We start from the raw sequence: 54,701 nt of genomic DNA, 5'->3' as shown, positions 1-54,701 counted from the left end.
AAAAAAGGTGGATTGTCCCGACGTGAGTCGGTCCAATCCACCTTTTTTCAGTTCACGCTCGGATAGAGCGGAGGTTTTTCAGTGCCCTCTCCTATGAACGTGGCTTTTTCACAGCGATCTAGCTATCTAGATCCCCATTTTCGGTTGTCGATAACGATATGGCGTTCCATTTCTTCATCTATTGACAATAATACCATACTGAATCGGCAATGCAACCTAAAAATGAAAAAAGGATGACGGAATTGTCATCCTTTGCTATTTAGACCGCCATTTCAGCGTATAAATCTTTTAATTCATTCGTAGCCGCCTCATCCATCTGTAACGCCACGAGTTCGACGAATTGAAGTGCTGGATCCTTGTCACCCGACATACGAACGATTTCGGCTGCCGCATCATCGAGCGCGAGCAAGATACCTGATACACCGAGCGTCGGGTAGTAACGGAGCAGCGCGCGGACGTGCTTCATTTCTGAGATATCGTTTCCATTGATTTTAAGTGCTTTGACCGCCAACTCTTTATGCGTTCCAATCGCGAACTTATCTTCCCACACCTCTTCGAGTGTGATCAACGCTTCCACATCATAGGCACCATCAGTGAAACGAACTTGTTTTTCCATGTAACATTTCCCCTCTCGTTAATCTACTTTCATTATAAGAGAGGAACACACTAAAAGTTTGTGAAATGTTGAACATTTTGTGGAATTTTTGTCTCACCTAGTTGTGAACATAAAAAAAGGTCCCTCCGAGGAGAGACAAATAATGGAAGAGTAAAACACCATTGGCAGTACATTAATAATATAACACCGAATGTAAACGTTTACAATGTGTTTTTAAAACTTTTTTCAAGTGGCATATGTACCACGTCAATTCCGCTCTCGCGCATTAAATCGAGACCGTCGCCATGTTCATAACCGACCGCATAGACGACACGAGCGACGCGGGAGGCAATCAAGGCGAGCGAGCAGGCGTGGCACGGCGAATGGGTCACATAAGCCGTCGCCCCGAAAGCGTTCGTCGAATCGGCGGCGAGCTTTCCGATCGCGTTGATTTCAGCATGAATCTCATGTTGTTTCGACCAATTGTGATGATCGTACGGGTCAGAGCATTTGATATAAGTCACACCGTCATGAATGAACGAGACCGGCGTCTCGAGCAAGTCGACCGCATTCGCGGATACGTATTCAGCGCGCTTATAAAATCCATCATCCCGCTTTAAGAAGATTTCATTGCAGTTCGTATGCCCCGGCGGCGTGCCGTTCAGGCCAATCGAAATCGGCTTCTCATCTTTGACGATGACGCAAGCGACACTTTTAGAAGCACACTTCGAATGACGTACCGCCATCATATCGGCAAACTGTAACCACGTCTCGTCCCATAGGTGTTGTTTATCCATTGTTGATCCTCCTCGAAGAAAAGGAAAGTCTGAATGCTCAGACTTTCCCCGTTCAATATCCAGTCTCTTTTGGCAACTCTTTGTTTTTCGAAGCAATCTCGATGACTTTTTCTTTCAACTCGTGCTCCATCCGATCGAGTTCACGTTCCGCCTCACGACGCTTCTGACGTCCCTCTTGTTGAATCCGGAGCGTCTCATCGAGCGTCGAGAGCAAGTTCTCGTGCGCCACTTTAAGCGACTCGACCGAGACGATGCCTTTCTCGTTCTCCGTGGCAATCTCGATTGAAGAGTCTTTCAACATCTTCGAGTTCTGCTCGAGCAACGTATTCGTCGTCTTTGTGACGTCTTGCTGCATCCGGAGCGCCGTCTTTTGCCGCGTCAAGCTGAGCGCGAGCACGACTTGGTTTTTCCAAAGTGGAATCGTATTGACAACCGCCGACTCGATTTTCTCGGCTAGAATCTGGTTGTTCTGCTGGATCACCCGGATTTGCGGGGCCATCTGCAGGCTGATCGTCCGGCTCAGTTTCAAGTCGTGCAACTTCTTCTCGAACCGGTCTGCGAGTTGAATCATGTCGTTCAACTGTTGCAGTTTGACCTGGTCTTTCGACATCTCGACTTCTTGACGAAGCGGGGCAATCTCATAGCTCCGTACGTGATCAAGCTTCGTCTCCCCAGCGGCGATATAGACGTTTAGTTCTTCGAAGTAGCGTTTGTTTTTGTCGTACATTTGATCGAGCATCGTGATATCCTTCATCAAACCGAACTTGGCCCGGTCTAGATTATGGATGACCTCTTCTAAATAGACACTCATCTTTTCAAACTGTAACTTATAGTTCTCGGCTTTCTTTTTGGCCCGGCCGATGAGCGGCAGATTGTCCATGAAGCTCTTCTTCTCCGGCTGCAGCATGTCCGGGTCCATCTTGCGCACATTCTGCATCAAATCGGACAATAGCTTGCCGGCGTCACCGCCATCTTTCATCCGGACCTCAGTCAAGATTTGGTCCGAGAATTGCGACAGTTCACGTTGTACGTTCGAACCGAACAGCATGACGGAATCCGTCTTTTTAATATCAATCGACTCTGCGATGCGCGTGATGCGTTCCCGGTGCGCTTGTGGGACGTCGGCATTTACTTGAATGGCCGGCACCTCATGTTTCTCGGTCATCGCTGACCAGTCCACGGACGGGTCCGAAATCGCATCGGTTTCTGTCTTCGTTTTCGTTTGGGAAGTAAGTTCTTCTTCTGGCCATGACTGCCAGTTCGTTTCATTCGATGAAGTCATGCTTTTTTCTCCCTTCTGGTTGATCGGCCAATACTCTCTCCATCATAATCAACTCTCGTTCAAAATCGACCGCGTCATCTTCGAGGAGACGACTGCGCTGTTGTTTGAACTTGTCGACGATGAGCCGCATATTGGTCATCAACTGTTCACGTGTCTCTTCTTGAATGACGACTCGTTTTCCTTCTAGTTCTTTGAATTTCAATACGACCGACACGAGCGAGTCCAAATAGAACGTGAACAAGTCACGGACATGTTTGGCATCTTGAGGGTTCTCGAACAGCTCAGCGAACAGTTCGTGTGCTTCTTTCGAGACCGCCTTCATCTCACGCCGCACCTCGATGTCTTTAATCTCAGGCAAGACGCGGTCAATCTGTTGTAACTTCTCATAGCCTTGTTCAATCGTCCGCTGTAAAAATTGAAGCTCTAAATCATCTGTCGCTTCAAATTGGCGCACCGGCGCCGCTTCTTCGAGCGGTTTCAAGATGCGTGAACCGACGAACGGTTCGTCCTCGTCGAGCAACAGTTTCTTTTTGGCCCGCTTGGCGACAGGCGCCGGTGCCCGCTTCCTGCGTTTGCTGTTCGACCACACCTCGTTCAACACGAGCGCCCCGACGATGATAAACAACCAAGAGAAATCAAAAACGCTTATGGCAAAATATAGGATTGCCCCGGTCAGGGCCCATTTCATCCATGTTTTCATCCGTTTCACCTCGTCTCATGATACTTCTATTGTACCTTACGTGACCCTTCAAAAAAAGTTTCGTCATCTTTATAAGCTTAGCATAACGTTCCCGCGCGCTCTCTCGGTCGCAAGAACGAAAAGTATGGCCGATGACTGGACAAAAAACCTCCTGATTCGACGAATCAGGAGGTTGCTTCCGTTATAATCTGACCCACGTCGTCACCATGACGACGGCGACCGTCACCGGAATGACGTACCGGATCAAGAAGTGCCAGATCGGGTACAACTTCACACCGATGTCTGACGTTTGAATCTCTTCTTTCAAAATGCGTTGATCGACGATATATCCGACGAAAATCGACGTCAAGAGCGCACCGACCGGCATTAATACGTAGCTGACGATGTAATCCATCGAATCGAAGAACGTGCGACCGTCTAAGAACTGCATCTCGCTCATGACACCGAACGAGAGTGCCGATGGAATCCCGACTGCGAAGACGATGGCCGCTGACAACAGGGTGACGTTTCGCTTCGATATCGTTTGTTTCTTCTCGTTCAACTTGTCCGTCACACCTGCTACGACGACTTCAAGCATCGCAATCGATGATGTGATTGAAGCGAACGTGAACAAGAGGAAGAACAACACCATGAAGAATCCACCAAGCGGTACTTGGTTGAATACGGCCGGCAAGACAACGAAGAGAAGCGCCGGTCCCTCTGCCGGGTCAAGACCCGAAGCGAAGACGGCCGGGAATATCGCGAGGCCTGCGAGTAGCGAGACGGCAATATTCAAGAGAACAATCATGTTCGCTGAACGATTGAGCGTGCCTTTCGTCTGAATGTACGACGCGTACGTCAACATGGCTGCGACACCGAGCGATAGCGAGAAGAACGCTTGACCGAGGGCGAACAAGACCGATTCACCGGTCAAGGCAGAGAAGTCAGGTTGCAAGAAGAAGCGAACCCCTTCCATCGCTCCGTCAAGCGTCAACGAACGGATGACGAGCACGATGAAACTGACGAACAAGAGCGGCATTAAAATCTTGCTCATGCGCTCGATGCCAGCCTCGACACCTTTTAAGACAATCAAGAGCGTAATCAATAAGAACAAGAACTGACCGAACACCGCGATGCCTGGTGACGAAACGACATCTCCGAACACGGCACCGAACTCGTCAGGCGAACGTCCGTTCAATGTCCCGCTCAATCCGAGACCGACATAGATTAAAACCCAACCACCGATGACACTGTAGAATGAGAGCAATAAGAAACATGCGATGACGCCAAGGTAGCCGACGAGTGTCCAACGACGGTGTCCTAATTTTTTGAAAGCGAGCAGTGCCGTCTTTTGTGTCGAGCGTCCGACGATGAATTCACCAATCAATAACGGTAACCCGAGTAAGAGCGTGAACGCTAAAAACATGAGCAAAAAGGCGCCGCCTCCACTTGTGCCGGTGACATACGGAAATTTCCAGATTGCACCGAGACCAATCGCAGACCCTGCGGCCGCTAAGATGAATCCAATTTTTGAGGCGAACGAATTTTGCGCCATTACCATCCCTACTTCCTGTTTTCATATCTTTTTTCATAATAATAGTGAAATACTAACACGGTTCAGAAATGAGAACAACTAAAAACAGAGAAAAGTCTGAATTCTTTTCTCTGTCAGCAATTTTTATCGATTTTTAGTGTGACGGGACAAGAAATGACAACTCGCCCGGCAGGACATCGACGTCCAGCCGTTCCGCCTCGAAGTGCTCCCCATCGACGTCGATGAGTTGAGATTCACTCAAATGGACGGTCAGTTGAGACATCTGTAGATGCACCCATTCCGGAGACGACTGTTCGAGTCCGAGCTGTTGGGTCAACAATTGACGAATCATCGGGAAGCCGATGGCGGAACTATGGACGACCTCGACGAGTCCGTCCGTGAACGACTGGGTCGGGAGTTTCGTCGGTACCGTCCCGAGATAAGCCCCGTTCCCTACATATAGGAAGCTGACTGGTCCATCGTGGACGATTTCCCCACCGTGTTCGATGCGTATGTCGAACGGATCGAGTTCACGAAACTGCCGGATCGTCGCTAAAAAGTAACCAATCGACCCGAGTGATTCTTTTTGGAGCGGATCGATTTGTCTCGACGCGTCCGCGATCAGGCCGACCCCGATGAAGTTGAGCCCGTACCGTTCGTTGACTCGCATCACATCGACCGATTGTGCGTAACTCATCTTGAACAAACGGGCCGCCACGATTGGTTCGACCGGTAGAGCGAGGGCACGGGCGAAATCATTACACGTGCCGGCCGGAATCAGACCGATTGTCGGCCGTTCATCTCGCGGAAGCTTCATCAAGCCATTGACGACCTCATGTAGCGTCCCGTCCCCGCCGATGACAATCAAGTGCTCGTAAGCCCCGCTCTCTTCGGCGAAGCGACCGGCGTCTCCTTGCGCGAGCGTCTTCCGAATCAAAATCTCATCGTATAACGATTCAATCGTCCCGACGACCTCACCGAGCATCGTCTCGTTCCCGCCAGACGTGGGATTGGAGATAATCAATGCTCTCATAACAGACCAGCCTGCTCCAAGAAGTCTTTCGCGACGTCGTACGCCCGTTCATTCCCGTACGCGACGCGACGGTTCAATTCAGACATCTCTTCGTCAGTAATTTTACCACCCAATTGGTTGAGGGCATCCTCGATTTCCGGATGTTCATCGAGCGTCTCTTGTTTCACCAACGGAGCTCCTTGGTAAGGTGGGAAGAACTGTTGGTCGTCCTCGAGGACAAGTAATTCGTTCTCGGCGATATCCGGGTCGGTCGCATACGCATCGACGAGGTTGACGTCTCCACGTGCGATGGCACGATAGCGCAACTTTTGTTCCATCGAGACGACCGACGGGAAATCGAGACCATACGCTTGTTGCAGTCCCGGGTATCCGTCTTCACGGTCTGTGAACTCGAGCGTGAATCCGGCCTTAATATCCGATTGAACGTTTCGTAAATCCGAGATGGCGGTGATGTCTTCTTGCTCGGCATAGTCGCGTGGGATCGCGATGGCGTATGTGTTGTTGAACTGCATCGGTTCAAGCAACGCATAGCCGTCATCGGCGAGCGCGTCCCGAGCCTGTTCATACACTTCACGGGCATCGTTCGAGTTCGGTGTCTCTTTCACGAGACTCGCGAGCACCGTTCCTGTGAATTCTGGATAGATGTCGACATCGCCTGATTGTAACGCGCCCCAGACGAACGTCGTCTCTCCGAAGTTTGGACGGACGGATACAGACAAATCAGTCTGATCTTCAATCAACAGCTTATACATGTTCATTAAAATCTCAGGCTCTGGCCCGAGTTTCCCCGCGATGACGAGGTCGGTCTGTTGCGTGCGACCGAAGGCTAGCGGGGCCGCGACGATGAGCGCCAACACGGTCGAGACGGCAATCAATTTCGTCTTGTTCCGGGTTGCCGTCGCCCCTTCCATTTGGCGTAGCAAGAAATCGAACAACAAGGCAAGGATGGCGGCCGGGATTGCCCCGAGGAGAATTAAGTAATTGTCGTTTCGGTTGATGCCGAGAAGGATTAACGTCCCGAGCCCACCTGCGCCGACGAGGGCGGCGAGGGTCGCCGTTCCGACAATCAGCACCATCGCCGTTCGAATCCCGGCCATGATGACCGGTAGCGCGAGCGGGAGTTCGACTTTCATCAAACTTTGGTTCGGTTTCATCCCACAAGCCCTGGCCGCTTCGATGAGCGATTTATCGACCTCGTTCAGCCCGGTGAAAGTATTTCGTAAAATCGGGAGCAAGGCATATAACACGAGGGCAATCGTCGCCGGTAAGGCACCAATCCCGACGAGCGGAATCATAAGACCGAGGAGCGCCAAAGAAGGAATCGTTTGAATGATGGCGGTAACGCCGATGGCGGTCTCGGCCACTTTCTTGCGACGCGTCAACCAAATCCCGAGCGGAACGGCGATTAAGACGGCTATCAAGAGTGATACGACGGAGAGCTGCAAGTGCTCAATCAGCGCCTCGACGAGTTCGCCACGCCGGTTTTGAAATGTCTCAAGCATCTACCTCACCTCTTCCACGTTGTGTAAAGTCGAGGACGAACGGATCCGTACTCGCTCTGATTTCATCTGGAGTACCGATAACGACCAATTCGCCATCACGCATCAAGGCGATGCGATCCCCAAGTTTCATCGCTTCTTGCATGTCATGGGTCACGAACAGAATCGTCTTCCCGAGCTCATCGTTCAAGCGTTTAATATCATCTTGAAGTTGACCTCGGCTAATCGGATCGAGCGCCGAGAACGGTTCATCCATCAAGATGACTTCCGGATCGGCTGCAAGCGCCCGCAGTACGCCGACGCGTTGTTGCTGTCCACCGGATAGTTCCGTCGGCTTTTTCACTCGCAAGACCGGATCCAGCCCTGCAATGTTCATGAGTTCGGTCACGCGGTCCTTCGTCTTCTGTTTAGGCCATTTCAATAATTCGGGAACGACAGAAATATTTTCCTCGACCGTTAAATGAGGGAATAAGGCAATTTGTTGAAGCACATAACCAATGTTGCGTCGCAACTCGTATATATCGAATTGATAAATCTCTTTCCCGTCGATGAGGATTTTTCCATCTGTATGGTCAATCAGTCGATTCACCATCTTCATCGTCGTCGTCTTCCCGCACCCCGATGGCCCGATTAAGACAAAAATCTCTCCTTTACGGACTGTCAAATCCAAGTCTTTGACGGCTAGCGTCCCGTCTTCGTAGCGCTTGGACACATTTTGAAATTCTATCAACTCTACCCCTCCTCGGCTCGTAACTTTTTCATGAAAGTCAAATATTAGTTTGCCCGTTTCCAACGTTTGTTAAACAATCGGACGTGCTATCTGGTGCGTATGGCCACTGCCGATAAGCAAAAACATGAAGCAAGGCACAAAAAAGGTCCTCCTGAAGGAGAACCTGCTGTTATGGAAGTGTAATCGTGATGTGGCGACGACCCCAGTTAATGGCCTCGTCTTTCGTGTCGACGAGCAAGTCGACGATATTTCCTTTGATGCGTCCACCCGTATCCAGGGCGATCGCTTGACCGACACCTTCGATTTGAACAATCGTTCCAAGTGGGATGACGGCTGGATCGACGGCGATGATACGCATGCCGTTATAGAAAATCGAATCCGTGACATCATGACCGGTTGCCGTCAAGACGCGGCCCCCGTATGAGCCGTTATCGGCTGCATCGTTCGTGTACGCCGTCGACTCGGCTTGAATGGAGCGTCCTGTCGTCGAGACTGGAGTTGCAGTCGTTGTCGACACCGTCGATTGCTTTTTCGAAGTTGCGGCTTGATGTTTCGCTTCTTCTTGTCGTGCCTGCTCGGCAGCGACACGTTTCTCTTCGGCCAAACGTTCTGCTTTTGCTTCACGCTCTGCCTGCTCTCGCTCGGCTTTCTCTTCGGCGACACGTTTTTCTTCCGCAATCCGTTTCGCTTCAGCGACACGTTTTTCTTCCGCGATCCGTTTCTGTTCGGCTAGTCGTTTTTCTCGTGCAATCTTTTGCTGGCGTTCTTGCTCGATCGCTTTTCGTTCCAATTCAAGTGGGTTTTGGACAATTTTTTGTTCCGTCCCAATCCCGATTTGGGCGGCATCGGCCGTCGCGGCAAACGCGAACGTTCCCACAGCCATAAGTAGGACAGTCATCATGTATTTTAAGGAATGCATAATCAATAGGTCAGCACCTTTCTCGTCATCTAACGAACAGGAGTTAATTTACCATGCCCGTCCGACCCCGAGAAGGGATTTTGATGAAGTGAAATATTTCTGACACATCGACTCTCTGTCGGTTACAATCTGTAACATTTACAAGAAACATAGCGCTACCAAGCGTTTTTATAAAAAATTACAGATTCGTTACAACATTTCGTGTAACAAATCTGTAATCTGATTGTCATTCTGTTTCAGCTTCGGTCGAGCGCAAATCGTGAGGTCTTACCATGCCCCAAGGTGCCACGTCGACGTCCACTTCGAACGTCTTCGCCCCTTCGATTGCTGATGTCTCTTCCTCAGCGACACGATACGAACTCATATCATCAATATATACTTGGCGGTCGTAATAGTTGGCCCGAGTGCCCCCAAAGAACGGCCGTGAACTGACCCGGTCAATGGTCGCATATCCATCGTCCCCCGTTTTGAATGAGACGTATACTGTCCCTGACTCGACATCTTGTCTTCCTTCGAACGAGTCATACTCCAAATAGACGAAGTCTCCGAAAAACGGGTCGTACGGTTCGTAGGAGGTCGCTTTGAACGTATACGTCTCACCGAACCAGGAGACCGCATAGACGAGCAGTATAAACCCGACGGCAATCAACACTTGCACAATCGGTACTAGCCAAGGCGTCAATCGTTTCATGTCTGAGCATCCCCTCTCGTCGTACGACTACGGCTGCGCCACCACAAGGCGAGCGACAATGCGAAGACGATCAATGCTCCGATGAGGAAGAAGAGTGAAATATCAAGTTTATCCCACACATAGATGAAGTAGATCGTCATTTGAACGAGTAAGAAATAGATGAAGGCGAGCACGATCGGTTTGCGATTGTGGTCTTGATAGACGAGATAAGCGAGGGCGACCGCTTCAAGCAGGATGGCCAGCAAGATGCCCGTATCCTCGAACAATGAGAAGGGGATGACGGCGAGCAGGCTGACCCACATCAAATCTGGACGTCGGTGCAACAAATAGACGGCGACGAGGACGATCGAAAGGATTGTCGCCTCGATGACCGACGGTGTTCGTTGCGACAACCAGCCTTCCGTCGCATTAATCAAATAGCCGATCGATAGGACGGCAGCGACGAAGAGGTACAGATAGTTCCATTGGGCCCGCTCCCGATAAACGAGAAACAAGACGTGTAGCGCAGCGAGTGCCCATAGCGGCCAAAAGCGGCCTTCATAGTCGGCGTACTGACCAATCGTGATCAATAGGCCGTAGAAGCCGAACCAGGCGAAAATGCGATCGAGTTCATTGTCCCCATAATGGAACCAGACCCACGTCACGATCAATCCGAACGCAATCAACGTGATGCCGATGCCTTGAAAACTATTCGTGATCGCCAAAAAGGCGGCGAGTGCGGCCAAAAACGTAAAAATCGGATGTTTGAAAATCAATTTGTGCATGACGGCGACGGCAAGGAATAACCAGAATAAGAACGGAATTTGCGAGGAAAGATTATACGTCGAGAAAATGACGATCATCGTGGCGACGAAAAAGGCGACGCCTAACAGTCGGAATAGCGTGACATAGCGTGACGCTTTCACTTGCAGGCGTTCGGCGGTCACATACATCCCGACCATAAACACGAGAAAAATGGCGACTTTCACAAGATCAGGAATCGCTTGCCAATTGGCCGCGACAAAACTGAATAGACTAAGTGCGAGCAAAATCGATCCGATAATCACAAGAATAGGCGGTTTGTGCTCACGTTTGTCACCGACCGCCAACTTCTTATGTTCATACTCGACCAAGCGCTGACCGGTCACTTCATCCAGTAAACCGGCCTCTTCCCATTCACGAACTTTTTTGTCAATGGACACCTGAATCATCCCTTTCGATTAAAAGGTCAGCTGGCGCGTTCGATCAATTCCAAATCTTTTTTCAGTAAAACTTGCTTCTCGAATTCGAGACCAAGCTGTTGAAATTCTTCCATGATGGAAACGTCCCCGATGACCGTATTGGTCAATACGGCAGTCACTTCTGCGACCCAACCTTCACGAGTTGACTTGACGATATCACCCACAACGAATTCTACAGACACACCCATTCACTTCCAATCTTAAATTTGTTTCTATCATTATAACGAAATTATATCGGTTTGAATACGTTTTCTTTAAGCCGTTTAATAAATTGTGTCAAAATTTTTCCAGTCAATCCCCAAATAATGTAGTCTTCATGTTCATAAAAAGGTTCTCTCATTTTAATTACCCGTTTTTCGTACGCTTTAGCATTCGCCATCCGGTCAAACGGAATATTTTGATCAGGATTCATCGTCCATTCCATCTCGCCGTGGAACGGGTCGAGCAACAGCAACGTCTCGACCGGGATTGAGAACAGATGGTCGACTTCATCGGTGTGACGGACGTCTGGGAGCTTCGGAATCACTCCGACGAACGGATAGATCAGTTGCCGATGTGGCGTTGCGAGGGGTTGCAGGCGACCGATAACTTCAATCTCTTCCACCGCGAGCAATAGCTCCTCACTCGTCTCACGAACAGCCGCCTCGACCGGGGTCTCGCCAGGATCGAGACGGCCGCCCGGGAATGAGATTTCTCCAGGCTGGCGCCGCATCGTATGGGCGCGCACTTCAAAGATGACATGCCACGCTCCATCGACCTCGACCAAAGGAATCAATACGGCAGCCGTCTGTTCATAATTCTCTTCCATCGAAAAACTGTCACGCAATTGTTGTTCCGTGATCCACGATTGTTTCATGTTCTCCACCTCATTCTCTATGTTTCTACAGTTCCACCGTTGTCTCCTCGTTTAAACGCATCAAATGTCGGAAATATCATTATTAATGATAGGAGATGGTAGATGTGGTGGACAAACAAGTTGATGTATTGATTGTCGGGGCGGGCCCGACCGGACTCACGCTCGCGCTGACGTTAGCCAGATATGGAATCTCATTTGAAATCATCGATCGCAAGACGACACCGTCGAACAACTCCCGCGCCATCGGGATTCAACCGCGGACGATTGAAGTCTTCTCTCGTCTCGATGTCGCCAAAGAAGTGCTCGACCGGGCGCGGACCATCGAGAAAGGAAATCTATATTTTTCAGGGCAATGGACGGCCAAGCTCGAATTCTCCCGTCTCGTCACGCCCTATCCGTTCGTGACGTTGCTCCGTCAAAACGAGACCGAAGCAATTCTCGAGGCGGCGTTAAACGAGCACGGGCATTACGTCCAGCGTGGCGAAGCGCTCGTGTCACTGACTCATTACCCGTCTCGTGTGCTCGCACATTTGGAGTCAGACTCAAACCGGACAATCGAGGCCAAATATGTCGTGGCGGCCGACGGAGCGAACAGTTCGATTCGACGCATGCTCGCTCTGCCGTTCAGCGGAAAATCGTTCAAGGAATCGTGGGTGCTCGCCGACATGAAAGCCAAATGGAACATCTCGCGTGAAGAGGTGCATATTTTCTTTTCGGACCGCGGTGTATTGGAAGTCTTCCCGCTCACGGACGACACGATTCGCATCACCGGCAATCTCGCGAGCGATGAGTCGTTCAGCGAGGCGGAATTGCGTGAGTTGATCGAACAGCGCAGCCATATGGATGTCGAAATCGACGAGGTCGAATGGTTCTCATTGTTCCGGGTCCATAACCGCATGGTTGACTCATTCATTCACAATCGCGTCATTCTCATGGGTGACGCCGCCCATATCAATTCACCTGTCGGCGGACAAGGGATGAATACCGGCATCGCCGATTCGTTCAACCTCGGCTGGAAGCTGTGGCTTCATTTGAAGGCGGGTGCCCCGTTCCGCGTCGTCGATTCATATCGCGATGAGCGCGAACATGTGGCCCGTAACGTCCTGCAGACGACGAACGTGGCGACCGAAGTGTTGCAGACGACGCTCCCAGTCCTACTGCCGTTCCAAGCGCTAGGCGCCGACGTCTTTACGCGCGTCAATCTCATCAACCAAAAAATCACGGAACGGATTGCCCAGTTACACTTGTCGTATCCTGGACATTCCCGCGTCCCGTTCTTACGCGTCACCGAAGGCAAAATTTTCCCGGAGATCGAGATTATCCGGACGGACGACGGGCTCCGCACGAAGATTTCAGAAGTCGCCGACGGCCGCTTCCAAGTGCTCGTGCTCGACGACGATAAACGGGACGCGAGCGCGTTGTATGACTATTTGAACGACCATCAATCGTTCTTCCAAATCATCACGCTGTCGAAGACGAGCCGTCCCTTCTTCGATCAAGGCAACGAGCTCGCGAAATCGCTGTTCATGAAACGCGGCGTCCTCGTCATCCGTCCAGACGGTTATCTGCTCCACAAGCAGCGGCACCTTCGCCCAGAAGCGCTACAAGCGACAATGGCAGCTTGGTTGCCGTCCCCATAACAAAAGCTCCACTCGGATTTGAGTGGAGCTTTTGTTTACGCTTGATTGTAATAAAGCGTCCCTGGTTTCGACAGCGTCAAGTCATAAAACGCCTCAAACGCTTCGATATCTTCCAACTTGCGAAAATCGACTTTGTCCGTCTCTTCATTCGGGATTGCGACGATGATGCCATCATCGGTCTGTTTGATCATCCCGGTCTGTCCGTTATGGATGCGGATATAGAGCACGTGCTTGTCTTCTAGCAGCGTCACGGCTTCGCGACGCGATTGAATCGTTGTTTTCATAGTCATCCCCCACTTTCTTTTGAGTATACCGGTCCATCGTTGTTGCTTTCAAGCGGTTGCGCCCTTAAAATTATGTAAAGAAGGGGTTGAACGCTTTGAATTTGGAAACTATTTTAATTATCGTCTTAGGCATCACATTCGTTGTGCTCGTCTCGATCCGCGCCGTCCGCAATTTGCAGTGGGTCCGCTTCGGTGAGGCGTTCGGCAAACAAGGCGAGGCGCTGCTTGACGACTATACGTACTTAACAGAACAAGGCATCACGTGTCGCGTCGAGCACGGTTTGCCGACCGGTCGCCTGTTCCGCCCGCTCGCCAAAAACTTGGACGACCGGGTCGCCTTGTTCGTCCATCGCAAAGATGAACAGAAGGCTCGACAATTATTGAAATGAAAACGGCGCTGAAGCTACAGCGCCGTTTTGTCAGGCTGTAGACATTAACATCGTCTGCAGCCTTTGTATTTGTCCGACCGGGCACAATGAAAATGGCGCTGACTCTTCAGCGCCATTTTCATTTATGTACTTGCCGCTCCGAGCAATAGTAGGCGATGTGTTTAATCGTCGCCTCAGACAACAGCTCGAGCTTCGTCTTCGTGATGACATCGTCAATCACATCGAACGTCTCGGCACAGTTCGCTTTGATGCGTTCCACTTTGAGACGTGGTGTCTCCGGGAATATTAAAAATGACGTGACGGGAACAGCTTGTCCGCATTGCCTCTTCAAGACACTCCGGACGTGCTTCGTCATCCGCTCAAGTTCTTCCATCGGATGCGGATAGATGTTTTTCCAACCGAGCGGCGTCTCGAGACGACAATCCCGGTTCGTCATATGGACGGCCGACGTCGTCCGGTTGATGCGGACTAAAAAGACGCCCTTCGGTCCGACCAACACATAATCGAGCACGTCATCGCCGAGCTGGACGTGTTCAATCATCATCCAATCAAAGCGACATGTATGACGAATGATCTCGACGATCTCGTCCGTGTACGATTTCGGTGGTGTGATGACTTCTTCTTTCGTGCGGAACAAGCCTTTCGTCTGTCGTTTCTCAGGTTCTTTCTTGACGGCCGTCAATACTTGTAACATCTTCTCCACCTCCTCCCTTTATTCGCTTGGACCGACCTGTTTTCCGAAGACGGCCTTTTCTAAATTCGAGATGCGTCGCAACATGTCATAGTTCGACGCGACAGGCTGGGCCGGTTTGACCGGTTCTGCTGCTTGTTCGTTCGAACCGCGACGAAGCGACTCGTTCTCTTGGCGCAACCGTTCGATTTCTTTCGTCATCTTCTCGTAATCGCGGATGACGACGTCCAAAAACTGGTCGACTTCTTCTTGTGAGTAGCCACGGAGGGCGGTTTTGAATTCTTGTTTATAAATGGCTTCAGCTGTTAGTTCGGTCTGCATGATTTTCACTCCCAATGTTGTTCCCATTGTTTTTCTTCTTCGATTACACGTAACTCTTCCGGCGTAATCAAGAATAACTCCATCTGGTGTTTTCGTTTAGCCCCTTCGACGAGAAAACGAGGGCTTCCCCCCGTCTCTTCGTCATACAGCGTGATTAATCCTGCTGCTTTGTCCAAAAAGAAGGCGGTTTTTGCGCGCAATTGGCTCGGGTCCTCGAACGGACGTTGGGTCAGCGGTTCAAAAAAGTCAGCCTCGAGCTGCAAGCGGATGAACAGTTCTTGTTCAAACGGCTTGTACTTCTCTTCCATCTGTAAAAAAGGTGGAAACACGGCAATTTTGATTGGATAAGATTCTCTTAACTCTAACAATACTTCTCCCGCCCACAATTCACAACCGTTCGTGCCACTAAAGATGAACCATTCGGCCCCAAGCTCGATTGCTTCCATTATTTTTCGCTCGTAAGCTTCCTTGATGATATCGATGCCAGGATGGTCGGCTTTGAAGATGCCGAGCTCATGTGGCCGATATCCTGTGATGGCGACAACTTTCATGACCGCTTCCTTTCTAACCGATTCATCCGATGACGGAGTGCCCGCATCTCGGTCAAGGCGGTCTGTCGAAGTACCGTCTCTTTCCGTTCCGAGAGCGTGAGCGCCTGCTCGGTGAACGTGATGGCTCGGTTGATGTCTTTTTGATGATGTTCGGCATATTTCGCCAACTCGACGAATGCTTCGACCGTACCGACCTGTTCGAACAGCGGCAACGCCTGCTCCATCTGGCCGGTCCGTTTCAACAGCAGGGCTTGACGCATCAAGGCACGTTTCGTCGGTTGTTCAAGCCGCTCATATTCTTGAAGCGCCGCCTCGGCGTTACCGAGATCGTTCAACCAGTGGGCCCGCTCTTCCCCAAACGGCGTTTCATCGGCTTCGACGAGATGACAGAGACGTTTATAAAGTGAGACAAGACTCAAACAGTCAGCATGGTGGTGTTCGATGACGGGCTGGATGATATCCGGTTCCCGTTCTTTCACGTATTGAAAATAGTGCATCGGCGCCAAAAAGCCAGGCATGTCGTCCATCCGGGCATGACCGAAGTGGGCCTCGACCGCTTTAAGCGAGACCGATTCAAGTGTCGGTTTCAACAGACGACGTGAGGCATGCAACAAATCGACGTGGCCGACGGCCGGGAGCGCCTTCACTTTCGAACGGACAAACGTATGCCTTGTTTTGATTTGGGGCCAGTCGAACGACTTGCCGTTATACGTCACGAAACGAACCTCGTCGCCGATGTCATTCAAGAAGTGATAGTAGAACGCCGTCTCGAATGCCGGGTGCGGCAACACGTACTGAATCATCTCCAGATGATTGTCTTGGAAGCGCGCGAAGCCGATTAAAAAGATTGAGGTGCCGGAGCCGCGAAGCCCGGTCGTCTCGGTGTCCATGAACAATACCTGTTCAGATGGCACATCGACTTGAAAGAACGGATGGGTCGATGTCGCGAGCGAGGCTTTCGCCTCTCCGAACGTATAATCATGATACGTCTCATCGAGTGGATAAATCTGTTTCAAGCGGACGCACCACTCTTGTTCGAACGTCAAAATCTCTCCGCCGCGCTCGCGCCACTTCGCCTGTTCAACGTCGTCCGGCGTCACGGTCACCTGTTTCGGTTCATTCGTTTTAATGAGTCGTGATAGTTTTGCTTTCATATCGTTCCTTTCAATGCTTGCAACTGTCTGACGACCTGCTGTTTAAAGTCACCGTAGCCGATCATTCCGACACAGCGCGGACAACCGCTCTCGCACGGACAATCGTCGACCGTTCGAATGGCCGCATCCAAGACCTCATCGGCGTCGCGATAAAGTGCTTCGCTCAGCCCGATGCCGCCCGGATAGCGGTCATATAAATAAACGGTCGGTTTATTCGTATGGGTCGCTTTCATTTGAATCGTCGTGAACAGATCGAGCGTGTCACACATCAAATAGAGCGGGGCTAGGCGTCGTAACAGATCGCTGACCGCCTCGAGCTGGTCTTCCATGTCGGCTTCCGAATAGGCGAACCGTTCGTCGAGCGTGAACCATGTCGCGGTCGTATGAAGTTCCCGCTCCGGCAAGTGAATCGGTCCGGAACCGATATTCTCATGCGTCCCGAACTTGATTTTCTTGAACAGGGTCGCCATCGCGATGACCGACACTTCCCCGAACGTCTTCACGCCGGTCGTCTTGTTCTCTTCCAACACTTTCAGTTCGACTGCCAAATTGGCGTCCGTATAGTAGTCAACGTCGACGCGTCGGACGTACGCTTTCTTCTCTTCGAAGTCGAGACGTTCGACTTGATACTGTTCGGCGCCATGTAAATAGATGGCTTCGTCGTGGAGCAACGTCATCGCGCTGAACGTATCCATCTCACCGATGACTTGGTTCTTCGCGGTTTGATCGACGATGACGACGTTCTCTTGGTCACTCGTCCGAAGCGAGATGTCATGGGCCGGGAACGCATCAGTCATCCAATAATATTTATCGGCCCGTTCGTGCAAGATGTGGGCGTCCGTCAAGAAATCGAGAATCTCTTCCGTCTCGACCGTGCCGAACCGCTCCCCTTTCTGGAAAGGCAGTTCGAAGGCGGCACATTTCATATGGTCGACGAGGATGATTAAATTGTTCGGGTCGAGACGAGCCGCTTCCGGAGACCGGTCTAAAATCAAATCGGGCTGTTCGACGACGAGTTGGTCGAGCGATGACGATGAGGCGACGAAGATGACGAGCGCCTCGGAATGACGGCGTCCGGCCCGGCCGGCTTGTTGCCACATCGAGGCGACCGTTCCCGGATAGCCGTTCAACACACACGCTTGCAATTGACCGATATCGACGCCGAGTTCAAGCGCATTCGTCGAGACGACGGCCTTAATCTCCCCGTTACGGAGCCGGCGCTCGATTTCGCGACGCTCCGACGGCAAGTAACCGCCTCGGTACCCGACAATCGACTTTGGACCGAGCTCGCGCCGCGTCAATTCTTGTAAATACGTCAACAACACCTCGACCCTGACGCGTGAGCGGGCGAAGACGATTGTTTGGATGTCCGCCTCGACCAATTTTGAGGCAATGCGCTTCGTCTCGAGCGTCGCGCTTCGGCGAATGCCGAGCGCTTCATTGACGACGGGCGGGTTATAGAAAATCAAATGCTTCTTGCCTTGTGGCGCACCGTTATTGTCGACGAGGACGACGTCTTCTTCCGTCAACAGTTCAGCCAGCTCGACCGGGTTGGCAATCGTCGCCGACGTCATAATCCATTTCGGATGACTCCCGTAATAGGCGCAAATCCGTTTCAGGCGGCGGAAGACGTTGGCGACATGGCTACCGAACACGCCGCGATACGTATGAAGCTCATCGACGACGATATACTCCAAATTCTCGAACAAGCGAATCCATTTCGTATGATGCGGCAAGATGCCGGAATGCAGCATATCTGGATTCGTGATGACGATATTGCCGGCGTCCCGTACTTTCGTTCGGGCTGCCGGTGCCGTGTCGCCATCATAGGTGAAGCAACGCAAGTCGCCCTCGAGCGCTTCGACCATCTCCATCAAATCGCTGTTTTGGTCTTGCGCGAGCGCCTTCGTCGGATACAAATAGAGCGCCCGAGCGTTCGGTTGTTCAATCATTTTCGACAGGACGGGTAGATTGTAACAGAGTGTCTTCCCGGATGCGGTCGGTGTGACGATGACCGTCGAGTTCCCACGCGACGTCTGCTCGATTGCTTCGGCTTGATGGGTGTACAGTTGTTCAATTCCCCGGCCATGCAGCACCCGGACGAGATCTGGCGGCACACTCGACGGAATCGGTGCGTAGCGGGCCGGTTTCGCCTCGACTGTATGCCAATGTGTCACGTTTTGAGAAAAGCCCGGGTCGGTCTTGAGCGTATGGATCATTTCTTCCACGGAACGTTTTTTCCGCATGAGGTTCACCTTCTTTACGATTTCGAAGGTGCGAGTCGCTCCACGATTGCTTTCACTTCGCCGATCCGTTCATCGCGTACGAGCCGATGGACAGCAGGTAAACGCAGCACATCCATTTCTTTGAAGGCGTCGGCAACATGTCCATTCTCTTCTTCGAGTCGAATGATCGCATCGTCATACAACCGTTGCGTCGACCGTCCGAACAAGACGATGGTATGTAGCTTCGTGCATTTCGAATGAACGGCTTGCAAGTGTTTCGTGTAACGCTGCACCGCTTTATGATAATCTTCATGCGTCGAGAGCGCTTGACGCTTGCCCCGCAGAAGTTCTGGATAGAATGTTTCGTCGCCGAGGAACATCGTCTCGACGCCGATTCGTTTCAAATAAGGATGGCCACTGGCCTCGGCCACAGCTTGATCATCAATCAAACGTCCGAACGGAATCGACTCCTCGACGAGCAATCGGCTCATTTTCAAGCCGTTGATACCGTGTAACGGAATACCTAAATCATCGTCTTGCAGTCGGTCGATCACAAACAACACTTTCATCTTGCGTTTCAGTGAGAGTTGTACCATGTGTCACCATCCTATTCGCTTTCTTTTCATTATAGCAAACGAAACAGAAAAACAGGGCGCTGATGTCGCCCTGTTTGCTGTGAGTCGGTTTTAGTCACGACCACCGTTGCCATTCCCGTTGCCGTTACCCTGGCTATTCGAGTCTGTCGATTGACGGCTGACGTCTCCATTCGTATCCGCTTCCCCATCAGTCTCATCGGCTGGTGGTTCTTCTTCGGTCGGTGGTTCCGTATTCTCGTCTTCGGTGTTCGTGTCGTTGCCGTTATTCTCATTGTTTTCGCTGTTTTCATTATTCTCGTTATTGCCGTTGTTCTCAGTATTTTCGCCATCGGTCGGTTCGCCTTCCTCTTCAGGCGGCGTCTCTTCCGTGGCTGGTTCTTCTTCCTCTTCGGCCGGAGGCTCTTCGCCTCGTTCGACCGTATAAGACGTTTGGAGCGGGCTCGATTGTTGATCGCCGACGAGCGCATTCGTCGCGTTGGCGACAATCGTGAACGTAGTCTGCCCTTCCGCCAGACCGGCGATAGCGATGCTCGTGTCTTCGGTCGTCCCGACGACACGTTCGCTACCGTCGGGACGTGTCTCCGTCACGGTGAACGAAAGACCTTGATAGCCAGCGGCTTGTACACCTTGCGTGTCATACGACCACGAGAGTGTGCCTGTCTCACCTGGCACATCGTAGTCAATCGATGCGCCGGTCGGAGCGGTCAGTTTATCCGGCTGTAAATCTTTCGGTTTCGTCCCTTTGACGTACAGTTCGTTGCCGAGCGAGAGCACCGATTCCGGTTGCTGGAAGCGGTCCGGTTGTCCCGTCGCGTTAGTCACTTCTTGCATCATATACTCGAAGTAGTACTGGGCGTAGTTCGGATCCATCACCGATTCAGGTGTGGCACTTGAACGTCCCGACCATACTGAAATCGAGTAATCGGTCGTATAGCCGGTGAACCATTTGTCCATGTCCTTGTTCGTCGTCCCGGTCTTACCTGCGACGTCCCATGGGAACGCGCCCGGCTCATACGTCCCGTTCGAACCGCTGACGACGTCACGGAGCATGTCCGTTAACATATACGCTGTATAGTCTTCCATCGCCTGCTTCGCCTTGATTGGCGAATTGATCGTCGATCCGTCATTGAACTCGATTTTTTGAATCAAGTGCGGTTTCGTATACATTCCGTTCGTGCCGAGCGCGGCATAGGCGGCTGCCATTTGCGTCGTGCTTGCTTCCGCCGTCCCGAGCGCGTTCGAGGCGTTCATCTCGTCGCCTGACATCGACGGCTCGATGCCGACGTTCTCGACGAACGATTGAATCGCTTCTTGACCGAACTCATCACGCACTTCATAGAAGGCACGGACGGCCGGGGTGTTACCGGAAATCGTCAAGTAGTAGCGCATCGTGTTGGCACCGCGGTAATCCAAGTAATAGTTTTTCGGGTTAAACTCATCTTCAGGAAACGGTTTATCCATCAAAATTTTCCCAGTCGACCACTGTGCGTTCTCAATCCCTGGACCGTAATCGAAGAACGGCTTCGCCGTGGAACCGATTTGGCGTTTCTCGCGCGAATAGTCGCGATAGTTCTTATCGCCTTGTTTCGCTTGTTCGCTGTCAATGACGGCGACGATTTCACCCGTCTTCGTATTCAGCACGGTCGCACCCATACGAAGATCTTCTGGGAACTCACTTGTTGGAAGGTTGACGTTATCGTTCTTAATGTCGCTATTGAACTTCGTGTGCAAGTCTTTATTGATTGACGTATATACTTTCAAGCCCGTCCCGTAAATATCGGCCTGCTCGAGACCGTAGTCTTCCTCGAGCTCGGCTTGGACGCGGGCGTAAATCGAACGTGTATACGACTCTTCTTCTGACTGGGCACCTGGTGAGATGATGTCCGCAATCTCGACGTTGAGCGCCTCGTTGTACTGTTCTTCCGTGATGTGACCGTCACGCTTCATCGAAGAGAGCACTTGCTCTTGACGGTAACGCGTGAGTTCTTGGTCACCACTGATCGGATCATAGGCGCTCGGACGTTGCGGGAGACCGGCCAAGATGGCCGCCTCTTGATAGTTCACTTCCGAGACCGGCTTATTGAAGTATGTCTTCGAAGCCGCTTGGACACCCCATGCCCCTGAACCGTAATAGTTTTTGTTCAAGTACATCTCTAAAATCTGTTCTTTCGTGTACTCGCGCTCAAGTTTGATGGCGAGCCACTGCTCTTGCAGTTTCCGTTTCAACTTTTTATCCGTTGATAAGAACGACTGCTTGACGAGCTGTTGCGTGATCGTCGAACCACCTTCGGCCCCGAAGCCGTCGGTCACGTTCGCGAGCACGGCGCCGCCGATGCGACGCAAGTCGACCCCGTTATGTTCATAGAAACGACGGTCCTCAATCGAGATGACCGCTTGTTGCATCACTTCCGAGATATCGTCAATTGAGACGTACTCGCGAATCTGTCCGTTTTCTTCGAGCGGTTCACCTTCAGCCGATAACAGCTGAATCGGGTACGTATCGACCAATTTCTCTTCATCGAGCGGTGGTGCTGTCGCGATCGCATACGCGGTGTATGCGCCGCCGGCGATGACGCCGATGATGAATAAAATCCCTAAAATCGTTATTATGCGCCGAAACTTCGACTTCTTCGCTTTTGGTTTCGGCTTTTTGGCCGCTGGTTTACGTTTATTGCTCGTCGTGTCTTGTCGACGTGCCATCCGACTTCGTTCCATTCACGCTTCACTCCTTCTATTTCAATCGAGCCATGCTTCAATCGCCGTCAAATAATCGATGGCCGGCATCGCCCGGGTTGGAACTTCAATTGCTTCTTGCTCGATATAGGAGAGCGGAATCGACTTGCGTCCTGATTCGCGCTGTTCCCACCAGACTAATAATTGCTCCGTTGATAACACATATTGCGTATTATAGCGGCTAAACCGAATGATGACAAAACAAATCCCTCCATGCCGCTCACACTCGCGCATGTGATGGATTTGGTGGTCGTGGAAGTTTCCGAGCGGAAACGACGTTTTATTGTTCGTCTCTTTCGCCTCGAAATCGATATACTTGCCGCGATACACCCCATTATAATCGGTCGTCGATGCTTGCTTGAAATACGCCTCGGTCACTTTCGCCGCGCTCCGTTTCGGATAATCGACTTTCACGATTTGCAGCGGCGTCGGTTTCTTATGGATGACCGCCCGGCTGTGGAGCCGATAAAACTCGTTCGTGTCGTTCAGTAGCGTCTCGAGGTTCATGCCTCGGTTCGCATACGTCTGCGGATTCGATCGGGCCGGCCCAGCCGAAGGTTGCGGCTTTTTTCCGTTTGGATAATGGAACAATGTCGTCACCCCTAATATCTAGTTTAACAGGTTCGCCCAGCCGTTCCTTCCGTCTGAAGTCTGATTGTCGAGTTCTGTCGCTCGACTCCTGTGTGGATTTTCCGCAATCCATATCGTACCAAACTCCCGTATGTTAAACTAGTATGTAGTGCATTGTGTAGTCAAATTGACACGACCTTGTTACGGAGAAGCTATTTATTTTTCTGAAATAAGTCTTCTACTTATTAGCCATAATCAGGGCGGATTAAACGCAGATTGACGGAAGTTTCTAAAAAGTGTGCAATAAATAGTGTAAACCAAGGTTGATAAACAATTAGCAGGCCCGCTTTTATAAGCAGTAGAGCCATGGTTGGAGGAGTAAGATGGAAACACAAAAGAAGTATGTCATGTTCGTCGATGAGACGGGAACGCCAAAGGGGAACACGCAATTCAATCTGACCGGCGTATTGATGGAATATAAATATGCGATTGATGCCGACGAGGCCGGCATGCCTTGCGAATTGAAACGTCGGTTACACGCCTTCAAACGTGACGTGTTCAAGACAGAAAATATCCCGCTCCATTTAAAAGAGATTTTAAAAGCCGAGCATCCGTACGGGAAAGAAGACGGCATCACGATCGATATGCTTCGTGATTTCTGGAACAAGTTGCCTGATTTCTTGCGCGATATCGACTGTACGATCGTCAGCGTCGAGGTCGATAAACAAAAGCTCCATGACTTCTACTCGACACCGAAAGACCCGTACGTCGTCGCATTCGCTCATTTGATGAAGTCGTTCTATGCGTTTTTGGAAGAGACGGAAGCCGTCAGCGCCCGCGTCGTCTTGGAGTCACGGGATGACTATCAGAACTTGCTCATCCAAAAAGCGTTCTTCGATATCTTCAATTCGGGGACGGTCCATCTCGACGTCGAGAAGAGCCGTCAAAAAATCAAAGGCTTCATCTTTTCAGAGAAGCAGAACACGGTGTATCAGTCAGGTCTCGAAATCGCTGACCTCGTCTGCCTCCCGCTCTCGCGCGTGCGTCGCGGCGTCATCGAAGTAAAACCACGGTTCGTCCATTATGGGGATGAGAACCGCATCTTCAAAGCCATCAAGGACAAGATTTACATTCGTAAAGAAAGTCCTGACCAAGATTTCCGCAACTGGGGATTCAAAAAAGTACCGATTACGAAAAAGCGCCGCGAATGGAGCGACCATCCGTGGAATCACTAAAAACTGCCTTGCCGATCATCATTCGGCAAGGCAGTTTTTATGTTCGGCGCAAGCCCGGGAGCGTCTCCCGCAAACGAATGAGCGCGTTGAGGCCGGCCAAAAACGGGATCACGGCCACCAATCCGATTGCCCAGCCGATGGACAAGACATCGGTCAACAGCCCGGCGAATATAGCCCCGAACGCATAGCCACTGTCGCGCCAAAAACGATAGACGCCCATCGCCGAGGCGCGCCACGAATGTTCGGCGACGTCACTGATTGAGGCTTGGAGCGTCGGATAGACCATCGCCGTCCCGATGCCAAGCATGACCGCTGCGAACACCCATTGCCAATAGTCGGTCATGACGAGAATCGCCCATAGCGAGCCGGCCTGAACCCACATCCCTGCGACAATCAACCCTTTTCGTCCGATGCGGTCGCTCCACACACCGGTGAACAGTTGAAAGAAGCCCCATGCCGCGGGGTAGAGCGCCACGATCAGCCCGATCTCCGCGAGACTCAGCCCTTGGGCGGCAAAATAAATCGGGAACAAGCCCCATGCCATGCCGTCCTTCAAATTGGTCGACAGACCGGCTACCGTCAGGCTTGAGAGCGAACGATCTCTCCATGTCGTCGCCAGGAATACCTGTTTCGGCGAACGTGTCTTTTCAGGTTGACCTATAGACTGAAGCTGTAATTGTTTCGTCGTATCGCGGACGAACAACGATAACGTGAGACCGATCAAGGCGACGACTACACCGATGTAGAACGGTTCCGGCCGACTGCCGTATGTGACGGCAACCATCCCGGACACCGCCGCCATCACGGCGACGCCAATATAACCCGCGAACTCATTCAGTCCGACCGCCAGTCCCCGCTCCGTCGGTTTGGCCAAATCAATTTTCATATTGACCGTCATCGACCACGTCAGCCCTTGGTTGACCCCAAGCAAGACGTTCGCCACGATAATCACCCACCATGCCGATGCTGATATGACGAGCACGGGAACGAGGAGCCCGATTGCCCAACCGAAGATGAGCACTTTTTTGCGACCGTATCGGTCGGCGATGGCTCCTGCGAAGTAATTGACGACCGCCTTCGAGAATCCGAAACTGATGATAAACGAGAGTGCCGCACTGGTCGAGATGAGAGCAAAATCCTCTTCTCCGATAATAGGCAAGATTGTCCGCTCAAGCCCTACCATCGATCCGACAAAGAAGTTTGTCACGACGAGCAGTATAAAATTGAATCGATTTTCTCGGACGCCGATACGTGGTTGATTCATATACATCCTCCTTGCCAACTGGTTGCTGGATTGAGTATATCAAAAAATACCCCCGTACGTATAAAAAGCGTCTTCCCGATTTCGTGATCAGGAAGACGCTTCCGTTCATTGTCCGGTCGCTTGCTTGGACTTCATTCGTTTCTTCCCTTCGCGGCACATATCGAGCAGCGGACATGTCTCGCAAGCAGGACGTTGCGCTTTGCAGTGATAGCGGCCGAAGAAGATGAACTGGTGATGGAGCTGTGACCATTCTTCGCGCGGGAACTTCTTCATGAGCGTGTCCTCGACTTGACGGACGTTATCTTTCCAACGACAGATGCCGAGACGTTTCGAGACGCGCTCGACGTGCGTGTCGACGGCGAATGCCGGTTCGTGAAACGCGACGGACAAGACGACGTTCGCCGTCTTCCGTCCGACGCCAGGCAACGCCTCGAGAGATTCGCGATCCGACGGGACGATCCCGTCGTGACGTTCCACGATTTGCATCGAGAGCGCCTTCACGTTTTTCGCCTTGTTCCGATAGAGACCGATGCGCTTGATTAACGCCTCGATGTCGGCGACGTCAGCCGCAGCCATCGATTCGACGGTCGGATAGGTCTCGAACAGACCAGGCGTCACTTTGTTGACGAGTGCATCGGTCGCCTGCGCCGATAACGCCACGGCCACGACAAGCTCGAACGGATTACGGTGCGTCAACTCACAGTGGGCGTCCGGAAACATGCGACGCATCGTGTCAGACACTTCGGTCAATTGGGCTCTCGTCAACATCACTTTTTCCTCCGTTGATAATCGACGAGGTCCTCGAGTGACTCGACGTTGTGGTCTTGCCACACTCTGAGAATCTTGTCCATATATTTAAAGTTGCGTACGTTGCGAAGCTTTGCTTCCCGAAGCGCGGCCATAATCAGCTCTTCACTGAAGCCGTCCTCGGTCAACCAACCGACAATCTGTTCGATCTCGAACGGGGTAATCGTCCCGAACTCGCGCTCAAACGTATGAATGATGTTCTCATTTAAAGAATGAGCCGACTTTTCAGGTGTCGCCCCTTCTTCGAGTGCAAGGAACAACGGGAGCAGACTGTATCGTTCAACCTCGGTCGACGCATCGATGGCGATCAACTCTTTTTGGAGCAAGCCGAGCAAGACGGAACGAGCCTCGCTCTCGGCCACGTTCATCCGGTCTCCGAGTTCGCTCGGAAGCGGCATCTCAATGCCTTCCCCCGTCATCTCAAGCAAGTGGATGACGAGATTGAACTCGACCGGACTCAAGTTGAGGCGACGCGCCTCCGTGAACAATTTTCTCGGAACGACGACTGGATTTTGTTCGAACAGCTTGATTAGATTATGTGCATCCATGTCGCACATCCTTTCTAGACAAATCAATCGGGGAAGACGAAGTCATCCCCGATTGGCGATTATGGGTGAATGCGGTTCAAGAGGCGTGGGAACGGAATCGCTTCGCGGATATGCTCGATTCCGCTAATCCAGGCGACCGTACGCTCAAGGCCAAGACCGAAGCCAGAGTGCGGGACCGATCCGTATTTGCGGAGTTCGAGGTACCAGTCGTACGCGTCCGTCTCATCGAGACCTTCTTTGATGATTTCTTCTTTCAACCGGTCGTAATCGTCTTCACGTTGCGAACCGCCGATAATCTCGCCGTAGCCTTCCGGTGCGATCAAGTCGGCACAGAGGACGAGTTCCGGGTTTTCCGGATCGACTTTCATATAGAACGGCTTGATGTCTTTCGGCCAATGTGTGATGAACACCGGGAGGTCATGCGCGTTGGCGATGGCCGTCTCGTGCGGGGCACCGAAATCGTCGCCGTACTCGATGTCGTCGAAGCCTTCGTCTTTCAAGAACTTGATCGCATCGGTGTAACGGACACGCGGGAACGGTGCTTGGACTTTCTCAAGTTTCGACAAGTCGCGTCCGAGCAGTTCCAATTCGTTGCGGCAGTTCTCGAGCGCCGATTTGGCGATATACGAGACGTAGCGCTCTTGGAGCTCGAGGCTCATGTCGTGGTCGAAGAATGCCATCTCCGGCTCGATCATCCAGAACTCGATCAAGTGGCGGCGCGTCTTCGATTTCTCGGCGCGGAACGTCGGTCCGAACGAGAATACTTTGCCAAGTGCCATCGCGGCAGCTTCCATGTATAGCTGGCCCGTTTGTGACAAGTAGGCCGGTTGTCCGAAGTAATCTGTCTCGAACAACTCAGTCGTGCCTTCCGGTGCACTCGACGTGATGATTGGTGGATCGATTTTCACGAAACCTTCTTGGTTGTAGAACTCATACGTCGCCCGAATCAATTCGTTACGAACTTTCATGATCGCGTGCTGGCGACGCGAACGGAGCCAAAGGTGACGGTTGTCCATCAAGAACTCGGTGCCGTGCTCTTTCGGTGTGATCGGATAGTCGACCGATTCCGCGATCACTTCCATCGCCGTCACTTCGAGCTCGAAGCCGAGCGGCGTGCGTCCGCCGTCCGATTTGACCGTACCCGTGACCCAGACCGAAGTTTCTTGCGTCACGCCTTTAGCGAGCGCGAACAACTCTTCGGCTACATCGGCTTTGACGACGACGGCTTGAGCGAAACCGCTCCCGTCACGAAGTTGAAGGAAAGCGATCTTTCCACTCGAACGTTTGTTGGCGATCCAGGCTCCGACGCGGACCGTCTGGCCTTCGTAATCTTTAAATTGGCTGATTGAAATTGTTGTCATATCCATATCCATCCTTTCGCTTATCGAGCGTTACGTGTAATGAAGTCTTCTACTCGATCGAGCGCTTCTAATACCCGTTTCAATTCTGTTGCATAAGACAAGCGGACGTAGTCGTCCTGTCCGAAACCTGAGCCTGGGACGAGGGCGACGAACGCTTCGCCGAGCACGGCCTCACACCATGCGTCGACCGAGTCGTACCCGCTCATCGATGCCGCCTCTTTGGCGTTGGCATATAAGTAAAATGCGCCTTGCGGCTTCAAGCATGTGATGCCTGGGATGGCAATCAAACGCTCATAAACGATCTCGAGTCGTTCCGCGAATGAGACACGCATCATCTCGACGTCGTCTTGTGGCCCGTTATACGCTTCGACCGCCGCCGCTTGAGCGATTGACGTCGGGTTCGATGTCGAGTGCGATGCGAGGTTCGTCATCGCCTCGATAATCGTCTTATCGCCGACCGCATAACCGATGCGCCATCCGGTCATCGCGTGTGACTTCGAGACGCCGTTGATGATGACCGTCCGCTCCAACATCCCTGGAAGCGTCGCGATCGAGACGAACTCCGCATCGCCGTAGACGAGTTTCTCATAAATCTCGTCACTGACGACGAGCAAGTCGTGTCGTTTGATGACGTCCGCGAGTGCCGACAGCTCGGCCTCGGTATAAATCATACCGGTCGGGTTCGACGGACTGTTCAAGATGACCGCTTTCGTCCGATCCGTGATGGCCGCCTCGAGCAACTCTGGCGTCAATTTGAACATCGTCGACTCGTTCGTATCGACGTAGACCGGGACACCGTCCGCGAGCTTCACTTGCTCCGGATAGCTGACCCAGTACGGTACCGGGATGATGACCTCGTCGCCTTCATCTAAAATCGCTTGGAACAATGTATAGAGGGCATGCTTCGCACCTGAGGCGACCATGACCTCCGCACGCGTGAACGTCAAGTTGCTGTCGCGCTTCGTCTTCTCGATGATCGCGTCTTTCAATTCGACCGTCCCGCCTGATGGCGTATACTTCGTGTCACCATCGCGCGCGGCCTGACAGGCTGCCTCGATGATACGTTCCGGCGTATTGAAATCCGGTTCCCCGGCGCCGAGGCCGATGACGTCTTGTCCCGAAGCCTTTAACGCTTTCGCTTTCGCTGTGATGGCGAGTGTCGTTGAAGGTGTCAACTGCTTTACACGTTGTGCCAATAGATGTTCCACAAAAACTCCCCCTTGGTTTCGTTACGAGTCCGTCAATTGGACCCGTCGAATAAATTCGCCCGCTTGGAGCGTATAATACGAATACGTATACGATGCGCCCGATTTCGTCACGACCTCAATCAAGGCCCGTTCGTCAAACCCGTATTTACAGCTGACGAGTGACCCGCCCGTTTCTGTGACCGATTCGGCACAGACTTGATCGAGGTCGACCGACGCGATGTCACGCGTCACAATCGGCAACTTGTCATCGACTGGCACGAACTGGACTTGATCCGTCTCCTCGAAGACGACGTACGGTTCCGTCCCGTTATACAGCTCGGCCCGTTCGATGTTGACGGACGGTTGCTCGGTCTCGAGACGCTCGCGTGCCGCCTCGATCATCTTGTCTTTCGTGCGCTCGGTATGACCGACCGTGAACCAATAGATGCCACTAAATACGATGACGACACCGATGAGTGCCGTCATGAACGCAACCACTACTTTGGTCTTCCGTGTCATTCCGTCCGATAGATGGTGAACACCATCTCTTCTTTCTTCGGATCATTCACTTTTTTCTCTAAAGCAAGACCGAACATTAAATCTTGGCCCTTCAACGTGCGGTTCAACAAGTCGACAATTTTGTATACATCTGCCGTCGGCTCGATTCGAACCGTCGCCAACGTCTCGATATTCGAATTCATGATTACTCCTCCTTCAAAAAACACTATACCCATTATTATAAAACGATAATATCACGATGCCTAGCGTTATCTCTGATTTCCTAGGCCGGTCTTTTCTTTCTCGTCTAAAAACAGCTCCAGTTCGGCGAGTGCGGTCTCGAGCGGACCGTCGATTCGGTCGACGGCCGGCAAACTGTTAATGAACTGCTTCCCATAACGGGTCGTCTCGACACGACGGTCGAAGACGAAGATGGCGCCGTAATCCTCTTTCGAGCGAATCAGACGGCCGACCCCTTGTTTAAAGCGGATGACCGCTTGCGGGAGTGACAGCTCGAAGAATGACGATTTGCCTGTCGCCTCGATTTTCTCGGACCGCGCCTGCATGACCGGTTGGTCGGGCGGGGCGAACGGGAGTCGGACGATAATGAGGCAAGTGAGTGCCTCGCCCGGAATGTCGACGCCTTCCCAGAAGCTGGCCGTCCCGAACAAAATCGATTGGTCGATGCGCTTGAATTGTTTCGTCAAACGGCTACGTGATCCGCCGCTGACGCCTTGGGCGAGGAGCGTATAGCCCTCATCAAGCTGGTCTTTGACGGCCTCATGCGTCAAGCGCAACAATTCGTTCGATGTGAACAAGACGAGCATCCGTCCTTTCGTCACATTGGCGATTTGGGCAATCGAGCCTGCAATCTGTTCGACGAACCGCGGCAACGGAACCTCGTTGATGAGCGGGATGTCGGATGGCACAAACAGTTTCGCTTGTTTCTTGAAATCAAACGGTGACGCCAGGACGACGCGACGGACATCTTCGCCGTCGAGTCCAAGACGGCGTTCGATGAATCCGAATCGGCCCGAAACGGTCATCGTCGCCGACGTCAAGACGGTCGGACGCTTGGCGAACAGTCGTTCATGCAAGAGTGGACCGATCTCGACCGGTTGCGTATACACCGAAGTCAACTTACGGTTGGCCAGGTTGAGTTCGACCCAACTGACAGCATCGTCATCCCGCGTGAGCATCGTCTCGTAGAGCACGCTCTCGATATCGCGCACGTCCCCGATGAACGCCTTCAAATCCCCGAGCACGGCCCGTTGTTTGAACGTCATATGTTCTTTATGCTCATCGAGAAGCCGATGCAGTTGCCGGAGCGTCGTCCGGAGTGTCCGCAGACGGTCTTCGAGTCGCTTCGCCACTTCCCGAATCGGACGGAACGGCTCCCCTTCCCGCTCGAAGCGGACGGTTTGACGTTGCTCCCGCTTTTTACCGAGCGACTGGAGCGCCGTGAGCAAATCGTTCAGTTCATCGTCGACGCGCGCGAGCGCTTGATCGGTCGCCTTGCTGAACGCCTCGGCTTCTTCCGCGACGGCCGTCAAATCAGCGAGTCCGAGCACGCGTGAATGGAACTTGCCATCGGCGCCGTAACCGAACCACTTGAACAAGCGGTCGAACTGAATCGCGTCGAACGTCACACCGAAGTGATGCGACGCGACTTCCTCGACTTGATGGGCCTCATCTAAGATGAGCGGCGTATCGGTCGGAAGAATCCCGGCCTGATGCTGCAAATCAGAGAACAATAAGGCGTGGTTCGTCACGATGATATCGGCCTCTTTCGAGCGCAAGACGGCCCGGGTGAAGAAGTCCCGGCTATACCACGGGTCGAAACGCCCGAAGTCCGAGGCCGCGTCGGCTTGGATGAGCCGTTTGAACGAGGCCGGCCCTTGTGACGCCGCACCCGGTAGCGACAACTCTTCCAAGTCGCCTGTCACGGTCTCGGTCAACCAGACGAGTACCATCGCCTTGCACATCGCCGGGAGCAAGCCTTCGTTCGCCTCCTCGAGAATCATCTCGAACTTGCGGAGGTCGATGTAATTGCGTCTCCCTTTCAACAACGTGAATTCGACTTCAGGGAAAATCGCTTTTAAAATCGGCAAATCTCGAGTCAACAGCTGTTCCTGCAATTGAATCGTATGTGTGCTGACGACGACCGGTCGTTTCGTCTCGAGCGCGTGATGGGCGCTCGGAATCAAATACGCCAACGTTTTTCCGGTCCCTGTTCCCGCCTCGATTAACAGTGTCGCTTCGTCATCGAGCGCTTTATAGACGTGGCGCATCATCTCGAATTGACTTTGACGCGGTTCGAATTGCCCGAACAATGCCGGGAGCGTCTCTTCAATCGTCCGGTGAAGGAACGGCTCGAACGGCTCGCGTTCGACGGCGGGTTCGAACGTGTCGACGAGACGTCTCAGTGCGATTTTCCGATGAATATCGTACGTCGTCTCGTCGTCGGCTCGAATCCCGACTTGAATGATCAACTCATCGAGCAGCGGCTCGACGTTGCTCGTCCACGACTCGGACAACCGCCGCAATTGTTTCAGCGTGACGAGCGGTAACGCGCGCAACCGCTCGACCAAGCGAACGAACAGTTCAGCCGTTGCCTCGGCGTCGCTGAGCGCGCGGTGCGCGTCGGTGTGGACGAGGTTGAACGTCTCGGCGAGCGACTCAAGTGCGTGGCTCTCGAGCGTCGGGTATAGAATCCGTGCCAGCTCGACCGTGTCGATGGCCCGGCCCTGGAACGGGATATACCCGGCCAACTCTAAGCTTTCATTCAAAAAATTCAAATCAAACGATACGTTATGGGCGACAAAAATCTGCCCGTCTAGCATCTTCCATATATCTGGGATCACTTCCTCAAACGTCGGGGCTTCCGCCACGTCTTGATTCGTAATCGTCGTCAACTGCGTGATAAAAGGCGGGATCGGGCGACTCGGACGAATCAAGGTACTGTAGCGCTCAATCACTTCACTCCCTTGAACGACCACCGCCGCAAATTCAATCAATTCGTCGCCGGACTTGACGGAATGACCAGTCGTCTCCAAATCCACTATCACATAGGTGTCCATAACATCCATCCCATCTTCGGCACGCTCGTGCTTTCTGTCTGTCTCATCTTACCATAGAACGATACACGAAAAAACGGGGATGCCTCTCGCGGACATCCCCGTTTGTCTTATAAAATCGTATGGGCGATTTCTTCGTATAGAAGTTGATCGATCTCGTTTCGCTCGTTCAAGACGGCGACTTTCGGACGATGTTGTTTCGCTTCCTCGGCCGTCATTTGACCGTACGCCATGATAATGACGACGTCCCCGACTTGGAAGTGACGGGCCGCAGCCCCGTTCAAACAGACGACACCTGAACCTCGTTCGCCCTTGATGACGTACGTCTCGATGCGAGCCCCATTATGGTTGTTCGTGATGTGGACATGCTCGTTTTCCATGATCCCGACCGCATCCATTAAATCTTCATCGATCGTGATCGAGCCGACGTAATGTAAGTTCGCCTCGGTGACGGTCGCCTTGTGTAGTTTTGCGTGCATAAATGTTCGAATCATTGGATTCATCCTCTCTTCCAAATCACATTATCAATCAAGCGGGCCCGTTCGAACTGCACCGCTACAGCAATCAATAGTTCGGTTGACGCGGAGGTCACCTCGGTCAACGTCGGATAGTCTTTGATTTCGACATAGTCGATCGTGCTGTTCGGAATGTTGCTCAAGCGGTCCTCGAGCCGTTCCATCACGTCTCGAATCGCCTCACCTTGCGCAAGGGCGTCTCGCGCCTCGATCAAGGCACGGTTGATGTCACTCGCATCCACCTTCTCTGACTCCGATAAATAGACGTTACGGGACGATTTCGCAAGGCCCGACGGTTCACGGATAATCGCACAGCGGCGAATCTCGACCGGGACGAAATAGTCGCGGACGTAGCCTTCGATTAGAGCGACCTGTTGCGCATCCTTCAACCCGAAGTAAGCGCGGGTCGGACGGACGAGATTGAACAGTTTCGAAACGACGGTCAAGACGCCATCGAAATGACCGGGACGACTGGCCCCGCATAATACATCAGCGCCGGTGCGCACCGTCACACGTGCCATGTCGAGCGGGTACATCGTCTCCGTGTTCGGGTAGAACAAGACGTCGACACCTGCCTCGCGGGCGAGTGCCTCGTCCCGCTCGAAATCACGCGGATAGCGGTCGAGATCCTCGTTCGGTCCGAACTGGGTCGGGTTGACGAAGATGCTCATGACGACGAGGTCGTTTTCTGACTTGGCCGCTTCGACGAGACTGAGGTGCCCTTCATGCAAATAACCCATCGTCGGGACGAAACCGATCGTCCCGACACCTGTCAATGCTTCTTGTAACGAACGTGGGGTCGTGACGATGTTCATGCCTTGCCCCCGTAGAGCGTGTCGAGCAATGACTCATCCATCGTGAACGTGTGCCGTTCGAGCGGGAACGAGCCGTCTTTCGTCGCATCGACGTAATTGCGGATTGCCGTCGTCGCCACTTCATTCACGTCGGCATATGCCTCGACGAACTTCGGAAGGCGGTCGACGCCATATTTCAAGATATCGTGATAGACGAGTACTTGGCCATCCACATCGGCACCCGCACCGATTCCGATGACCGGGATGCTGAGCGCCTCGGCAATCTTTTTGGCCAATTGATGTGGCACGCATTCGAGGACGAGCATCTTCGCGCCAACCCGCTCCGCCTCGAGGCTATCGGCAATCAACTGTTCTGCGTCTTCGAGCGATTTGCCTTGTACTTTATAACCTTCGAGCACACCGACCGATTGCGGAGTGAGGCCAAGGTGGGCGACACACGGCATACCGACTTTCGTCAGACGCTCGATCGTTTCAAGCACCTCGCCAGCCCCTTCAAGTTTAATCGCATCGGCTTGTCCGTCTTGGAACAACGTCGCGGCCGCTTGGAGCGTGCGGTCGAAATCACCGTGGTATGTCGCGAACGGCATATCGACGACGACGAACGTGTCACGGGCCCCGCGGCGAACCGCTTTCGCGTGATGGACCATGTCCGAGATTGTCACAGGAATCGTCGAATCGTAACCGAGCACGACCATCCCGAGCGAGTCCCCGACTAAAATGATATCGACGCCTGCAGCCTCGGCCAGTTTTGCGGACGGGTAATCGTAGGCGGTCAACATGACCAATTTCTCTTCTTGCTTCATCTTCTTCAATAACGAAGTCATCGTATGCATATAGTTCTCCTCCTAATGTGGAGACAGGTTAGAAAAAACGCCTTCCTACACGAATGGTAAGAAGGCGCACGAAAACAATCTCAAGTAGATGAGTGTCCTTCTGTCCCTGTCAAAATGATCAAGGCAGACAAAAAAATGTAGTGACGGTCTGCAGTACTGGTACACTTCGCGAGCGATAGCGTCCGGCACATTCATTATAGACCACGAACCCGTTTCCATCAATCATTCCAAACTGCGATCTCGGCAGAGTAAATCGGCTCGACCGTTCCTTCATGTTCCAACAGGAGTGCCCCATCCTCTGAAATGCCGCGCATCGTCCCGCGTCTTGGCTTCCCTGACGCCGTCAACGTCACCGGTTCGTTCAGATAGGCGGCGTGTTCGAGCCAATGGGCGCGCACAGAATCAAATCCTGACGCGAGGAACAAATCGTATTCCGTCTCGAGCTCGGCGAGCAAGTGAGCGAGCAACTCGCTTCTCCGATACGTCTGATTGGTTTCCAGCTTGATGGACGTTGCGCGATGGGCGAGCTCGTCCGGGATGACATCGCTATTGACGTTCAACCCGAACCCGAGGATGACGGCTTGAATCCGGTCACCCTCCGTCTGCATCTCGGTCAAGATGCCGCAGATTTTTTTCCCATTGAGCAACAAGTCATTCGGCCATTTGATGGTGGCCGGGATACCTTGCGCGTGCAAAGCGCGCGCGAACGCGCTCGCCGCCATGAGCGTCAGCTTCGAGGCGTCGCGAATCGGCAGCGCCGGGCGCAGGATGACACTCGCCGCGATATTGACGTGGCTCGGATTATACCAGTTCCGGCCGAGTTGGCCTCGTCCCGCTGTCTGCTCCTCGCTGATGACGAGCGTTCCTTCGAGGACGCCCTTTTGCGCCAATTCATGGGCGATGCGTTGGGTCGTATCGACTTGATCAAACGCATGGACGGCTTGTCCGAACCGCCCTTTTCGGAACGATACGAACGCCGGCTCATCGAGTCGGTCGGTCTGGCCGAACAATTGATACCCTTTTCGAGGAATCGTCTCAATCGCATACCCATCTTGTTTTAACGTCTCGATATGCTTCCAAATAGCGGTACGTGAAATATTTAATTGACGGGCCAACTCTTGACCACTCCAGACCGCCCCGTCCTGCAACAGGTTTAATACTTTTCCGCGTGTTGAAGCCATCGTTTCGCCTCCTTTCGTAACGGTTCCGGTTCGTTGGCGAGCTCGCCTTCCAGCACGAGCCGTTCGACGTGGGCGAGCACTTGTTTGATGAGCGGGCCCTTGGCCCCGATTTGGAGCGCATCACGGCCGTCGAAGCGAAGCTCCCGGCGCGATTGAATCGGCAACTGCCGCTTCAACTGTTCAGCCGTCTCCGTCCGACCCGACATGTCGAGATACGTCGAGAGCGTCGCCGTCGTCGTCTCGTAAATCGTGAACGTGTCGAGGCCGGTCGTGAACAACCGGGCGAGCACGTTCGCTTCCCGTTTCAGCGCGTTCGAGCGTTTCCACGGCGTCAACCAATCGGTCGCAGCGGCATGATGGACGAACAGCGCCCAGCCGCCGACCGGATTGACCGGCGTCCGTCTGTCGGCGATGACGCGCTCAATCAGTTCTGCCGAGACGTTCGGTAAATACTGATGGATGCCGAGGTCCAGTATCGCCGCCAGCGCTTTTCGATACGCCGGACCGACCATCAACTTCTCGAACTCGATGGCGACCCGCTCCATCGCGATGTCTTGCAGTTTATGACCGAGTTCGCGGGAAGCTCGTTGCACGTCATCATCGAGACGGAAATCGAGCTGGGCCATGAAGCGGAACGCCCGCATGATGCGGAGCGCGTCCTCATTGAAGCGTTCGTACGGGCTGCCGACGGTACGGATGACACGCGCCTCAAGATCCATCCGACCGCCGAACAAATCGACGACGTTGCCATCGTGGAACGCCATCGCGTTCATCGTGAAGTCGCGCCGTTTCATGTCCTCCTCGAGCGAGACGCCGAGCGACACGTGGTCGGGCCGTCTCGAATCCGAATACGTCCCTTCCGACCGGAACGTCGTCACTTCGAACGGATGATGGTCGAGAATGACCGTCACTGTGCCGTGATCGATTCCGGTCGGTACCGATTTCGGGAACAAGCGCATGACTTCGTCCGGAAAGAGCGACGTGGCGATATCGATGTCATCCGGAAGCGTACCGCGCATATAGTCACGGACGGCCCCCCCGACGATATACGCTTCGCCGCCGTGGGCGTTAATCGTCTCGATAATCCGTTTGGCGTATTCCCATTCCGTCATGGGCGCACCACCTGTTCATAAAGCGATTCATATGCCGTGACGATATCGGCCGACGCGAACTGTTTGGCCCGTTCGAGCCCGTTCGTGCGGAAGCGTGCATGCAGTTCCCCGTCGAGCAAAATCGCTTCGAGCGCTCTCGTCGCCGCGAGCGCGTCGCCGCGTTTGACGACGAACCCTTCCACGCCGTCAGTGATGACTTCCGGCAATCCGCCCGCATCGCTGACGACCGATGGGACGCCCGTCGCCATCGCCTCGAGCGCGACGAGACCGAACGCCTCTTTGTCCGATAACAGGATGTGGACGTCGCAAATCGACAAGAGCGCCGCCACTTGTTCTTGCTTCCCGGCGAAGATGACTTGCTCTTCGAGTTCCATTTCGCTCACGAGGCGGCGCATCGCTCCCATGAGCGGACCGTCGCCGACGAGGAGCAGTTTCTTATGTGGGACGTTCATCTGCTGGAACGCCTCGAGCACGAGATCGATTCGCTTCACTTGCCGGAAGTTCGAGATATGGATGACGACCCGGTCTTGATCGGACAAGCCATACCGTTCGCGGAGGGACGTGTCGGCCTGCGGTTGATAGACCGCCTCATCGATGAAGTTGTGGATGACATCAATCGATAAGTCGGACCCGATCCGCTCGAGCGTCTCTTGCTTCAAACTGTCCGAGACGGCCGTGATGGCGTTCGATTGGCGTAAGCCGTACAAAATTGCCGGCTTCAATTCCTCATCTTCGCCGAGCACGGTGATATCCGTGCCATGGAGTGTCGACACGATCGGTGTCTTCGTCCCCGCCATCTCGCGTCCGAGGGCGGCACAAACGGCGTGCGGCACCGCATAGTGGGCGTGGATGACATCGAGGCCGAACGCCCGGATGACGCTGGCAATCTTCGACGCCAGCGTGATGTCGTACGGTGGATACCGGAACACCGAGTATTGATTGATTTCGACTTGGTGGAACGTGATGTTCGGATGATAAGCGTTCAATCGGAATGGGATGCTCGACGTGATGAAATGAACATCATGGCCCCGGTCGGCGAGTTTCATCCCGAGCTCAGTGGCGAGAATGCCCGAGCCCCCGACCGATGGATAACAGAGAACTCCGATTCTTAGACTCATGTGAGCTCACCTGCCTGATGGACCACGTATGGGCGGCTCGTCATCAACCCTTCCGCATATGCGGTCCCGATTAAGCTACCGAAGTGACGTTCCCTCGCCAATACCCGTTCGAGATAGGCGTCCGTGAGCGGCGTTGCCACGCCGTCGACCGGTGTGAACTGACTGGCATAGGCACGCAAGGCGTCAAGTTTTTGCTCGATTGTCCCCGTGATGTCGATGCAGACGTCCGGTGTCGTATGGGCGTTAATCATATATTGATAGACACTCGACGGCCGATATGCCGGGACGTCGGGCATGTATTTACGGATTCCGGCATTAAAGAGCGCCTCCTCGACGAGTCGGGCGCAGGCGCCGTGATCGGGATGGCGGTCGATGCCGTATGGATACAGAACGTGTGTCGGACGCTCGGACCGAATCAATCGGACGATCGCCTCGATTTGAGTTGCGTCCCCGGTCAGGCCCCGGTCCGGGAACCCGAGATTGATGCGACGGATGCCGAGCACCCGATCGGCCGTTTCGGCTTCGATGCCGCGCGTGACGACGTCCCCATTCGAAGACAGCTCCGCTCTCGTCAAATCGACGTATAGAACGTCGACCCCGGCCTTGGTCCATTGGGCGGTCATGCCGGCGATTCCGATTTCGATATCGTCCGGATGGGCCCCAATTGCTACTATTTTCATAAAATCACCTCTTCTGTGAAAAGTATATCGGACTCATCGCGGAATGTCATATGTAGAGGGTAGTCAATCGAGAGGTTTTTCGAGTACGCTACTAGGTGGGAGGTGAAACAAATGACGGTACAATTACCGATTCGGTTTCGCAATATATTCTTTATTTTAATTGGTTCCTTTATTTTCGCGTTCGGCGTCTATCATTTCAACGTCCAGAACAATTTGGCGGAAGGCGGATTCACGGGCATCACCTTGATTCTGCGCGGTTTGTTCGACTGGTCGCCATCGATCACGAACTTGGCGCTCAACATCCCGCTCTTTTTTGTCAGCTACAAGCTGCTCGGGCGGACGACGTTCATCTATACGCTCATCGGGACGTTCAGTTTCTCGCTCTGGTACGCCCTCATCGCCAAGTACTCGAATCTAATCATCGATTTGACGGACGATATGGTGCTCGCGAGTCTATTCGCCGGTCTCTTCATCGGGGTCGGTCTCGGCATCATCTTCAATAACGGTGGGACGACGGGAGGCGTCGATATCATCGCCCGACTCGTCCAACGTTACGTCGGATGGTCAATCGGCAAGACGTTCCTCGTGTTCGACTTTTTCGTCATCGTCCTCAGCTTGACGTATCTCGATATTCGCGAGGCGATGTACACACTCCTCGCCGTCTATATCGGCGCCCGCGTCATCGACTCGATGCAAGAAGGGACATACGCTGGCAAGGCCGCCATGATTATCAGCGACCATCGTACGGCCATCGCTGACGGGATTCACGCCACGATGAACCGCGGGACGACACGCCTCCTCGCCAAGGGTGGCTATTCGAATAAAGAGCTCGAAGTGCTATACGTCGTCGTTGGACGAAACGAAGTCAATCGGTTGAAGACAATCGTCAAACAGATCGACCCACACGCCTTCGTCACGTTCCACCACGTCTATGAGGTCGGCGGTGAAGGGTTCACGTTCGATGAGAACCGTGTCCCGCTGAAATAAGTCACGACAAACGACGCCCCGTTCGGATGAACGGGGCGTTTCATTATGGCTCGATTCGGACAATCTCAAAATCGAGTGGACCGCCCGGTGAAGCGATTGATACGGATTGACCGACAACGCCTCCCATCAACCCGCTACCGAGCGGGGACGATACGGAAATCGTTTCTTCCGCCAAATCAGCCTCGAGCTCACCGACGAGGCGATACGTCTCATCATTCCCGTCCGGTAATTCCCGAATGACGACTCGGCTCCCGAACGCGACGACGTCGGGCCGACCCTCGTCGACGATAACGGCATCGGCGAGCAGACGCTCCAGTTCGATAATTTTAGTCTCAATCCGCTCTTGTTCCCGGACCGCCTCCACGTACGTCACGTCTTCACGAAAATCACAAAACTTTCGGGCCGTCTTGACGCGTTCGAGCGCCTCATGCCGGCTATCCCCGCGCAACGTCTCCAGCTGTTCTTGTAAGCGGAGCCGTCCCGCTTTCGTCAATTGTGGTTGATTCATCTGCTACTCCTTTCGAAAGCAAAATTAAAAAAGTCCCGTCACGTGGACGGGACCCTTGATTCTACTCATCACGTGGCATGAAGACGATGAGCGCCAAGCGGATCAGTTCGGCGACGGCGACAAGTGTGGCCGCCACATATGTCCAAGCCGCCGCGTTGAGCACTTTGCGTGCGCCCGACTCTTCCGTTGCCGTGACGATGCCGTGGCTCGTCAATTCAGCCATAGCCCGTTTCGAGGCATCGAATTCGACAGGTAACGTGACGAGTTGGAACACGACCGCCCCGAGCATCATGATGACACCGAGTTGGGCGAGCCCCATCGCGCCGAGCAAGAAACCACCTAAGAGAAGTGGGAACGACAAGTTCGACGTGATGTTCACGACCGGGACGAGACGGTGACGGACCCGCATCAACTTATAGTCGGATGCATCTTGAATCACGTGGCCAATCTCGTGGGCCGCAATCGCAGCCGATGAAATCGTCGACCCTTGATACACTTCGCGCGACAGACGGACGACTTTATTGACCGGGTCGTAATGGTCACTCATCAAACCATCGACCATCTCGATCCGGACGTTATGAACGCCGTTTTGTTTCATGATGAAGTCAGCGACCTGTGCACCCGTGACTCCGCTTTGAATCGGTTGTTGGAGAAACTTTTTGTACGTACTTTTCACTCGCATCTGGGCCCATAACGGAATGAGCATAATCAGTGCAAGATAGAAAATATAGCCACCTAATGACATGTTCTCTATCACCTCTGCGTGTATTTGATAATCTGATTTTACATTCTAATGAACTTATTATCAAGCGAAGTGCGTAGGATGATGTGGTATCCCATAAAAAAACATATTCCGGTCAACCAGAACGACCCGTAGCCGATCCAGGCGATATGTTCGGCCAGTGACGGATAACGCGGCCATTGTCCGAGCACGTAGTCGACGACGTCGTTATGGATGACCCAGATGAGCGTCAAGACGAACGAGCGGACCGTCCATGTCATGAACGGTGCGTACAACAGCGCCTGGAACGCCATCGCCCCGTGTGACACCATCAGCATGACGGCCATGAGCACAGTGAACGTCTCGGCATCGGGACCGAGTTCCCGTAAGAACAAGATGTTCATGATGACGGCCCATACCCCGTATTTGATGAGCGTCACGAAGGCGAGCGTCTCCATGAGGGGTGACTTCTTCCCGGCAATCCATAAGCCGAGCACGACCGTGAAGAAGAACGAGGCCGTCGGACTGTCCGGCACGAACGGCCAATAGATGAGCGGTGTGTCACGGAGCTGGGGCTCATACCAGACATATCCGTAAATCGTTCCGAACAAGTTGATGATGAACAGGAGCACCAAGACGGTCCGATGGGTGAGAAACGGGCGTAACATATGTATCATTCGTGTATTCCATCCTTTTTTTCTCTATTGTAGCGCAACGGAGGCGAAGTAAAAAGAAGCGTGACCCGTTAGACGGGCCACGCTTCTTGAACCAATCGATTATTGGTTGTTTTCGCCGCCTTCACCGTATGAAGCGATGAATTCAGACATGGCTTGGAGATCTTCATCCGAACCATCCCATTGACCGGCTGGCATCGTACCGACACCGTTGACCGCGATATCCGCGATCTCTTCGGCCGTATACTGTGTGCCGACGAGTGCAGGAGCTGCTGCCCCGCCTTCGAGGTTCTGACCGTGACAGTTCACACAAGACTGAGCCGAATAAATCTCATAGCCAGGTGCGGCCGTATCGATTTCAGGGCCCTCGCCCGGAACTTCCAAGATCCCTTGTTCATGAACTTGATCCCAGTGCGTCGTTTGAACCGATTCCCACGTCAAGTAGAAAATCGACAACACGCCGAGAAGCATGAAGCTAATGGCGACCGGACGTTTGGCCGGACGGCGTTCGAGTCCTTGGTCGAGCCATGGTGCGATCAAGAGCGCCGTGAAAGCGACCCCTGGCAAGATGACCGTTCCAAGCAAGATCCAATCCCCTGCTGCGAACTGATACTTGAGCAATTGATACAAGAACAAGAAATACCAGTCCGGAAGCGGAATGTATGACGTGTTCGTTGGATCGGCGATGTTTTGGAGCGGTGGGGCCTCGACAATCGTCAAGGCGATGAATCCGATCAAGAAGACCGAACCGACCATCCACTCTTTCAACAAGAAGTTCGGCCAGAACGCTTCCGTGCGTCCTGGATACTCTGAATAGTCTTTAGCAATATTTTGTTTCCGATTCGAGATTCCTACTCGAGAGTCGGTTACAAATTTCATCCCTTTACCGCGATGCATATCGTTTCTCCTCCTTTTTGTCTTCGAATCGGCTTATAGCGGTCCTGAGATCCCTTGCTTACGAATCATCAAGAAGTGGGCTCCGAGGAGTCCGAACAAGGCCGCCGGTAAGAAGAAGACGTGAATGGCGAAGAAGTTCGTGAGCGTCCGTGCGCCGACGATCTCGCCACCGGCGAGAAGCGTTTTGGCGATACCACCAATGACCGGGACACTCTCGGCAATTTGAAGTGTAACTTTCGTCGCGAACAACGCTTTCATATCCCACGGCAACAAGTACCCTGTAAGACCGAGCGCCAAGACGACGAAGAACAAGAGAACACCGACGACCCAGTTGAGTTCGCGAGGTTTCTTATACGACCCGGTAAAGAATACGCGGAGCGTATGTAAGAACAACATGACGATTGCAACCGATGCGCCCCAGTGATGCATCCCACGAACGATTTGTCCGTGCGCGATCTCGTTTTGAAGATAGTACACCGACGCGTGCGCGTTGATGATGTCTGGTACATAGTACATCGTCAAGAACATCCCTGACAGAATTTGAATCACGATCGTGAAGAACGTCAGACCGCCAAAGCAATAAACAAATGCTGAAAAGTGATGGGCAGGGTTGACGTGTTCTGGAACTTCATGGTCAGCGATGTCGCGCCATAACGGCGTGATGTCGACGCGTTCATCGACCCAATCATAAATTTTTTGTAACATCGACTATTCCCCCTCTCACAACTGTGCGACTGGACTGCCCAAGTATAGGAAGCCGTCTTTTTCTTCTTTTTCGTAGCGTGCAAGTGGTGCAGTCGGAGGCGTACCAGGAATGTTCGTTCCATCTTTCTCATAGCGACCGAAGTGACACGGGCAGAAGAATTCTGTCGGTCGAGTCGGGTCTCCACCATATCCTACTTGGCAGCCGAGGTGCGTACAAATTGGAGACAAGGCGATGATTTCGCCGCTCTCATCTTTAAATACCCACGCCGAAAGCGTTTCTTCAAATTCATACCAAGCATCTTGCGTTTGTTTCTTAAAGTCGACACGTTGCGGCTCAGTCGTGATGTCATCAAGACTGATGACTTTTACTTTATCGCCCGCTCCCGATTTTTTTAAGACCGGATCGATCGCAAAGTTGACCATCGGACTGATCAATGTTGCCGCCATAAAGCCACCTACACCAGTCAACGTATACGTTAAGAACTGACGGCGTGTGACTTTTGACCCATTTTGAGCCATTTCGTTCCCCCCTCATTCGTGTGCATAACCCCATAATTCTTTATGCATTCTTCACAAAAATTTCTCACTCAACAAAATAGTATATCAATAAAACCTCCACGTCAACCGCTTCATGTCGCCATCCAACGGCTCGAAAGATCGGTAATGACTTGCGTCGCAAAATTTTGAACCATCGTGTGCGACTGCTCGCCGGACATGCCTTTCAACGCAAGCGGCGGAACGAAAATAATCGGCAGTTCAGAGCCCTTGAAACGCAAATCCGAGGAGATGAACAACACGTGGGTAAACCCCGATGCCGTCGCCTGAACAGTAACTTGTTCGGCGAGCGCACGCCCTGCCTCCGCGTCGACATAACTGATTGTCGGGCTTAGCATCGTCCGGCCGGACAATTGGCGCTCGGTTTCAAGTGCCACCGCCTGGATGACTTCGTTTCCTTCGGCTTTGCGCACCATGTCCTCATCAAACGCCAGTTCGACGAGCGGGACGACGAGCGTATCGACGTATTGGCGTTCTGAGAGCGACTTCATCGCGTCTAGACCATCGAACCTCATCTTCCTCCTCCTCTCCATTAGACATACATCATTATGTTCATTGTAGCGTACCTACAATCGTTCCCTCTGCGAAACTTATGAACGAAATGTGAAATTATTGTGTATTCCTACGTCATTAATATACCAAAAAACAAGCGCTTACCATAACGGAAGCGCTTGTTTTTATTAAAATAATTTTGAGGCTCGGACTTGATGGAGCTGGCTCGTCAAGTTGCGGAACAATTTCTCGTCCCGTCGGTCGAGTGCCTTATCGATTTCGACGAGCAGACGCTCCTCCTCGAACTGGGCAACCGAGGCCCGAATGACCGTCTGGGCCGACGTCGTCACTTCGTCTTTCACTTCGGCGACGGGTTCGAACGGATTCAATTCCACGATATCAATCCACAGCTCATCAATCATCATGCCTTGAAAGTTCAACTCCACGTAGATGGCGCCGTCGTGGAGCCGGATGTCGTGATACGCCTTCTCGGGATTGACCGTGATGAGGTCACCCCGACGGTAACGGAACGGTTCGCCGTCAAATCCATACGCCGTCATGATCAAACTGCGCGGTGAGACCGAGGCGTTCGTGACGAAATGAACGTTCCCGAGTTTTTCTGGATGTCTGAGCCAGTAGTCGATAATCCACTTGGCTTCTCGTTTACGAAGCGTATGATGAGCGAGGAATCGCTTTAAAAATGTTCTTTTCCGCTCGACCATATGACCCCATCTCCTTTATATCGTTTAATCGTGATCCGTCAACCGTTCGAGCCGCTCTTCAAGTGCTTGGCGGTCATCGACATCGACAGTGAGCGCAAGCGTTTGCTCGAGCACTCGTTGCGCTTGGTCACGCTGTCCTTCTTCTATCAATAGTGTAGCCCATTCAATCGCAAATGACACGTCCTCTTTATAAACTTGCTCGATCGACCGGTATAACGTGACGGCCGTATCATAGTCTTCAAGTTCATAGGCCGCTTTCGCCTTGTACCATGTCATGAGCGGGGAAGTCGAATGTTCCTCGAGCGCATCGATCGTCTCGAGGACGGCCTCCATGTCCCCACCTTCGAACAAGACCGATAAGAGCAGCTCAGTCGCCTGAAGCGACTCCGGATTCAACGCGAGAGCCTCGCGCAATTCCGTGACCGCCTCATCTGTCCGACCTTGTTTCAAGAACAGTTTCGCTTTTACCGTGCGCAACTCATCGTTATAGTCGTCGCGGTCAATCCCTTGGCCAATCACCTCGAGCGCCTCATCGAAGCGGCCGAGTTCGTCGAGCGCTTCCGTGTAAGGCAGATAGAGCGACGTGAAGTCGGGGTCCATCGAGCGAAGCGACTCAAACTGTTTGACGGCAATTTCGTCACGGCCGATGCGGTGGGCCGTCATGGCGTGACCGAAAATCGTGTTCAAGTTGCGGTCTTCCGCCTTCTCATACTCATCGAGTGCCTCTTCGAAAGAGCCGATCATCGTGAGCGCCTCCGCGTAATCGGCCTGATAATCGAGTTCTTCCGGCAAGCGCAAGTGCGGCAGACGCGCGTACAGCGGGACCGCCTGTTCGAACGAGCCGATCGACGCGTACAACTCGGCCAATCCGTAGATGAGGAGCGGTTCGTCCGGGTTCGTCTCGAGCGCCTCCATCAGTTTCTTGACGGCGACCTCGTCCAACCCTTGTGATTGATATAAATCGGCGAGGAGGACGAGACTGCGCATATGCGCTTCCTTGTCCGTCGTATCGATTTTCTCGAGGACGGCAATCGCCTCTTCTTCCCGGTCACTGTCCAAGTAGGCCTCGGCGAGCGACAAGGCGACGTGCGGGTTGCCCGCATAATCGACATATAGCGCCGCGAGCAACTTGACGGCCCGATCGGCAAGGCCGAGTTCGAGGTAGAGATCGGCGATGGCCAACCGGTCCTCGTCCGACCCTTCCTTCTCGAGCGATTCGAGATGCATGAGGGCATGCTCCGTCTCACCTTTTTCAAGCATCTCAATGATATGGTTTAATTCTGTTTCGTCTAACATCGTCAAAATTCCTCCTAGCGGCTACTCGTATTGACGTTATTCTATCTCACGACCGAGTCGTTGTAAATCGTCACGGAAGCGCGGGTAACTCACGTCCGCTGCCTCGACGTCGTCAATCGTCACATGTTCCGTCGTCAATAAGTCCGCAATTTGGAGCATCATCGCCAAGCGATGATCTCCGTGCGAGGAGACGTGTCCCCCGTGCAAACGGCTCGGATAGACGTCAAAGCCGTCATCCGTCTCGCGAAGGTCGACACCGAGCGCCTTCAATTCGCTCGCGACCGTCTGAATCCGGTCCGTCTCTTTCACGCGAAGCTCCCCCGCATCCCGGACCGACGAGGGGCTCGATGCCTGCGACGCGACGAGGGCGAATAATGGCAACTCGTCGATTTGATGCGGGATGGCGGTCCCGTCCAACCGGATGCCGTGGAGCGTGCTCGTCGACACGGTGACGTCCCCGACCGATTCTTCTCCGAGTGCGCGGACGTTCGTCACGTCAACGTGCGCCCCCATCCGTTCGAGCGTGCGCAAAAAGCCAATCCGTGTCTCGTTCAAACAGACGTCGGTCGTCGTGACGCGACTATCCGGGACGAGCGCGGCCCCGGCCCACCAAAAGGCGGCCGAGGACGGATCAGCCGGTACGGCCACCGTCGCGCCTTCCAGGACGGACGGCGACAGCCGAATCGTCCGAACCCCCTCTTCCGAGGTGATGTCAATCTGCCCGTTGAACAGCGGCAGCATGCGTTCGGTATGATCCCTCGACAAGACCGGCTCGCGCACGATCGTCGGGCTGTCCGCACGGAGTCCAGCCAATAAGATGGCCGATTTCACTTGCGCGCTCGCGACAGGCAACGTGTAATCGATGCCCGTCAACGCCCGTCCTCGGATGTGGAGCGGAGCGACGTCACCTGCAAGGTCGGCTCCCATGGCGCGCAACGGGGCAGTGACGCGTCGCATCGGCCGCTTCGACAGCGAGGCGTCGCCGGTGAGCGTGAACGTCCCGTCGTAGCCTGCAAGCAGTCCCGTCAAGAGACGCATCGTCGTGCCGGAGTTCCCGCAATCGAGTTCCGCCGACGTGAGCGACGGGCTGCCAGTGATGACGAGTCGTTCCGCTTGTTCATCGACTTGTGCGCCCAAACGACGGATCGCCTCGAGCGTCGACCGGCAATCCTCACCGAGGAGCGGGTCGTACACCGTCGTCTGTCCGTGCGCCACGGCCCCGAGCAATAACGCCCGGTGCGTAATCGACTTATCGCTCGGTACGCGTATCAATCCGTTCAATCCCATCTTAAAACCACCCTTTCAACTGATTGTACGCTTCGACGAGCCGCTCGGTCGTGACGCTCGTCACGGTCACTTCTTCACCGAGCAAGACGAAGCGAATCTGTCCAGTTCGATTCTTTTTATCGTGGCCCATCACCTCGAGATACGCCTCGAATGGCTGCCAGACGACCGGCGTGATTGCTTGTTGCTTCATGAATCCGGCGAGCGTTTCCGCGCGTGAGACGTCTCCGGCGACGAGGAAGGCGTACACCATTCCGTATAGGATGGCCTCCCCGTGCGCTAGTCGGTACGCCTCGACCGACTCCAACGCATGGCCGAACGTATGACCAAAGTTCAGCCATGCCCTTACGCCGTGTTCCCGTTCATCGGTCTCGACGACCTGTCGTTTCACTTCAATCCCACGTGCGAGCCACGCCTCCCAATCGAGCGGTCCTTGCGCCAAGGCGGTGAACAGCTCGGTCTCGAACGAGTACCCGAGGACATATCGTGACAAGTAGGCATGTTTAATTAACTCGCCGAGCCCACTCAGTACGTCACGGTCCGTCAACGTCTCGAGGCGGTCGACGTTATAGTGGACGCCCGCTGGTTGATAAAAGGCACCGATCGCATTTTTGGCGAGCGGATGGTTGACCGCGACTTTTCCGCCGACGGCTGAATCGTGGGCGAGAACTGTCGTCGGCACTTGTATGTATTGCAGCCCGCGCATATAGACACTCGCCAAAAAGCCGGCCAAGTCCCCAATCATGCCGCCGCCAAAGGCGACGACGAGCGTGTCCCGGTCACAGCCAGACGTCAACCCGTCCGCGACGAGACGTTCAATCGTCGCGAGCGATTTCGATCCGTCGCCCGGACGGACGACCGACCAGACGATTGGACGCGCGCTTGCCTCGAGACGAGTCCGAAACGCCGTCCCGTGCAGGCGATCTACCGTCTCGTCCGTGATGACCCATACGGTCGAGCACGAGAAGTAAGGGACGCGGTCGAGCCAGGCGTCCCCTCGTTCAATTGTGACGTCGTATGGAGTCGAGGCGTTCACGCGAATCGTCACCACGTGCGAATCTCCTCGCGGTACGCGTCGACGCGCGCTTGGATGCGTCCGACCGTGTCATGTCCGAACGTCTCGCATAACTCACGGGCGAGCTCAAACGCGACGACGGCCTCGACGACGAGCGAGGCGGCCGGGACGGCACAGGCGTCACTTCGCTCGATTTGGGCGAGGAACGGTTGTTTCGTATCGATATCAACGGATTGGAGCGGCTTGTAAAGCGTCGGAATCGGTTTCATCACAGCGGTACAGACAATCGGCATCCCGGTCGTCATCCCACCTTCGAAACCGCCGAGATGATTGCTCAGGCGTGTATAGCCGTCCGGTCCATAGGCAATCGGGTCCATCACTTCCGACCCTGGTCGATACGCCATCTCGAACCCATCACCGAACGCGACGCCTTTGATGGCGTTGACACTCATGACGGCGCGAGCGATCGCCGCATCGAGTTTCCGGTCGTATTGGACGTACGATCCGAGCCCCGGGATGACACCATGCACTTCCGTACAGACGACACCGCCGAGCGAGTCACCGGCTGCTTTCGCCTCATCGATTCGATGCATCATCGCCTGGCCTGCCGTCTCATCCATCGTCCGGACCGGTGACGCCTCGATCGTGGCGCGCAATGTGGCGAGCGACTCGTATGAGGCATCGGCCTCGACGCCGCCAATCACTTTGACATAGCTGACGAGCGACATCCCGACAGCAGCGAGCAGTTGTTTGCTGAGGGCGCCGACGGCGACCCGGGCGGCCGTCTCACGTGCGCTCGAGCGTTCGAGGACGTCCCGCAGGTCACGATGGTCGTATTTCAAGCCACCGACGAGGTCCGCATGTCCTGGTCGCGGGCGGACGACGCGGCGTTTGATTTCCACGTCCGCATCGACCGGTTCGGCCTGCATCACGTTCCGCCAATGAGTATGGTCCTTGTTCTCGATCCAGAACGAAATAGGGGCCCCTGTCGTCACCCCGTGACGAATGCCGGCCCTCACCTCGATTCGGTCTGATTCAATTTGCATGCGGCGGCCGCGGCCGTAGCCGGACTGCCGTTTCGCGAGTTCCGCATTGATGGCTTGCACATCGACCTCAAGCCCGGCCGGTACACCCTCGATGATGATTGAAAGTCCAGGCCCGTGCGATTCTCCTGCCGTCAAATAACGCATAACTGCCACCTCATTCTTCAAATTTTTCGTAGAAGAAGCTCTGCTTCATCTTGTAGCCGTATCGCTTCGGTTGAAAGATCTGCTCGGTCCCTCCGACGAAGAGGACACCGCCTGGTCGGAGCGATCGGTGGAACGATGTATACACTTTCTCTTTCGCTTCCTCGGTGAAATAAATCAAGACGTTCCGACAGACGATTAAATCAAAATTCCGCTCGTACACGTCGGCCAGCAGATTATGTTTTTTGAACGTAACTAATTTTTTGATGTCCTCTGTGATGTAATAGTCGTCTCCACGGCGGGTGAAGTAACGCTGCCGAAACTCTGATGGCAAGTCGACGAGCGCCCGCTCATGATACTTGCCTTGTTTCGCTTTTTCGATCACCACGTCATCTAGGTCCGTCGCCGTGATTGTGAACTGTGCGGGTGACAAATGTTTCGATAACAGCATCGCCAACGAATACGGTTCTTCACCCGTCGAGCACGCCGCGCTCCAGACGCGCAACTTGCCCTGGCTCTTACGGATGAGTTCCGGCAAAATGTCCGTCTCTAGTTGCTGCCAACGGACCGGGTTCCGGTAAAATTCACTCACGTTGATGGTCATGCGATCTAAAAATTCATCGTATAAGCCCCGGTCCGACTCCATCGCTTTGAAGTATTCGATAAACGTGGCATACCCTTTCTTCTCGCGAAGTGCAATCATACGTCGCTTCATCTGGGCTTCTTTGTATAGGTTTAAGTCAATCCCCGACTTCATATAAAACTTTTTTACGAAGATGGCATAATCATTTATCACCAGTTCCAACCTCAATTCTTTCTCTTCTCCTAGATCATGTCGTGCCAAAACAAGCGAAAGCGCTTCAATCCCAATATAAAAAGGGACAGGAGGCCCCCGTCCCTTTTATCGTCATCAAACGTGTGATGCTTCAGTGGCGAACCAGAGTGACAATTCACGCTCTGCGCTCTCCACGCTATCTGAACCATGGATGACGTTTTGTGACATCGTCGAGGCCAAATCGCCACGAATTGTTCCAGGTTGTGCGTCCAACGGGTTCGTCTTCCCGATCATCAATCGAGAGACGGCGACGATATTTTCGCCTTCCCACTCCATCGCTACAACAGGACCAGACGTTAAGAATTCGACAAGTTCTCCAAAGAACGGCTTTTCCTTATGTTCCGCATAATGCGATTGTGCGACTTCAACCGATGGCGTCAATAGCTCAAGACGGTTCAACGTATATCCTTTCGTTTCGAAGCGCGAGATGATTTCCCCAATCAGACCGCGTTTCACTCCATCCGGTTTTACCATTAAAAATGTTTTTTCCATTCCCCTAATCCCCCTAAATCAATATGTGTACCATGTACTTTATTAGTTTACACGGTCATCTTGATTATTGAAAGGGTTTACAAGGTGGTTGTTACCATTTTCGTTTCCCGATATACTCGGCGATTTCAATGAGCGAGCGTTTGTCCGGTACGTCCGGCAAGCCATCGAGACGTTGAATCGCCCGGTTCACGTACCGGTCGATTGTTCGTTGGCTTCGCTCGAGCGTCCCGTTGCGCTGCACTTCACGAACGAGCGTATGGGTCGTCGCGTAATCGGACGACTGGTTGACTTGCTGCAACCGACCAAAGAATTCAGGGTCTTCCGCTGAATAGAAGAGCGGCAACGTTTTATGGCCGTGCTTCAAATCTTCTCCGACCGGCTTTCCAAGCTGAAAACTTTTCGCGGTGAAATCGAGCAAATCATCCGTCATTTGGAACGCCATCCCGATGTCATAGCCGAACAGCCGCAGCTGTTTGACGACTTCGGGTGACGCCCCTGAGACGACGGCCCCGGCCGCACAACTCGTCTCAATCAAGAGCGCCGTCTTTCGGGCAATCCGATCGAGATATCGTTTCGGGGACTGGCCCCAGTCGTATTGGTCTTGGATTTGATTGATTTCACCGATACAAATCAGTTCCATCGTGTCTGCCATGATTTCCATCACGCGCGGCGAGTCGACCTCAGAGACGAGTCGAATCGCTTCGCCGAACAACGTATTCCCTGTATACATCGCAACCTGCTCATCGTAACGTTCCATGACGGTCGGTTTGCCCCGGCGAAGTGTGGCGTCATCGATGACGTCATCATGGACGAGCGAGGCCATATGAATCAGTTCAAGACTCGCCGCCACTTTCGTCAAGCGGATGTCTTTCGCTTGCCCGAAACCAGCGCTCAGCAATACGAACGCCGGACGGATCCGCTTCCCGCCCGCATCAAGCAGTTGCTTCGAGACCGCCTCGATGACCGGGTGATCCGTATGGACCCGCGTCGACAAGAAGCGATCAATCTGCTCAATCTCTCGGTTCATGTGGCGATAAAGTCGCTTCAAAGACATCGGTCACCACTTCTTTCCTAGGTGCATGGCACACGCACCGCCGGAGAACGCCTTCACTTCGACTTGTTCGAAGCCTGCCGTCTCGAACATGCGTTTTAGCGTCAACCGGTCCGGGAATTGGTCGGTCGACTCTTGGAGCCATTTGTATTGATCGTATGAGCCGGCGAACACTTTTCCGAATAACGGCATGACCGAGCCGAAATAGAAGCGATACAGTTCGCTGAACAGCGGTGCTGTCGGTTGGCTCGTCTCGAGACAGACGACCGTCCCGCCCGGTTTCAAGACCCGGTGCAGTTCACGGAGCACCGTCATGTAATCCGGTACGTTGCGAAGGCCGAAGCCGATTGTCACGTAGTCGAATGAGTGATCCCCGAACGGCAATGCCATCGCGTTACCATGGATGAGTTCGATCGTCGGATAATCGGCCACTTTCTCTTGGCCGACCGCGAGCATATTCTCGGAAAAATCAAGACCTTTGACGACACCGGTATTACCAGCCGCCTCGGCGAGTTGAATCGTCCAGTCGGCCGTCCCGCAGCAGACGTCGAGACATTTCGCGCCCGGGAACACTTGCATGCGACGCATCGTCGCTTTGCGCCACCATTTATGCAAACGGAAACTGATGATCGAGTTCATCGTATCGTAGCTCGGTGAGATTGATTGAAACACGTCATATACTTTTTGCTCTTTTTCTTTCGGTTGCAATACGTAACATCCTTTCCGTTCTAAGCGACAGCGTGCGCCAGGAGCGTCGTTAGCTGTTCTCGTTGATCTTGGCGCAGTACTGTCGCCTTTCGTTCGATGATCGTTTTTCCGTATGTGGTCAAGTAGGACCGACCTATCACCTCAGAAAACGTTTTAATCAATCCGAAGTTCGCTTCCATCCAAGTCGTGACGGATACGTCCGCATCAAGCGCGAGCGTACATTTCGCCCCATTGACAAGCTGGACCGACCGACCGAAGCGATTGCTATAGTCGGCAGGAAACAGTGCCAATATTTTATAAAATTGAGCCGAGGCGAAATCGCCGGCGAGCACTTTGAGTTGCCGCTCGAGCGAGCCGTTCGGGCAATCCTTTACTTGATCGTGCAGTTCAAGTGCTTGATGTGCAAAATACGTCGCAAGCACGAGCTGACGTTGTTGATTCGATTCGATTTCAATCATCTCGACCATCCAACGAAGTAAAGGCATGTCGACTACGGGTACAATCTCGTGTCTCGTCAAATACGGATGGTTCATGCGTTCTTCGATTTGACGAGCAAGGTCGGTGACAACGGTTTCGTATGTCATCTGTTCCATGCTATCCCCCCTCGTCCTCTTCGTTGTCATTCTGACATAGTATAGCACATTTTTGTCACATTCACGCCATGTGAACTCGCTTTCCGACACAAAAAAAGCCGCCTTTCGGCGACTTATGTATTGCCCATTATTTGACCGCATCTTTAAGCGCTTTACCTGCTTTGAAGGCAGGAACTTTGCTTGCCGGGATTTCGATATCTTCTTTCGTACGTGGGTTGCGACCTTTACGGGCAGCGCGCTCACGAACTTCAAAAGTACCAAAACCGATCAATTGAATTTTATCACCGTTTTGGAGTGCTTCAGTGATAGATTCGAAAGTAGCTTCTACAACTTGTGTAGCTTCTTTTTTCGAAACATTTGCTTTCTCCGCAACTGCTTGGATCAATTCAGTTTTGTTCATCACGATTCACCTCCTCTCACTGAGAGTTTACGGGATTAATCATATCGTACAAACGTTGATATGACAACATTTTTTAAGCAATCGGCCTATATTCGACCCGCTCAGTCAATCAGTTGTTTAAAAACTCGACTTCACCTTGTTCATTAATCGTGTACCCTTGCGAATAAGCCGGAGCGAATGGGGAGTCATTATAGAGCAAATACCGAATGTCCTCACCGACTTTTGGCTCTACATCCGTGTTCTCGAGGGCGGCTTCCAAGTCGGCACGGTAGTCGACAAATAATTGTCCGGTCCCGTCGACATAGATCGGCAACTCGTTTTCCGTGTACGGACTTGGGATACTTGGCTCTTCAGAGACG

Annotated in this window: 59 protein-coding genes and 1 pseudogene (1 of these 60 running past the window's edge); 4 read left to right on the top strand and 56 right to left on the bottom strand. The window is 53.2% G+C overall.

The features are described from left to right. Positions 1 to 259: 259 nt before the first annotated feature. From KNP68_RS10675 to KNP68_RS10615, 13 genes and pseudogenes are all read right to left on the bottom strand, one after another. Positions 260 to 616, bottom strand: coding sequence for a hypothetical protein (locus KNP68_RS10675; RefSeq protein WP_021067254.1), 357 nt, complete (start codon positions 614 to 616; stop codon positions 260 to 262). A gap of 200 nt (positions 617 to 816) precedes the next feature. Next, positions 817 to 1,392, bottom strand: a complete 576-nt coding sequence (locus KNP68_RS10670) for a deoxycytidylate deaminase (RefSeq protein WP_029595628.1) — start codon at positions 1,390 to 1,392, stop codon at positions 817 to 819. Positions 1,393 to 1,444: 52 nt separating this feature from the next. Beyond that, entirely contained in the window at positions 1,445 to 2,674 is a 1,230-nt protein-coding gene (locus tag KNP68_RS10665) for a toxic anion resistance protein (RefSeq protein WP_021067252.1), read from the bottom strand. Beyond that, positions 2,658 to 3,374 (bottom strand): 5-bromo-4-chloroindolyl phosphate hydrolysis family protein, encoded by a 717-nt coding sequence (locus tag KNP68_RS10660; protein WP_021067251.1) that lies wholly within the window; start codon positions 3,372 to 3,374, stop codon positions 2,658 to 2,660. The genes KNP68_RS10665 and KNP68_RS10660 overlap by 17 nt, the downstream gene beginning before the upstream one ends. Before the next feature lie 181 nt (positions 3,375 to 3,555). After that, positions 3,556 to 4,908: a sodium-dependent transporter gene (locus tag KNP68_RS10655; protein WP_214755863.1), complete on the bottom strand. Its 1,353-nt coding sequence runs from the start codon at positions 4,906 to 4,908 to the stop codon at positions 3,556 to 3,558. A gap of 133 nt (positions 4,909 to 5,041) precedes the next feature. Further along, entirely contained in the window at positions 5,042 to 5,920 is an 879-nt protein-coding gene (locus KNP68_RS10650) for a diacylglycerol/lipid kinase family protein (protein WP_214799548.1), read from the bottom strand. Then, positions 5,917 to 7,422, bottom strand: a complete 1,506-nt coding sequence (locus KNP68_RS10645; protein WP_021067248.1) for an ABC transporter permease/substrate-binding protein — start codon at positions 7,420 to 7,422, stop codon at positions 5,917 to 5,919. The genes KNP68_RS10650 and KNP68_RS10645 overlap by 4 nt, the downstream gene beginning before the upstream one ends. A 10-nt stretch (positions 7,423 to 7,432) precedes the next feature. After that, a pseudogene (locus KNP68_RS10640) lies at positions 7,433 to 8,149 on the bottom strand (ABC transporter ATP-binding protein); the annotation flags it as partial. Between the two features lie 169 nt (positions 8,150 to 8,318). Further along, complete coding sequence (locus tag KNP68_RS10635; protein WP_021067246.1) at positions 8,319 to 9,032, bottom strand: 3D domain-containing protein; 714 nt, start codon at positions 9,030 to 9,032, stop codon at positions 8,319 to 8,321. 262 nt (positions 9,033 to 9,294) lie between these two features. Continuing rightward, positions 9,295 to 9,759, bottom strand: a complete 465-nt coding sequence (locus tag KNP68_RS10630; protein ID WP_214799546.1) for a GDYXXLXY domain-containing protein — start codon at positions 9,757 to 9,759, stop codon at positions 9,295 to 9,297. After that, positions 9,756 to 10,949 (bottom strand): DUF2157 domain-containing protein, encoded by a 1,194-nt coding sequence (locus tag KNP68_RS10625; RefSeq protein ID WP_214755855.1) that lies wholly within the window; start codon positions 10,947 to 10,949, stop codon positions 9,756 to 9,758. The genes KNP68_RS10630 and KNP68_RS10625 overlap by 4 nt, the downstream gene beginning before the upstream one ends. Before the next feature lie 17 nt (positions 10,950 to 10,966). Beyond that, a complete protein-coding gene (locus KNP68_RS10620) occupies positions 10,967 to 11,167 on the bottom strand; it encodes a DUF2187 family protein (protein WP_021067243.1) in 201 nt (66 codons plus the stop codon). A gap of 41 nt (positions 11,168 to 11,208) precedes the next feature. Then, on the bottom strand, positions 11,209 to 11,787 hold the full coding sequence (locus KNP68_RS10615; protein WP_371819368.1) for an NUDIX hydrolase: 579 nt from the start codon (positions 11,785 to 11,787) through the stop codon (positions 11,209 to 11,211). Positions 11,788 to 11,942: 155 nt separating this feature from the next. Here KNP68_RS10615 and KNP68_RS10610 point away from each other — a divergent pair, with 155 nt between their 5' ends. Continuing rightward, on the top strand, positions 11,943 to 13,475 hold the full coding sequence (locus tag KNP68_RS10610; RefSeq protein ID WP_353048235.1) for an FAD-dependent monooxygenase: 1,533 nt from the start codon (positions 11,943 to 11,945) through the stop codon (positions 13,473 to 13,475). Between the two features lie 35 nt (positions 13,476 to 13,510). Here the strand turns inward: KNP68_RS10610 and KNP68_RS10605 are convergent, their stop codons facing one another. Continuing rightward, entirely contained in the window at positions 13,511 to 13,759 is a 249-nt protein-coding gene (locus tag KNP68_RS10605) for a hypothetical protein (RefSeq protein WP_021067240.1), read from the bottom strand. A gap of 95 nt (positions 13,760 to 13,854) precedes the next feature. Here KNP68_RS10605 and KNP68_RS10600 point away from each other — a divergent pair, with 95 nt between their 5' ends. Further along, entirely contained in the window at positions 13,855 to 14,148 is a 294-nt protein-coding gene (locus KNP68_RS10600; protein WP_021067239.1) for a hypothetical protein, read from the top strand. Between the two features lie 118 nt (positions 14,149 to 14,266). Here KNP68_RS10600 and KNP68_RS10595 read toward each other — a convergent pair whose 3' ends face one another. The 8 genes from KNP68_RS10595 to recU all read right to left on the bottom strand — a co-directional run bounded on the left by KNP68_RS10595 (position 14,267) and on the right by recU (position 23,019). After that, the gene (locus KNP68_RS10595; RefSeq protein WP_021067238.1) at positions 14,267 to 14,842 is read right to left on the bottom strand and encodes an NERD domain-containing protein; all 576 of its coding nucleotides are present in this window, start codon (positions 14,840 to 14,842) and stop codon (positions 14,267 to 14,269) included. Positions 14,843 to 14,860: 18 nt separating this feature from the next. Next, on the bottom strand, positions 14,861 to 15,160 hold the full coding sequence (gene gpsB, locus KNP68_RS10590; protein WP_021067237.1) for a cell division regulator GpsB: 300 nt from the start codon (positions 15,158 to 15,160) through the stop codon (positions 14,861 to 14,863). Positions 15,161 to 15,165: 5 nt separating this feature from the next. Next, positions 15,166 to 15,711, bottom strand: a complete 546-nt coding sequence (locus tag KNP68_RS10585; RefSeq protein WP_214799543.1) for an SLOG family protein — start codon at positions 15,709 to 15,711, stop codon at positions 15,166 to 15,168. Beyond that, positions 15,708 to 16,865, bottom strand: a complete 1,158-nt coding sequence (locus tag KNP68_RS10580) for a ribonuclease H-like domain-containing protein (protein WP_214755849.1) — start codon at positions 16,863 to 16,865, stop codon at positions 15,708 to 15,710. Before KNP68_RS10580 ends, KNP68_RS10585 begins: the two co-directional genes overlap by 4 nt. After that, positions 16,862 to 19,111 carry a DEAD/DEAH box helicase gene (locus tag KNP68_RS10575; RefSeq protein ID WP_021067234.1) on the bottom strand — a complete coding sequence of 750 codons (2,250 nt, stop codon included), beginning with the start codon at positions 19,109 to 19,111 and terminating at the stop codon, positions 16,862 to 16,864. Before KNP68_RS10575 ends, KNP68_RS10580 begins: the two co-directional genes overlap by 4 nt. A gap of 14 nt (positions 19,112 to 19,125) precedes the next feature. Then, on the bottom strand, positions 19,126 to 19,686 hold the full coding sequence (locus KNP68_RS10570) for a hypothetical protein (RefSeq protein WP_251128618.1): 561 nt from the start codon (positions 19,684 to 19,686) through the stop codon (positions 19,126 to 19,128). A 90-nt stretch (positions 19,687 to 19,776) separates the two neighbouring features. Beyond that, positions 19,777 to 22,401 carry a transglycosylase domain-containing protein gene (locus tag KNP68_RS10565; RefSeq protein ID WP_214799541.1) on the bottom strand — a complete coding sequence of 875 codons (2,625 nt, stop codon included), beginning with the start codon at positions 22,399 to 22,401 and terminating at the stop codon, positions 19,777 to 19,779. Between the two features lie 21 nt (positions 22,402 to 22,422). Next, on the bottom strand, positions 22,423 to 23,019 hold the full coding sequence (gene recU / locus KNP68_RS10560; protein WP_029595649.1) for a Holliday junction resolvase RecU: 597 nt from the start codon (positions 23,017 to 23,019) through the stop codon (positions 22,423 to 22,425). Positions 23,020 to 23,372: 353 nt separating this feature from the next. Here recU and KNP68_RS10555 point away from each other — a divergent pair, with 353 nt between their 5' ends. Then, positions 23,373 to 24,224, top strand: a complete 852-nt coding sequence (locus tag KNP68_RS10555; RefSeq protein WP_021067230.1) for a DUF3800 domain-containing protein — start codon at positions 23,373 to 23,375, stop codon at positions 24,222 to 24,224. A gap of 37 nt (positions 24,225 to 24,261) precedes the next feature. Here the strand turns inward: KNP68_RS10555 and KNP68_RS10550 are convergent, their stop codons facing one another. The 15 genes from KNP68_RS10550 to bshB1 all read right to left on the bottom strand — a co-directional run bounded on the left by KNP68_RS10550 (position 24,262) and on the right by bshB1 (position 39,220). Then, positions 24,262 to 25,488, bottom strand: a complete 1,227-nt coding sequence (locus KNP68_RS10550; RefSeq protein WP_214799539.1) for an MFS transporter — start codon at positions 25,486 to 25,488, stop codon at positions 24,262 to 24,264. 105 nt (positions 25,489 to 25,593) lie between these two features. Further along, positions 25,594 to 26,256 carry an endonuclease III gene (gene nth / locus KNP68_RS10545; RefSeq protein WP_021067228.1) on the bottom strand — a complete coding sequence of 221 codons (663 nt, stop codon included), beginning with the start codon at positions 26,254 to 26,256 and terminating at the stop codon, positions 25,594 to 25,596. Then, on the bottom strand, positions 26,256 to 26,843 hold the full coding sequence (locus KNP68_RS10540) for a DnaD domain-containing protein (protein ID WP_021067227.1): 588 nt from the start codon (positions 26,841 to 26,843) through the stop codon (positions 26,256 to 26,258). The genes nth and KNP68_RS10540 overlap by 1 nt, the downstream gene beginning before the upstream one ends. Positions 26,844 to 26,902: 59 nt before the next feature. Beyond that, positions 26,903 to 28,204, bottom strand: coding sequence for an asparagine--tRNA ligase (asnS, locus tag KNP68_RS10535; protein ID WP_021067226.1), 1,302 nt, complete (start codon positions 28,202 to 28,204; stop codon positions 26,903 to 26,905). A 20-nt stretch (positions 28,205 to 28,224) separates the two neighbouring features. After that, positions 28,225 to 29,412, bottom strand: a complete 1,188-nt coding sequence (locus tag KNP68_RS10530) for a pyridoxal phosphate-dependent aminotransferase (protein WP_214755844.1) — start codon at positions 29,410 to 29,412, stop codon at positions 28,225 to 28,227. Between the two features lie 21 nt (positions 29,413 to 29,433). After that, entirely contained in the window at positions 29,434 to 29,877 is a 444-nt protein-coding gene (locus KNP68_RS10525) for a hypothetical protein (RefSeq protein WP_236355676.1), read from the bottom strand. A 29-nt stretch (positions 29,878 to 29,906) separates the two neighbouring features. After that, entirely contained in the window at positions 29,907 to 30,092 is a 186-nt protein-coding gene (locus KNP68_RS10520) for a YpmA family protein (protein ID WP_021067223.1), read from the bottom strand. A 66-nt stretch (positions 30,093 to 30,158) separates the two neighbouring features. Further along, entirely contained in the window at positions 30,159 to 32,969 is a 2,811-nt protein-coding gene (gene dinG / locus KNP68_RS10515; RefSeq protein WP_214799537.1) for an ATP-dependent DNA helicase DinG, read from the bottom strand. 107 nt (positions 32,970 to 33,076) lie between these two features. After that, positions 33,077 to 33,460 carry an aspartate 1-decarboxylase gene (gene panD, locus KNP68_RS10510; RefSeq protein WP_021067221.1) on the bottom strand — a complete coding sequence of 128 codons (384 nt, stop codon included), beginning with the start codon at positions 33,458 to 33,460 and terminating at the stop codon, positions 33,077 to 33,079. Positions 33,461 to 33,465: 5 nt separating this feature from the next. Next, the gene (panC, locus tag KNP68_RS10505; protein WP_214755837.1) at positions 33,466 to 34,296 is read right to left on the bottom strand and encodes a pantoate--beta-alanine ligase; all 831 of its coding nucleotides are present in this window, start codon (positions 34,294 to 34,296) and stop codon (positions 33,466 to 33,468) included. Then, positions 34,293 to 35,129 (bottom strand): 3-methyl-2-oxobutanoate hydroxymethyltransferase, encoded by an 837-nt coding sequence (gene panB, locus KNP68_RS10500; RefSeq protein WP_021067219.1) that lies wholly within the window; start codon positions 35,127 to 35,129, stop codon positions 34,293 to 34,295. Before panB ends, panC begins: the two co-directional genes overlap by 4 nt. 218 nt (positions 35,130 to 35,347) lie before the next feature. Then, the gene (locus tag KNP68_RS10495; RefSeq protein ID WP_214799535.1) at positions 35,348 to 36,310 is read right to left on the bottom strand and encodes a biotin--[acetyl-CoA-carboxylase] ligase; all 963 of its coding nucleotides are present in this window, start codon (positions 36,308 to 36,310) and stop codon (positions 35,348 to 35,350) included. Further along, a complete protein-coding gene (locus KNP68_RS10490) occupies positions 36,283 to 37,422 on the bottom strand; it encodes a CCA tRNA nucleotidyltransferase (RefSeq protein ID WP_214799532.1) in 1,140 nt (379 codons plus the stop codon). Before KNP68_RS10490 ends, KNP68_RS10495 begins: the two co-directional genes overlap by 28 nt. After that, positions 37,419 to 38,540 (bottom strand): N-acetyl-alpha-D-glucosaminyl L-malate synthase BshA, encoded by a 1,122-nt coding sequence (gene bshA, locus KNP68_RS10485; protein WP_214799530.1) that lies wholly within the window; start codon positions 38,538 to 38,540, stop codon positions 37,419 to 37,421. Before bshA ends, KNP68_RS10490 begins: the two co-directional genes overlap by 4 nt. Then, entirely contained in the window at positions 38,537 to 39,220 is a 684-nt protein-coding gene (gene bshB1 / locus KNP68_RS10480) for a bacillithiol biosynthesis deacetylase BshB1 (protein ID WP_058763415.1), read from the bottom strand. The genes bshA and bshB1 overlap by 4 nt, the downstream gene beginning before the upstream one ends. Before the next feature lie 111 nt (positions 39,221 to 39,331). Between bshB1 and KNP68_RS10475 the strand changes: the two genes are divergently transcribed. Next, positions 39,332 to 40,207 (top strand): YitT family protein, encoded by an 876-nt coding sequence (locus KNP68_RS10475; protein ID WP_021067214.1) that lies wholly within the window; start codon positions 39,332 to 39,334, stop codon positions 40,205 to 40,207. 43 nt (positions 40,208 to 40,250) lie between these two features. Here the strand turns inward: KNP68_RS10475 and KNP68_RS10470 are convergent, their stop codons facing one another. From KNP68_RS10470 to KNP68_RS10380, 19 genes are all read right to left on the bottom strand, one after another. Continuing rightward, positions 40,251 to 40,715 (bottom strand): GreA/GreB family elongation factor, encoded by a 465-nt coding sequence (locus tag KNP68_RS10470; RefSeq protein WP_021067213.1) that lies wholly within the window; start codon positions 40,713 to 40,715, stop codon positions 40,251 to 40,253. A gap of 61 nt (positions 40,716 to 40,776) precedes the next feature. After that, positions 40,777 to 41,460, bottom strand: coding sequence for a zinc metallopeptidase (locus KNP68_RS10465; protein WP_029595658.1), 684 nt, complete (start codon positions 41,458 to 41,460; stop codon positions 40,777 to 40,779). A gap of 38 nt (positions 41,461 to 41,498) precedes the next feature. Next, positions 41,499 to 42,113, bottom strand: coding sequence for a DUF1405 domain-containing protein (locus KNP68_RS10460; RefSeq protein ID WP_029595659.1), 615 nt, complete (start codon positions 42,111 to 42,113; stop codon positions 41,499 to 41,501). A 99-nt stretch (positions 42,114 to 42,212) separates the two neighbouring features. Then, positions 42,213 to 43,007, bottom strand: coding sequence for a menaquinol-cytochrome c reductase cytochrome b/c subunit (locus KNP68_RS10455; protein WP_021067210.1), 795 nt, complete (start codon positions 43,005 to 43,007; stop codon positions 42,213 to 42,215). 33 nt (positions 43,008 to 43,040) lie between these two features. Beyond that, positions 43,041 to 43,712, bottom strand: coding sequence for a menaquinol-cytochrome c reductase cytochrome b subunit (gene qcrB, locus KNP68_RS10450; RefSeq protein ID WP_021067209.1), 672 nt, complete (start codon positions 43,710 to 43,712; stop codon positions 43,041 to 43,043). 15 nt (positions 43,713 to 43,727) lie between these two features. Beyond that, positions 43,728 to 44,231, bottom strand: a complete 504-nt coding sequence (locus tag KNP68_RS10445; protein ID WP_021067208.1) for a QcrA and Rieske domain-containing protein — start codon at positions 44,229 to 44,231, stop codon at positions 43,728 to 43,730. 110 nt (positions 44,232 to 44,341) lie between these two features. Then, complete coding sequence (locus KNP68_RS10440; RefSeq protein ID WP_021067207.1) at positions 44,342 to 44,782, bottom strand: DUF2487 family protein; 441 nt, start codon at positions 44,780 to 44,782, stop codon at positions 44,342 to 44,344. Positions 44,783 to 44,947: 165 nt separating this feature from the next. Further along, positions 44,948 to 45,481, bottom strand: coding sequence for a ReoY family proteolytic degradation factor (locus tag KNP68_RS10435; protein WP_021067206.1), 534 nt, complete (start codon positions 45,479 to 45,481; stop codon positions 44,948 to 44,950). A gap of 24 nt (positions 45,482 to 45,505) precedes the next feature. After that, complete coding sequence (locus KNP68_RS10430; RefSeq protein ID WP_021067205.1) at positions 45,506 to 46,777, bottom strand: tetratricopeptide repeat protein; 1,272 nt, start codon at positions 46,775 to 46,777, stop codon at positions 45,506 to 45,508. A 36-nt stretch (positions 46,778 to 46,813) separates the two neighbouring features. Then, positions 46,814 to 48,064 carry a 3-phosphoshikimate 1-carboxyvinyltransferase gene (gene aroA / locus KNP68_RS10425; RefSeq protein ID WP_021067204.1) on the bottom strand — a complete coding sequence of 417 codons (1,251 nt, stop codon included), beginning with the start codon at positions 48,062 to 48,064 and terminating at the stop codon, positions 46,814 to 46,816. 1 nt (position 48,065) lies between these two features. Further along, positions 48,066 to 49,112 (bottom strand): 3-dehydroquinate synthase, encoded by a 1,047-nt coding sequence (locus tag KNP68_RS10420; protein WP_214799528.1) that lies wholly within the window; start codon positions 49,110 to 49,112, stop codon positions 48,066 to 48,068. After that, positions 49,106 to 50,266, bottom strand: a complete 1,161-nt coding sequence (aroC, locus tag KNP68_RS10415) for a chorismate synthase (RefSeq protein WP_214799526.1) — start codon at positions 50,264 to 50,266, stop codon at positions 49,106 to 49,108. The genes KNP68_RS10420 and aroC overlap by 7 nt, the downstream gene beginning before the upstream one ends. Before the next feature lie 10 nt (positions 50,267 to 50,276). After that, positions 50,277 to 51,056, bottom strand: coding sequence for a CheR family methyltransferase (locus KNP68_RS10410; protein ID WP_029595663.1), 780 nt, complete (start codon positions 51,054 to 51,056; stop codon positions 50,277 to 50,279). A 117-nt stretch (positions 51,057 to 51,173) separates the two neighbouring features. Beyond that, positions 51,174 to 51,590: a nucleoside-diphosphate kinase gene (gene ndk / locus KNP68_RS10405; protein WP_021067200.1), complete on the bottom strand. Its 417-nt coding sequence runs from the start codon at positions 51,588 to 51,590 to the stop codon at positions 51,174 to 51,176. 91 nt (positions 51,591 to 51,681) lie between these two features. Continuing rightward, positions 51,682 to 52,644: a polyprenyl synthetase family protein gene (locus KNP68_RS10400; RefSeq protein ID WP_214799524.1), complete on the bottom strand. Its 963-nt coding sequence runs from the start codon at positions 52,642 to 52,644 to the stop codon at positions 51,682 to 51,684. 3 nt (positions 52,645 to 52,647) lie between these two features. Further along, a complete protein-coding gene (locus tag KNP68_RS10395) occupies positions 52,648 to 53,349 on the bottom strand; it encodes a demethylmenaquinone methyltransferase (protein ID WP_021067198.1) in 702 nt (233 codons plus the stop codon). 20 nt (positions 53,350 to 53,369) lie between these two features. Then, positions 53,370 to 53,942 (bottom strand): heptaprenyl diphosphate synthase component 1, encoded by a 573-nt coding sequence (locus KNP68_RS10390; RefSeq protein ID WP_021067197.1) that lies wholly within the window; start codon positions 53,940 to 53,942, stop codon positions 53,370 to 53,372. Positions 53,943 to 54,069: 127 nt separating this feature from the next. Further along, positions 54,070 to 54,342 (bottom strand): HU family DNA-binding protein, encoded by a 273-nt coding sequence (locus KNP68_RS10385; RefSeq protein ID WP_021067196.1) that lies wholly within the window; start codon positions 54,340 to 54,342, stop codon positions 54,070 to 54,072. A 109-nt stretch (positions 54,343 to 54,451) separates the two neighbouring features. Continuing rightward, positions 54,452 to 54,701 carry the 3' portion of a hypothetical protein gene (locus KNP68_RS10380; RefSeq protein WP_021067195.1) on the bottom strand. It continues 461 nt past the right edge of the window, so the window shows 250 of its 711 coding nt (coding positions 462-711); its start codon lies beyond the right edge, outside the window — the gene reads right to left on this strand; the stop codon is at positions 54,452 to 54,454.

It is taken from the genome of Exiguobacterium sp. s50 (genome assembly GCF_018618175.1).
GTDB lineage: Bacteria > Bacillota > Bacilli > Exiguobacteriales > Exiguobacteriaceae > Exiguobacterium > Exiguobacterium chiriqhucha.
This window is presented reverse-complemented; position numbering and strand designations above follow the sequence as displayed.

Bases quoted from the DNA above. Each gene is read 5' to 3' on its own strand.
- KNP68_RS10675 (WP_021067254.1), bottom strand. From the start codon at position 616: ATGGAAAAACAAGTTCGTTTCACTGATGGTGCCTATGATGTGGAAGCG.
- KNP68_RS10670 (WP_029595628.1), bottom strand. From the start codon at position 1,392: ATGGATAAACAACACCTATGGGACGAGACGTGGTTACAGTTTGCCGAT.
- KNP68_RS10665 (WP_021067252.1), bottom strand. From the start codon at position 2,674: ATGACTTCATCGAATGAAACGAACTGGCAGTCATGGCCAGAAGAAGAA.
- KNP68_RS10660 (WP_021067251.1), bottom strand. From the start codon at position 3,374: ATGAAAACATGGATGAAATGGGCCCTGACCGGGGCAATCCTATATTTT.
- KNP68_RS10655 (WP_214755863.1), bottom strand. From the start codon at position 4,908: ATGGCGCAAAATTCGTTCGCCTCAAAAATTGGATTCATCTTAGCGGCC.
- KNP68_RS10650 (WP_214799548.1), bottom strand. From the start codon at position 5,920: ATGAGAGCATTGATTATCTCCAATCCCACGTCTGGCGGGAACGAGACG.
- KNP68_RS10645 (WP_021067248.1), bottom strand. From the start codon at position 7,422: ATGCTTGAGACATTTCAAAACCGGCGTGGCGAACTCGTCGAGGCGCTG.
- KNP68_RS10635 (WP_021067246.1), bottom strand. From the start codon at position 9,032: ATGGCTGTGGGAACGTTCGCGTTTGCCGCGACGGCCGATGCCGCCCAA.
- KNP68_RS10630 (WP_214799546.1), bottom strand. From the start codon at position 9,759: ATGAAACGATTGACGCCTTGGCTAGTACCGATTGTGCAAGTGTTGATT.
- KNP68_RS10625 (WP_214755855.1), bottom strand. From the start codon at position 10,949: ATGATTCAGGTGTCCATTGACAAAAAAGTTCGTGAATGGGAAGAGGCC.
- KNP68_RS10620 (WP_021067243.1), bottom strand. From the start codon at position 11,167: ATGGGTGTGTCTGTAGAATTCGTTGTGGGTGATATCGTCAAGTCAACT.
- KNP68_RS10615 (WP_371819368.1), bottom strand. From the start codon at position 11,787: ATGGAAGAGAATTATGAACAGACGGCTGCCGTATTGATTCCTTTGGTC.
- KNP68_RS10605 (WP_021067240.1), bottom strand. From the start codon at position 13,759: ATGAAAACAACGATTCAATCGCGTCGCGAAGCCGTGACGCTGCTAGAA.
- KNP68_RS10595 (WP_021067238.1), bottom strand. From the start codon at position 14,842: ATGTTACAAGTATTGACGGCCGTCAAGAAAGAACCTGAGAAACGACAG.
- gpsB (WP_021067237.1), bottom strand. From the start codon at position 15,160: ATGCAGACCGAACTAACAGCTGAAGCCATTTATAAACAAGAATTCAAA.
- KNP68_RS10585 (WP_214799543.1), bottom strand. From the start codon at position 15,711: ATGAAAGTTGTCGCCATCACAGGATATCGGCCACATGAGCTCGGCATC.
- KNP68_RS10580 (WP_214755849.1), bottom strand. From the start codon at position 16,865: ATGAAAGCAAAACTATCACGACTCATTAAAACGAATGAACCGAAACAG.
- KNP68_RS10575 (WP_021067234.1), bottom strand. From the start codon at position 19,111: ATGCGGAAAAAACGTTCCGTGGAAGAAATGATCCATACGCTCAAGACC.
- KNP68_RS10570 (WP_251128618.1), bottom strand. From the start codon at position 19,686: ATGGTACAACTCTCACTGAAACGCAAGATGAAAGTGTTGTTTGTGATC.
- KNP68_RS10565 (WP_214799541.1), bottom strand. From the start codon at position 22,401: ATGGAACGAAGTCGGATGGCACGTCGACAAGACACGACGAGCAATAAA.
- KNP68_RS10555 (WP_021067230.1), top strand. From the start codon at position 23,373: ATGGAAACACAAAAGAAGTATGTCATGTTCGTCGATGAGACGGGAACG.
- KNP68_RS10550 (WP_214799539.1), bottom strand. From the start codon at position 25,488: ATGAATCAACCACGTATCGGCGTCCGAGAAAATCGATTCAATTTTATA.
- nth (WP_021067228.1), bottom strand. From the start codon at position 26,256: ATGTTGACGAGAGCCCAATTGACCGAAGTGTCTGACACGATGCGTCGC.
- KNP68_RS10540 (WP_021067227.1), bottom strand. From the start codon at position 26,843: ATGGATGCACATAATCTAATCAAGCTGTTCGAACAAAATCCAGTCGTC.
- asnS (WP_021067226.1), bottom strand. From the start codon at position 28,204: ATGACAACAATTTCAATCAGCCAATTTAAAGATTACGAAGGCCAGACG.
- KNP68_RS10525 (WP_236355676.1), bottom strand. From the start codon at position 29,877: ATGACGGCACTCATCGGTGTCGTCATCGTATTTAGTGGCATCTATTGG.
- KNP68_RS10520 (WP_021067223.1), bottom strand. From the start codon at position 30,092: ATGAATTCGAATATCGAGACGTTGGCGACGGTTCGAATCGAGCCGACG.
- dinG (WP_214799537.1), bottom strand. From the start codon at position 32,969: ATGGACACCTATGTGATAGTGGATTTGGAGACGACTGGTCATTCCGTC.
- panD (WP_021067221.1), bottom strand. From the start codon at position 33,460: ATGATTCGAACATTTATGCACGCAAAACTACACAAGGCGACCGTCACC.
- panC (WP_214755837.1), bottom strand. From the start codon at position 34,296: ATGAACATCGTCACGACCCCACGTTCGTTACAAGAAGCATTGACAGGT.
- panB (WP_021067219.1), bottom strand. From the start codon at position 35,129: ATGCATACGATGACTTCGTTATTGAAGAAGATGAAGCAAGAAGAGAAA.
- KNP68_RS10495 (WP_214799535.1), bottom strand. From the start codon at position 36,310: ATGGCTTCAACACGCGGAAAAGTATTAAACCTGTTGCAGGACGGGGCG.
- KNP68_RS10490 (WP_214799532.1), bottom strand. From the start codon at position 37,422: ATGACGGAATGGGAATACGCCAAACGGATTATCGAGACGATTAACGCC.
- bshA (WP_214799530.1), bottom strand. From the start codon at position 38,540: ATGAGTCTAAGAATCGGAGTTCTCTGTTATCCATCGGTCGGGGGCTCG.
- bshB1 (WP_058763415.1), bottom strand. From the start codon at position 39,220: ATGAAAATAGTAGCAATTGGGGCCCATCCGGACGATATCGAAATCGGA.
- KNP68_RS10475 (WP_021067214.1), top strand. From the start codon at position 39,332: ATGACGGTACAATTACCGATTCGGTTTCGCAATATATTCTTTATTTTA.
- KNP68_RS10470 (WP_021067213.1), bottom strand. From the start codon at position 40,715: ATGAATCAACCACAATTGACGAAAGCGGGACGGCTCCGCTTACAAGAA.
- KNP68_RS10465 (WP_029595658.1), bottom strand. From the start codon at position 41,460: ATGTCATTAGGTGGCTATATTTTCTATCTTGCACTGATTATGCTCATT.
- KNP68_RS10460 (WP_029595659.1), bottom strand. From the start codon at position 42,113: ATGATACATATGTTACGCCCGTTTCTCACCCATCGGACCGTCTTGGTG.
- KNP68_RS10455 (WP_021067210.1), bottom strand. From the start codon at position 43,007: ATGCATCGCGGTAAAGGGATGAAATTTGTAACCGACTCTCGAGTAGGA.
- qcrB (WP_021067209.1), bottom strand. From the start codon at position 43,712: ATGTTACAAAAAATTTATGATTGGGTCGATGAACGCGTCGACATCACG.
- KNP68_RS10445 (WP_021067208.1), bottom strand. From the start codon at position 44,231: ATGGCTCAAAATGGGTCAAAAGTCACACGCCGTCAGTTCTTAACGTAT.
- KNP68_RS10440 (WP_021067207.1), bottom strand. From the start codon at position 44,782: ATGAGGTTCGATGGTCTAGACGCGATGAAGTCGCTCTCAGAACGCCAA.
- KNP68_RS10435 (WP_021067206.1), bottom strand. From the start codon at position 45,481: ATGGTCGAGCGGAAAAGAACATTTTTAAAGCGATTCCTCGCTCATCAT.
- KNP68_RS10430 (WP_021067205.1), bottom strand. From the start codon at position 46,777: ATGTTAGACGAAACAGAATTAAACCATATCATTGAGATGCTTGAAAAA.
- aroA (WP_021067204.1), bottom strand. From the start codon at position 48,064: ATGGGATTGAACGGATTGATACGCGTACCGAGCGATAAGTCGATTACG.
- aroC (WP_214799526.1), bottom strand. From the start codon at position 50,266: ATGCGTTATTTGACGGCAGGAGAATCGCACGGGCCTGGACTTTCAATC.
- ndk (WP_021067200.1), bottom strand. From the start codon at position 51,590: ATGGAAAAAACATTTTTAATGGTAAAACCGGATGGAGTGAAACGCGGT.
- KNP68_RS10400 (WP_214799524.1), bottom strand. From the start codon at position 52,644: ATGTCTTTGAAGCGACTTTATCGCCACATGAACCGAGAGATTGAGCAG.
- KNP68_RS10390 (WP_021067197.1), bottom strand. From the start codon at position 53,942: ATGGAACAGATGACATACGAAACCGTTGTCACCGACCTTGCTCGTCAA.
- KNP68_RS10385 (WP_021067196.1), bottom strand. From the start codon at position 54,342: ATGAACAAAACTGAATTGATCCAAGCAGTTGCGGAGAAAGCAAATGTT.